The organism is Hungatella sp., assembly GCF_046966825.1.
On sequence record NZ_JBKVCZ010000037.1, the window covers coordinates 1 to 51,534 of the forward strand.

Annotated in this window: 43 protein-coding genes and 1 pseudogene; 1 reads left to right on the forward strand and 43 read right to left on the reverse strand. The window is 48.7% G+C overall.

Annotated elements, in window-relative coordinates:
• On the reverse strand, positions 1–2,373 hold a 2,373-nt coding region (locus ACLTD4_RS13510), incomplete at its 3' end, for a cation-translocating P-type ATPase (RefSeq protein ID WP_412331357.1).
• 160 nt (positions 2,374–2,533) lie between these two features.
• On the opposite strand from ACLTD4_RS13510, the gene ACLTD4_RS13515 reads away from it, so the two are divergent.
• The gene (locus tag ACLTD4_RS13515) at positions 2,534–3,016 is read left to right on the forward strand and encodes an S-ribosylhomocysteine lyase (RefSeq protein WP_055660138.1); all 483 of its coding nucleotides are present in this window, start codon (positions 2,534–2,536) and stop codon (positions 3,014–3,016) included.
• A gap of 91 nt (positions 3,017–3,107) precedes the next feature.
• Here the strand turns inward: ACLTD4_RS13515 and ACLTD4_RS13520 are convergent, their stop codons facing one another.
• From ACLTD4_RS13520 to ACLTD4_RS13725, 42 genes and pseudogenes are all read right to left on the reverse strand, one after another.
• Positions 3,108–4,973, reverse strand: a complete 1,866-nt coding sequence (locus ACLTD4_RS13520) for an alpha amylase C-terminal domain-containing protein (protein ID WP_412331358.1) — start codon at positions 4,971–4,973, stop codon at positions 3,108–3,110.
• A 65-nt stretch (positions 4,974–5,038) separates the two neighbouring features.
• Positions 5,039–5,590 (reverse strand): annotated as a pseudogene (locus ACLTD4_RS13525) (ABC transporter ATP-binding protein); the annotation flags it as partial.
• A gap of 96 nt (positions 5,591–5,686) precedes the next feature.
• The gene (locus ACLTD4_RS13530; protein ID WP_302819005.1) at positions 5,687–7,531 is read right to left on the reverse strand and encodes an ABC-F family ATP-binding cassette domain-containing protein; all 1,845 of its coding nucleotides are present in this window, start codon (positions 7,529–7,531) and stop codon (positions 5,687–5,689) included.
• Between the two features lie 204 nt (positions 7,532–7,735).
• A complete protein-coding gene (locus tag ACLTD4_RS13535; protein ID WP_289580992.1) occupies positions 7,736–8,119 on the reverse strand; it encodes a DUF6262 family protein in 384 nt (127 codons plus the stop codon).
• Positions 8,085–9,605: a site-specific integrase gene (locus tag ACLTD4_RS13540; protein WP_302819003.1), complete on the reverse strand. Its 1,521-nt coding sequence runs from the start codon at positions 9,603–9,605 to the stop codon at positions 8,085–8,087. Before ACLTD4_RS13540 ends, ACLTD4_RS13535 begins: the two co-directional genes overlap by 35 nt.
• 5 nt (positions 9,606–9,610) lie before the next feature.
• Positions 9,611–11,341 (reverse strand): tyrosine-type recombinase/integrase, encoded by a 1,731-nt coding sequence (locus ACLTD4_RS13545; protein ID WP_289580990.1) that lies wholly within the window; start codon positions 11,339–11,341, stop codon positions 9,611–9,613.
• A gap of 18 nt (positions 11,342–11,359) precedes the next feature.
• Entirely contained in the window at positions 11,360–12,475 is a 1,116-nt protein-coding gene (locus ACLTD4_RS13550) for a tyrosine-type recombinase/integrase (protein WP_302819001.1), read from the reverse strand.
• A 129-nt stretch (positions 12,476–12,604) separates the two neighbouring features.
• Positions 12,605–12,742 carry a hypothetical protein gene (locus tag ACLTD4_RS13555; RefSeq protein ID WP_302818999.1) on the reverse strand — a complete coding sequence of 46 codons (138 nt, stop codon included), beginning with the start codon at positions 12,740–12,742 and terminating at the stop codon, positions 12,605–12,607.
• A 10-nt stretch (positions 12,743–12,752) separates the two neighbouring features.
• Positions 12,753–13,148, reverse strand: coding sequence for a hypothetical protein (locus tag ACLTD4_RS13560; protein ID WP_302818997.1), 396 nt, complete (start codon positions 13,146–13,148; stop codon positions 12,753–12,755).
• A 22-nt stretch (positions 13,149–13,170) separates the two neighbouring features.
• Positions 13,171–13,521: a recombinase family protein gene (locus ACLTD4_RS13565; RefSeq protein WP_289580987.1), complete on the reverse strand. Its 351-nt coding sequence runs from the start codon at positions 13,519–13,521 to the stop codon at positions 13,171–13,173.
• A 17-nt stretch (positions 13,522–13,538) separates the two neighbouring features.
• A complete protein-coding gene (locus tag ACLTD4_RS13570) occupies positions 13,539–13,916 on the reverse strand; it encodes a type II toxin-antitoxin system PemK/MazF family toxin (protein ID WP_289580986.1) in 378 nt (125 codons plus the stop codon).
• Positions 13,917–14,559: 643 nt separating this feature from the next.
• The gene (locus tag ACLTD4_RS13575) at positions 14,560–15,012 is read right to left on the reverse strand and encodes a sigma-70 family RNA polymerase sigma factor (protein WP_302818995.1); all 453 of its coding nucleotides are present in this window, start codon (positions 15,010–15,012) and stop codon (positions 14,560–14,562) included.
• A gap of 568 nt (positions 15,013–15,580) precedes the next feature.
• Positions 15,581–16,891: a GHKL domain-containing protein gene (locus tag ACLTD4_RS13580; protein WP_302818993.1), complete on the reverse strand. Its 1,311-nt coding sequence runs from the start codon at positions 16,889–16,891 to the stop codon at positions 15,581–15,583.
• A complete protein-coding gene (locus ACLTD4_RS13585) occupies positions 16,872–17,606 on the reverse strand; it encodes a LytR/AlgR family response regulator transcription factor (RefSeq protein ID WP_302818991.1) in 735 nt (244 codons plus the stop codon). The genes ACLTD4_RS13580 and ACLTD4_RS13585 overlap by 20 nt, the downstream gene beginning before the upstream one ends.
• Positions 17,596–17,796, reverse strand: coding sequence for a hypothetical protein (locus ACLTD4_RS13590; protein ID WP_302818989.1), 201 nt, complete (start codon positions 17,794–17,796; stop codon positions 17,596–17,598). Before ACLTD4_RS13590 ends, ACLTD4_RS13585 begins: the two co-directional genes overlap by 11 nt.
• 120 nt (positions 17,797–17,916) lie before the next feature.
• Positions 17,917–18,246, reverse strand: a complete 330-nt coding sequence (locus ACLTD4_RS13595; protein ID WP_320995756.1) for a hypothetical protein — start codon at positions 18,244–18,246, stop codon at positions 17,917–17,919.
• A gap of 205 nt (positions 18,247–18,451) precedes the next feature.
• Positions 18,452–19,222: a hypothetical protein gene (locus tag ACLTD4_RS13600; RefSeq protein WP_302818987.1), complete on the reverse strand. Its 771-nt coding sequence runs from the start codon at positions 19,220–19,222 to the stop codon at positions 18,452–18,454.
• 18 nt (positions 19,223–19,240) lie between these two features.
• Complete coding sequence (locus ACLTD4_RS13605; protein WP_302818985.1) at positions 19,241–19,936, reverse strand: hypothetical protein; 696 nt, start codon at positions 19,934–19,936, stop codon at positions 19,241–19,243.
• Positions 19,933–21,219, reverse strand: coding sequence for a hypothetical protein (locus tag ACLTD4_RS13610; protein WP_302818984.1), 1,287 nt, complete (start codon positions 21,217–21,219; stop codon positions 19,933–19,935). Before ACLTD4_RS13610 ends, ACLTD4_RS13605 begins: the two co-directional genes overlap by 4 nt.
• Before the next feature lie 42 nt (positions 21,220–21,261).
• Positions 21,262–21,477, reverse strand: coding sequence for a hypothetical protein (locus ACLTD4_RS13615; protein ID WP_302818983.1), 216 nt, complete (start codon positions 21,475–21,477; stop codon positions 21,262–21,264).
• Positions 21,478–21,660: 183 nt separating this feature from the next.
• Positions 21,661–22,050, reverse strand: coding sequence for a hypothetical protein (locus ACLTD4_RS13620; RefSeq protein WP_302818981.1), 390 nt, complete (start codon positions 22,048–22,050; stop codon positions 21,661–21,663).
• On the reverse strand, positions 22,047–24,260 hold the full coding sequence (locus ACLTD4_RS13625; RefSeq protein WP_302818980.1) for an RHS repeat domain-containing protein: 2,214 nt from the start codon (positions 24,258–24,260) through the stop codon (positions 22,047–22,049). Before ACLTD4_RS13625 ends, ACLTD4_RS13620 begins: the two co-directional genes overlap by 4 nt.
• A 216-nt stretch (positions 24,261–24,476) precedes the next feature.
• Positions 24,477–24,878, reverse strand: coding sequence for a hypothetical protein (locus ACLTD4_RS13630; RefSeq protein ID WP_302818978.1), 402 nt, complete (start codon positions 24,876–24,878; stop codon positions 24,477–24,479).
• Position 24,879: 1 nt separating this feature from the next.
• Positions 24,880–32,223, reverse strand: coding sequence for an RHS repeat-associated core domain-containing protein (locus ACLTD4_RS13635; RefSeq protein WP_302818977.1), 7,344 nt, complete (start codon positions 32,221–32,223; stop codon positions 24,880–24,882).
• 30 nt (positions 32,224–32,253) lie between these two features.
• On the reverse strand, positions 32,254–33,150 hold the full coding sequence (locus ACLTD4_RS13640; protein ID WP_302818976.1) for a DUF4280 domain-containing protein: 897 nt from the start codon (positions 33,148–33,150) through the stop codon (positions 32,254–32,256).
• A gap of 12 nt (positions 33,151–33,162) precedes the next feature.
• Positions 33,163–33,693 carry an imm11 family protein gene (locus tag ACLTD4_RS13645; protein WP_302818974.1) on the reverse strand — a complete coding sequence of 177 codons (531 nt, stop codon included), beginning with the start codon at positions 33,691–33,693 and terminating at the stop codon, positions 33,163–33,165.
• Between the two features lies 1 nt (position 33,694).
• A complete protein-coding gene (locus ACLTD4_RS13650) occupies positions 33,695–34,738 on the reverse strand; it encodes a pentapeptide repeat-containing protein (protein ID WP_302818973.1) in 1,044 nt (347 codons plus the stop codon).
• 13 nt (positions 34,739–34,751) lie between these two features.
• Positions 34,752–36,176 carry a contractile injection system protein, VgrG/Pvc8 family gene (locus tag ACLTD4_RS13655; protein ID WP_302818972.1) on the reverse strand — a complete coding sequence of 475 codons (1,425 nt, stop codon included), beginning with the start codon at positions 36,174–36,176 and terminating at the stop codon, positions 34,752–34,754.
• 11 nt (positions 36,177–36,187) lie between these two features.
• Positions 36,188–36,796 carry a hypothetical protein gene (locus ACLTD4_RS13660; RefSeq protein WP_302818970.1) on the reverse strand — a complete coding sequence of 203 codons (609 nt, stop codon included), beginning with the start codon at positions 36,794–36,796 and terminating at the stop codon, positions 36,188–36,190.
• Positions 36,797–36,816: 20 nt separating this feature from the next.
• The gene (locus ACLTD4_RS13665; RefSeq protein WP_302818969.1) at positions 36,817–39,297 is read right to left on the reverse strand and encodes a hypothetical protein; all 2,481 of its coding nucleotides are present in this window, start codon (positions 39,295–39,297) and stop codon (positions 36,817–36,819) included.
• A 90-nt stretch (positions 39,298–39,387) separates the two neighbouring features.
• Positions 39,388–41,160, reverse strand: a complete 1,773-nt coding sequence (locus tag ACLTD4_RS13670) for a PP2C family protein-serine/threonine phosphatase (RefSeq protein WP_302818968.1) — start codon at positions 41,158–41,160, stop codon at positions 39,388–39,390.
• Positions 41,147–42,049, reverse strand: coding sequence for a PP2C family protein-serine/threonine phosphatase (locus ACLTD4_RS13675; protein WP_302818966.1), 903 nt, complete (start codon positions 42,047–42,049; stop codon positions 41,147–41,149). Before ACLTD4_RS13675 ends, ACLTD4_RS13670 begins: the two co-directional genes overlap by 14 nt.
• Positions 42,046–42,552, reverse strand: a complete 507-nt coding sequence (locus ACLTD4_RS13680; RefSeq protein ID WP_289580963.1) for an FHA domain-containing protein — start codon at positions 42,550–42,552, stop codon at positions 42,046–42,048. The genes ACLTD4_RS13675 and ACLTD4_RS13680 overlap by 4 nt, the downstream gene beginning before the upstream one ends.
• A gap of 64 nt (positions 42,553–42,616) precedes the next feature.
• The gene (locus tag ACLTD4_RS13685; protein ID WP_302818963.1) at positions 42,617–43,186 is read right to left on the reverse strand and encodes an FHA domain-containing protein; all 570 of its coding nucleotides are present in this window, start codon (positions 43,184–43,186) and stop codon (positions 42,617–42,619) included.
• Positions 43,187–43,203: 17 nt separating this feature from the next.
• Positions 43,204–43,662 carry a J domain-containing protein gene (locus tag ACLTD4_RS13690; protein ID WP_302818962.1) on the reverse strand — a complete coding sequence of 153 codons (459 nt, stop codon included), beginning with the start codon at positions 43,660–43,662 and terminating at the stop codon, positions 43,204–43,206.
• 72 nt (positions 43,663–43,734) lie between these two features.
• Positions 43,735–44,160, reverse strand: coding sequence for a membrane-associated protease 1 (locus tag ACLTD4_RS13695; protein WP_302818960.1), 426 nt, complete (start codon positions 44,158–44,160; stop codon positions 43,735–43,737).
• 28 nt (positions 44,161–44,188) lie between these two features.
• Complete coding sequence (locus ACLTD4_RS13700) at positions 44,189–44,617, reverse strand: membrane-associated protease 1 (RefSeq protein WP_302818959.1); 429 nt, start codon at positions 44,615–44,617, stop codon at positions 44,189–44,191.
• Positions 44,618–44,667: 50 nt separating this feature from the next.
• Complete coding sequence (locus ACLTD4_RS13705) at positions 44,668–46,839, reverse strand: transcriptional regulator (RefSeq protein WP_320995757.1); 2,172 nt, start codon at positions 46,837–46,839, stop codon at positions 44,668–44,670.
• 72 nt (positions 46,840–46,911) lie between these two features.
• Positions 46,912–48,924, reverse strand: coding sequence for a vWA domain-containing protein (locus tag ACLTD4_RS13710; RefSeq protein ID WP_302820215.1), 2,013 nt, complete (start codon positions 48,922–48,924; stop codon positions 46,912–46,914).
• Between the two features lie 117 nt (positions 48,925–49,041).
• Positions 49,042–49,650 (reverse strand): accessory gene regulator ArgB-like protein, encoded by a 609-nt coding sequence (locus ACLTD4_RS13715; protein WP_302820216.1) that lies wholly within the window; start codon positions 49,648–49,650, stop codon positions 49,042–49,044.
• Between the two features lie 153 nt (positions 49,651–49,803).
• Positions 49,804–51,117 carry a GHKL domain-containing protein gene (locus ACLTD4_RS13720; RefSeq protein WP_302820217.1) on the reverse strand — a complete coding sequence of 438 codons (1,314 nt, stop codon included), beginning with the start codon at positions 51,115–51,117 and terminating at the stop codon, positions 49,804–49,806.
• The coding region (locus ACLTD4_RS13725; protein ID WP_412331359.1) for a LytR/AlgR family response regulator transcription factor at positions 51,098–51,534 on the reverse strand (437 nt) is incomplete at its 5' end. The genes ACLTD4_RS13720 and ACLTD4_RS13725, both read right to left, overlap by 20 nt.

Here is a 51,534-nt window from a genome sequence, read left to right on the forward strand (position 1 = left end):
GTTGAATCCGTGGAACAGCCGGGCCAGGGTAAGGGTGGAAAATGCCATGGTACAGGCCCTTCCCGCACCGCCCTCGTGAAGGCCCGTGGTATAGGCCCACATGGTGGCTGCCGCTATAAGGCCGCCCTGGACCAGGATATCGCGTATGAAGGAGGCGGTCAGTATCCCTTCCCTGGGATTCCTGGGCGGTTCCTTTAACAGACCGTCCTCGGGCGGCTCCATGCCGATTGCATTGGCGGGAAGGGTATCCGTAATCAGGTTGATGAACTGCAGATGGACCGGCGCAAAGGGCAGCGGCAGCGCCAGCAGGGATGTATACAAGACGCTTAAAATCCCCGCCATGTTGCCGGACAGCAGGAATTTGATTGCATTTCGGATATTGCGGTATACATTTCGTCCGTTGGCTACGGCCTTGATGATAGTGGCAAAGTTATCATCCGTCAGGATCATGGAAGCGGCGTCTTTGGAGACCTCCGTTCCCATCTTTCCCATGGCCACGCCGATGTCAGCCTTTTTAAGAGCGGGCGCGTCATTGACGCCATCTCCCGTCATGGCCACAATATGGCCCTTTCGCTGCCATGCGCTGACGATTCTGATCTTATGCTCCGGGGATACCCGGGCGTACACGTTGATCCGTTCCAGATTCCGGTCCAGCTCCTCATCCGCCATGTCGTCCAGCTCAGGACCGCTCACGGCGATTCCGCCTTCGTTTAATATTCCAATCTTCTCCGCAATGGCCGCCGCCGTGATCTTATGATCCCCCGTAATCATGACCGGCCTGATTCCGGCACGTCTGGCATTTAAGACCGCATTTTTCGATTCCGGTCTCGGCGGATCCATCATCGCTGTCATTCCTAAAAATATGTATCCTGATTCCGACTTCTCCGTCAGAATCTCCTTTTCTCCCATTTTTTTGTATACAAAGGTGAGAACGCGCAGCCCCTGCCGCGAGAAATCGAGATTTTGCGCGTTGATCCGCTGGCGGTCATTTTCCCGCATCACACGGACGCCTTCTCCTGTCAGGATCGATTCACAGCGGGGAAGCAGAATATCCAGGGCTCCCTTGGTAAACATCACCCGTACGCCGTCAACACGGTGCACGGTGGTCATCAGCTTCCGGTCAGAGTCAAACGGAAGCTCTCCGATTCTCGGCATGGAATGCCTCAGCTCTGTTTCCTGGATTCCGAGTTTCCGCCCCATAACGACGAGAGCCGCCTCCGTTGGATCACCCAGCATTTTCCCGTCCGCGCAGGAAGCATCATTCGTCAGGACCGCATCATACAGTAAGTACCGCTGAACCAGATTTTCCAGGCTGAGATTTTCCGGCGGATAGAGGCGGTTATTTACATAAACTTCCTCCACCGTCATTCTGTTCTGTGTCAGGGTTCCCGTCTTGTCGGAGCAGATAACCGACACGCATCCCAGGCTCTCCACGGCCTTTAAGTCCTTGATAATCGCGTGTTCCTTCGCCATCTTCTGCGTTCCCATGGCCTGCACGATGGTGACAATGGAACTGAGCGCCTCCGGTATGGCCGCCACCGCCAGCGCCACCGCAAACATCAGCGAATCCAGCACCGGCATCTTCCGGTAAATGCTGAGTCCGAAGACCAGAGCACAGATGATCAGGATTCCCGCCGCCAGATGGCTGCCGAACTGATCCAGACTGATCTGAAGAGGCGTCTTCTTCTCCCCTGTGCTGTTCATCAGCGCGGCAATTCTTCCGATCTCGGTGTTCATGCCGGTGCCGGTAACCAGAACGGTACCGCGCCCCGCCGCCACCAGAGAGCCGGAAAATACCATATTGTGCTGTTCTGCCAGCGGTACCTTTTCTGTCCTGATCTTCCCTGTCTTCTTTTCCACATTGATGGATTCTCCCGTCAGGGAACTCTCGTTCACTAACAGGGAATACGTCTCCAGGAGACGCCCGTCTGCCGCCACCATATCCCCGGCCTCCAACAGGAGAATATCTCCCGGCACCACGTCGGAGGACAGAATCTCCTGCCTCCGGCCGTCACGAAGGACCCCCGCCATAGGCGCGGAGAGGGATTTTAAACTGTCTAAAGATTTTTCTGCTTTCTGGTGTTCCACGGTGCCCAGAACCGCATTTAAAAGGAGCACCGCGAATATGACTGCGGTGCTCTCCACATCTCCCGATATCATGGAGATGACTGCCGCTATGATTAAAATGATGACCAGAAGATCCTTAAACTGGTCCAGAAATACCTGGAGGGCACTCCGTTTTTCCCCCGCCCGAAGGGCATTCGGCCCAAATTCCTCCTTCCGCACTGCCGCTTCCCGGGAAGAAAGCCCGGATCTCGCCGCCTCTAAGCGCCCCAGTGCTTCTTCTTCTGATAAATGAAACCATTCTTCCATGCTGACGCTCCTTCCCCATCTCTCCTACTATGGTATGAGTCAAAAATTGCTTTTCATGCATGAAATTTAATAAAAGCGGACAGCTGCCCTTCCATTTCCCTTTTCCATCCGTTATACTGATACAGGCAAGTATTTATGAACTGTTGAAAGGAGACGTTTTATGGATAAAATAACGAGCTTTACCATCAATCATTTAAAACTTCTTCCGGGCATCTATGTCTCGAGGAAAGATACCGTCGGCGGCCATACCGTCACGACCTTTGATTTACGCATGACCCGGCCGAATTACGAGCCGGTTATCAATACCGCTGAAATTCATACCATAGAACATTTGGGCGCAACATTTTTAAGAAATCACGCGGAGTACAGCTCCCGTGTCCTCTATTTCGGCCCCATGGGCTGCCGCACCGGTTTCTACCTGCTCCTGTCCGGGGATTATGAGTCAAAGGACATCGTCCCGCTCATGACGGAGCTTTTCGAGTTCATCCGCGATTTTGAAGGCGAGGTCCCCGGGGCCGCTGCCAGAGACTGCGGAAACTACCTCGATATGAATCTGGGGATGGCGAAGTATATCGCGGGGAAATACCTGGATCAGGTTTTATATGGCATTGATGAGAAGCATCTTGTGTATCCGGAAGACTAAAAAAGTCAGAAAGAAGAGCAGGCTGAGTTCCCGACAGATTGGTATCTGTCCAGACTTAAGCCTGCTCTTCTTTGTTAAGCGTTTACCGCCATCATCTACCCACAAACACCACAATCGTCCTGGGCGGAACCTCAAACTGCCTGGTCTCCATCACCGGCATTCCACCGTCCAGCTCACCGCCATCCGCAGACACTGAAACCTCCGGATACATTCCATTGCTGTCTTTTTCGTCGGTATTAAACACAATATGCCATTTCTGCTTCTTAGGCAGATTGGGCAAATCAAACTCATGCGGCTCCCAGTGCATATTATATGCGACAAAGAAGCTGTCGTCCGCGGTCCCATCCGGTTTCTTTCCATATTCTCCGCAGTACATAATGCCGATCTGCCTCCGGAAATTCTCAAATTCCGGCCGCCACGCCTTTACGCCATGGTAGGAGACATCCGGCCTGCCGCAGGATAAGTAATCCATAACCTTCGGCTCTGTGGCCATATGGAATACCGGGTGACTCTTCCGGAAGGCAATCACCGCCTTCGTAAACTCATAGATATCCCGGTTGGTTTTCAAAAGATTCCAGTTCAGCCACGAGACCTCATTGTCCTGGCAGTAGGAATTGTTGTTGCCGTCCTTGGAATTGCCGAACTCGTCTCCGGCCAGCAGAAGCGGCGTTCCCTGGCTTAAGAACAGCATCAGGAGTGCATTCCTGATCTGCTTCTTCCGCAGCTCCACAATCTTCTTACGCCTTGTGTGCCCTTCCACCCCACAGTTCCAGGAGTAATTATAGGGATTGCCGTCCTGATTACCCTCGCCGTTAGCCTCATTATGCTTCGTATCATACGACACCATGTCCATCAGCGTAAATCCGTTGGTATTAGCCATATAATTGACCACACCGTACTCTGCAGGATTGCGCCTGCTTCGGAAGATCAGATGATTCATCTCATCCTCATCGCCCTTTAAGGCCCGGCGCATGTCTACCAGAAAACCATCGTTATACTCTGCCAGATGCTTCTCATGCCCGCCCGGAACACCGAGCCAGGAGGTGGCAAACAGCTTTGTGCCGCTCAGATACGGGTCGCGTCCGATCAGATCATTGGGAGTAAATCCCACCAGATGGACCCCGTCCACATGAAATTCCTCCGTCCAGTAACGGACCGCATCGAGGACAAACGCAGGATTTTCCTTCCCGGTAAAGTAAAGCTCTATAATCAGTTCCAGGCCCTCTTTATGAAACGTCTTCACAAGGTTTTTGAACTCCCTTACCGGGTGTTTTTCCTTTCCCGAACAATAGGAAGCCTTCGGTGCGAAATAATAACCGGAGGTATATCCCCAATAATTCAATTTTCCAGTGGGTTTATCCACAGCGTAAGGATTTCCATCCACATGCTCCGGCATCATCAACTCCGAAAATTCATTTACAGGAAGAAGCTCCAGACTCGTAACTCCCAGCTCTTTTAGATACGGAATCTTTTCAATCAACGCACGGAAAGTCCCCTTGTCTTTCGCTCTGGAAGCGGGATTTTTAGTAAATCCCCTCACATGCGCCCGGTAAAGAATCATCTCTTCATATGGAATCTTTAAAGGCTTATCTCCCTCCCAGTCGAAGTCCGCAACGACTGGCGATCTCATGGGACGCTCTGCCGCAGATAAATCACCCCAGACCTCTCTTCCGGTAAACTGTTTTCCGTAAGGGTCGGCAAGCAGCTTTCCGTCAAGCTCGAAGCAGTACTCCAGTCCTGAAAAGTCGCCGAGAACAGTCATGTTCCAGACATCCCCGCGCTTTGCCTCCTGCGGGAAATGCAGCCGTGCATATTCTGTCTCCTCCCCGCTGTGGTATAATAGAAGATCACACACCTCTCCCTGTGCGGCTACACACACATGAATCCCGCCATCAACTCCGGTAAGTCCCATGGAATAAATTCTGTTGTCCTGCTTAGCAATTCTATATCCTTCCATACCGCTTATCTCCTCTATCTGCCGGTGGTTTCATTTCTCGTTCCGGCGGTCCGCCATAAGACGAGTTACTGCTTCTCGATCCGTTCCGCCAGATCGTTAAGAATCATCCAGCGTTCCATCTTTTCTTCGAGAAGCTGTTCCTGTATTCTCTTTTCTTCCATCAATTCATTCAATTTCGTATAATTGCTAACACTTTTTTCAATCTGTGCGTCCAGATCGGCGATCTTTTCTTCCACAGCTGCTATGGTATCTTCTATTGTGTCCCATTCTCTCTGTTCTTTAAATGAGAACCGGAGTTTTTTCTCTCCCTTGGGCTTTTCGGTGGTCTTCTTCCCCTCATTTCTATCAGAAGACTTCTTGCCAGTCCCCATTCCCGCCGGCAGCATCCCCTCCGGGTACTTCTCCGCAAAAGCCGCCTGGTAATCCGTGTAACCGCCCTCATACTGAGTCACCCGGCCCTCGCCCTCAAATGCGAAGATCCGCCGTACCACACGGTCCAGGAAATACCGGTCATGGGAGACCGTGATAACAATTCCCTGAAAGCTGTCCAAATAATCCTCGAGAATCGTCAGCGTCTGAATGTCCAGGTCATTGGTCGGCTCGTCTATAAAATGTACCCCCGCCCGGATATCCCTTGTAAACTCTGCCTTTCACGCCATACAAAACTGTGTATCGTGTTAATTATAACTGTTTTTTCCAGAAAAGAAAAGGCATTATTCTTGAGCCTTTATTTCCTCTATAACCTCATTTAAATACATCCACCGGTCCATCTTTTCTTCCAGTTCTTTCTCCCTGGCTTCTTTTTCTGCCATCAACTCATTCAGTCTGGTATAATCGCTGGCGACCCCCGCCATCTCCTGATCTAGCTTCCCTATTGCTGCTTCCAGGCCAGCAATCTCATCCTCAATGGTTTCCCAGTCTTTCTGCTCCTTGAAAGTAAGTTTTTTCTTCTTGGGGATATTCTTGGTGTCTTTCCAGTTACCCTTATTTGCGGATTGATTCGGGACCGCTTTCGTCTGCACTGCACTCCCTTTTTTTTCTATGCTTTCTTCATCTTCAGTTCTTTTACCCAGAGTTCTCTGATAATCCGTGAATCCACCTTCATACTGGGTGATCTTTCCCTGCCCTTCAAATGCAAAGATCCGGTTTACCACCCGATCCAGAAAATACCTGTCATGAGACACGGTAATCACAATACCCGGAAACGTATCCAGATAGTCCTCCAAAATAGTCAGTGTTTGAATATCCAAAAAATTGGCAGGCTCATCCAATAAAATCACATTAGGTGCACTTATCAGAATCCGCAACAGATACAGCCGGCGCTTCTCACCGCCAGACAGCCGGTTAATTGTCGTATACTGCACGCTGGGAGGGAACAGAAAACGTTCCAGCATCTGACCGGCACTGACGCTTCCATCTTTCGTCTTTATATACTCAGCCACATCTTTAATATAGTCAATGACCTTCATGTTTTCATCCATGGCTTCATTTTCCTGTGAAAAATATCCTATCTTCACAGTTTGACCTATTTCCACGCTTCCAGCATCCGGCTGCACTAAACCAACTATGATTTTCATTAAGGTGGATTTGCCGCTTCCGTTGGGGCCTATGATTCCCACCCGGTCGTTTTTCAGAAAAATATAGCTGAAATCCTTTATCAGCACCTTATCTCCATAGGACTTGCATAAATCCTTTACTTCTACCGTGGTCCGCCCCAGACGGCTGGCAATGGACTCCAGCTCCACATTCCGGTCATACTCCGGTCCTTTCCGTTCCTGCAGTTCTTCATATCTCTGAATGTGCGCTTTCTGCTTCGTGGAACGTGCTCTGGCTCCCCTTTGCATCCACTGAAGCTCCATTCTCAGGATAGACTGCCGTTTCCGTTCTGCCGCCTCGGTCATATCCAGCCGCTCCGCCTTTAACGTAAGGAAGGACTGGTAGCCACCCTGGTAATTGTAAAACTTTCCTTTATCCAATTCCACAATCCGCTTCACCACACTGTCCAGGAAATACCTGTCATGAGTGATCATCAACAATGCTCCTTTGAAATTTCTCAAATATTCCTCCAGCCAGTCAGCCATAACGCTGTCCAGATGGTTGGTCGGCTCGTCCAAAATCAGAAGCTCCGCCCGGCTCATAAGCACACTTGCCAGGGCCACCCTTTTTCTCTGGCCCCCCGAAAGTGTCTCCATCTTTGCATCATGATCTGTGATTCCCAGTTCATTGAGCATACTTTTGGCCTCGACCTGCATCTCGTCCCTGGAACTGTAATGGGATTCTTTCTCATTGTCCCTCATGATGCTTTCCAGAACCGTATCCCCTTCCTTAAATTCCGGTATCTGTGGCAAATAACGAATGTACAGATTCCGCCGCCGTGCCACCGAGCCTTCATCCGGTTCTTCCAATCCTGCCAGAATTTTTAAAAGCGTGGATTTTCCTGTCCCGTTAATTCCGAGAAGCCCCACCTTCTCCCCTTCATTAATAGAAAATGACGCATCATCAAACAACAGCCTCTCTGTATATGATTTGCTTAAATGTTCTATGGTTACCAAATTCATCGAAATGTTTTCCTCTGCCTTTCCTTATTGCATGCTATTAAAACCTTACATTATCATGATTGCGTACTGTGTTTATTATAACTGCTTATCCCGCAAAAAGAAAGATACAACCGCTGCCAGTCGTATCTTTTCTTTAATATATGTGTTTTATCCTGCCGTACCGGATTTTAAGTCTAACCCAGCCAGCAAAGGGCTATGTATCTGCTATAAGCTCCGAAGGAGTTCTCTGTTTTTACGCTCCAACGCTTTCTTCAGTTTTTCATTTTCTTTCTGTAAATCATCCTTTTCCCGCTGCAGTACCCGAAGTTGTTTCTGCATGACTGCAATCTCATTATCCATAGCCATATCAAGAATTTTTTTTCTTGGGTGGCTCATACCAGCCTGTTGGCTCATCACACGCTCCAGTTCCACCCGCACAATCTGATTTTTATAAAAGAACCCTCTGGATAGTCCGGTTTTTTCCATCAGTTTGGGAACCGTTACCCTCTCCCCCTCGGCCATCAGTTCAAATATGGCTTTCTTCGCCTGCTCTATCTTTTGCTCACTGGCTTTCTTATTTATTTCCAGCATCTTGTCGTATCTGCTCATATTCTTCCTCCCATCCGTTCAGATTCTGCAGTATTATCTCTGAAAGCATCTGCCTGACTTTTCTTGTTTCGTCTGCCAATATCTGATTCCCCATTTTACGGTAGTATTTTACATTTCGCACACTGCTGTGTCCGAGCAGTTTAGCGATAGTAAAGTCATCCAGATGCATCTCTGTCAGCTTCATGCCATAAGTATGACGATATAGATGTGTTCCGAATCCGAAAAGTTTACCATGGTCATCACGCAAATCCCTGTCCTGAATCATGAGCATTACTTTACACTGTATTGTGTTATACTGCAGCGGCTTTTCAGAATCCTTCTCATCGACGAAAATGTATTTTGTCTGACCATACCGTTCTCTGGTATAATTCATCGCTTTGCGTATCAGCGCAGCAAGTTCCCCACTGATCGGTTTCTCATAAGTTTTTGTTTTCATTTGACGGATTTTAATGATGTGTTCCGACCCCTGCATATCTAGGCAATCCATTTCCAGCGTCAGCGTATCCGAGATTCTGGTTCCTAACATCTGGTGTATAATCATCACCCTTGCATACTGTTCATCCATCTCTACAAGATTAGCACTCAGCCGCCGGAGTTCTCCGTCTGAATAGGCTTTAAATTCTGATTGTCTCTCTGGCGGGATATCCCTGTTTATGAACAGCCCGTCCAGATTCTGATAATCACATACCCGACCTATGCTTTCCAAAATTGCCCGCAGCCGGTTCAAATCTGCATGAAAATGTTTTGTTGAGGTATCCTCTGTTTTCAGATAAATCAGATATTCCTCCATTACTTTGCGGTCTATATCCCGGCAGGATTGTACCTCCTTTTTCTTCTCTGCCAGAAACCCCACCATCCTGCACATCGCTGTTATTTCCTTCTGCACACAGGCAATTGCCTCCGTTTGCAGGTTTAGGTAAATTCCTTTTTTCAGTTCCTCCCGTATCTCCTGCTGCGGAATTTTTGTAAAATTTAATGTTTTATTATTTTTAATCGGATTTGCGTGAATCGGGATATCCAGTTGACTCAGCTCCCATATATCCTTTTCTCTCTCAGAACGATAATCCGACATACTTTTTGTAAAATCCAGTACCCTTCGCAAGTAGGTGACAACTTTGCTTTGAGTAATTTCCACATTCCCATACAGTCCCTGATGCTCATATGTCAGCCTGACGCCTTCCCCCAACAGCCACCCCTTATATTGCCGCATCCACGTTTCTGCTGGCCGCTCATCAAAGTTCTGCACCCCCTTTGCTCTTTTCTTTAGAAACCGGCAAAGTTTCCTGTAATATTGAATGCGTGAATAAACCGTGGAAAGCGCCATCTTGCTCCCTTCCTGTTCTATAAACGCCCTCATCACCTCCCGTATGGGCTGTGAAGGCAAATCTCCCAAGTCATAAAAAGCATTTTTTGCTGCCTGCTTTTTCTGCAATTCCGTTGCTTTCTGATAGCACGGCATATCTTTTAAATAAATTCTGTCTGTCATTCTTGTCACCTCTTTTCCGTTTTTAATATTGATGCCAGACTATTATGCTGACTGAAATATTCATCATTCTTATTCGCTATTTTTCTTGGGATATAATCAAGGTACTGCTGTGTCATTTCCTCATAGGAATGGCCCAGATAATCCCGCACTCCCTGCAGGGATACCCCATTCTCGTAAAACAATGTTGCTACGCCATGCCGGTAATCATGAGACCGGAATAAATATTCCTCATTCTGTATCATGTTCTCTGCACAGAGCCGCTTCATCTTACTCCGAAACGTGGTAGTACAATAAGCTCCGTTTTTGCGATTTTGGAACACATAATCGTCTGGGCCAATGCTATGTCTTTTCAGATACACCATCATCAGTTCATACAAGGCTTCCGGAATCGGAATCCGTTTATAATTCTTCATTTTAATCTGATACACCTGAATCCATGTATCCCTTCCTTGTATGTAATAGGCATTTCCTTTCAAAGTACAGACTTCACTAATCCGCAATCCTAACGACCATAGATGCAAAAACATCAGCCTCAATTCTTCCGGAAATAAATGCAGCTTTCTTAAGATCTCCTGTATAACCTCGGATTCTACACTTCGGTCATGATGCTGTACTATGGATTTTTTCAAATAATACTCTGCCCGAAATGGTGGTTTTTCAATATATTGGCGAACCTGCAGAAAATTGAAAAAATGCACAATACCCATAACAATATCATTGAAGGTTTCCGCCTGAATCGGCTTTTCCTGCTGCTTTTGAAAGTAGACCTCCATCTGCTGTTCTGTAACCATGCAGACATTCTCATCTTCATTCTGGTTTAAGTCTGCCAGGAATCTTCTTACCACAATCATTTCACTTCGCAGGTTTGCAATAACCAAATTGGTAATACCCAATCCGTACTGCATATACTGCTTCAGCAATTCCCGGTTCCGTTTATGGGTTACTTCCAAAAAAGATAATCGCTTTACCGGATTCGAGGGGTTAATCCGCTCTGGCTGAAAATGAAACCGTTCCAGGTACCAGACATGCGCTTTCCAGTTAATCTCATCTGCCTGCATAAAAAGCGTTTTTCTTGCCAGCTCTGCAATACCTGCCATATTGTTCTCACCATATCCAGATGTCAGTGTCTCCTTGAACTTCTTTATCTGGTCCAGTTCCAACATTTCTATGTCGGTTATGCGCTGTTCGATGCAATAGCTGTAAAAAACCCGCAGGCACTTTAAATGCCATCTCAACCTCTCATTATCTTCTGTTGTTTCTATCAAACCGTGAAGCACATTAAATATCTGCCGTTTCATGTTCTCAGGGGCCGCCACACGAAAATCCCACAGAAGACTGGTTTTCTCCAGTACCGTTTCAAATCTCCCGGCCAATTCCTGATTCGGATGATACGGTAAAAACAGAAGTTGATTTTCATATTTCGGTTTTACACGGTTACTGCCAACCAACCGTACCTGTCTGCGTATGGAATACTGTTTAATGCGGTCATAGCCTTTCATGTATGTGCTTAAGGCTTTTTCTCCTATCGTTCCCTCCAAGTATTCCTGATATGCAGCTCTCAGTGAGTAATCAAGTTCCGCTATATGCCACACCCCTTGCGTTTCCATAAAGGCAGCCACCTTATTCCTGTATGTGGCTCTTACTTCCGCACACTCTGTTAATTCTACCTTGAGCTGTGCCTTAAGCTGTAATAAATCCTCCGGCTGCTCCTGCCTTAATACCTGGTATACAGGCACTCGCGTTCACCTCCATCTCTATAGCAGTTTATCAATACCATAATTTATGGAATGCTTTGCATAAAACTCGCGGCTGGCCTCCATCAGTTTATCATCGATAATACCAAGGTATTGAATGGTAGTATCCAGATGCTTATGCCCCAGAGCCTGGCTAATCAATTCCAAGGACCAGCCTGCATTCCATCTTGTAACCGCAAAATATCTCCGCAGCATATGTGGCGTTAGTTCGATTCCTGTCTTTTTCGCCGCCCGATCCAGCATGGCGTATACGCTGTCCACTTTTAGGGGCTGCCCTGACGTAGTACCGGAAATATTGATAAACAGGTAATTGCCATGCTGCAGCAATTCCCGGTATTCAGTCAGATAATGCATCAGAAAATCAAATGCGTCATTGCTGATTTTTCCTTTCCGGTACTCGGCGTTCTTTGCACGGGCCTCGTTCTCATTATCCTCACGGAAGTAAACTCCTATGGTGTGGTTCTGATAGTCGATATCCCGGCTGTAATTCACCCCTAAAATTTCACCGATACGGAAACCCGTTTCGGCAAGCAGCAGGATCAGCAATTGATCCCTCCTGTTCGTGCATGCCTGCAGAGTGGCAATGATTTCTTCTTCCTTTGCCGCCCGTACATTCCGTTCTTCCGCTTTCATATAGCCTTTAAAGGCTTTCGAACGCAGTGTTCTTTTGACACCGACTGCATTGGCCACTGTAATCTGGCTGTAAGACAACACCCGGAGGTTCTTCACGAAATCACAGTCTGCCAGAAAAAGATAGAACCTGAACACATCTTTTAAGTATGCGTTGCAGGTTCCATTATCGGTTTCCCCTATTTGATTTTTTCTGGTATGGTTTCCTTCCTTCAGCCAGTATAAAAACTGTGTAAAATGACTGCATTGATCCTCGTACCCCATGTCACACACCTGGGAATATTCCAGTTCTCTCTCACTCAGGTATTCCAGGTAACAGCAGAGAGAAAATGCATACCGCTTTACCGTGTTCGGAGATAGATTGGATTTAACCTTGTGTTTTAAATATTTACTGGGAAGCAAGGCGATTTCCAGTGTCTCGCAGTCCATGATATAAAAGTATTTAATTGTTCCCTCTGGTGCTGTTTCCACCGTATATCGCTTCAACTTCCCCCGCCTCCTTTCCTCTGACTTCATACACAGTATACCGTGTTACTTCGCTCATAGCTATCGCAAAGACCACTGAAAAACCAATGGATTTTCAGGGTAAAACCCAAGCACTACCAACAATAAATTTCAGTCTGACTGGTAGCTTCCAACAATGCTGACCGCGATTCCTGCGGCAAGGGCCATGCCAGCCAGCAGGATAACGACGGCGGCCGTAATTCCTAAAATCCAAGCTATATCTTTTCTCCCTTTTTTGGGCAGGGCCATTTCCTATGACCTAACCCATCATGAATTCTGCCATTGCCACCGCCTGATCCTCCACGGCAAAGTATTGGTCCGCCACATCCCGTTTTACTGACAGCACCGGCCCTGCCTCTTTTTCTCCCATCTGGATGGGCGCCAGGTGGCCGACAAGCTCCCGGCACAGTTTCTGGTCCGGGCAGTCATTGACCATCCCCAGTATGGTATCCACAATCGGCCGGTTCAGCATATCGGTAACCATGATCTGCTTTGCGGCGGCTCCCTGCGAGCCAATGAAATTGGCCAAATTTTCCGGTGTTACCGTAAGCATATATTCTTTTCTGGGCTGATCCGGTTCCAGATAAATATAGGCGTATCCTACATATTCCGTATCAAGGATTTTCTCGACCATATCGATATCTTCCTGTTTCATCCTTTTTCGCCTCGCTTTCCTCTTAAAACATTGACAGGTTATACCGGCCTTCTGTCGGAGAATAGATTTCCAGACCATAGCCGCTGGCCAATGCCTGAAGCTGCGCCAGTTGTAAGGATGAATGCGAAAGACTGTTCCTGCTTGCTATGAGCAAAGCATCTACCCGGTCATTCTTCACCGCTTCTACGAAGTGCTGGAATCCTTTTCTGTCCCAAAGAGGCTTTGTTCCCACATCACTGGAACTTCCGGCTGTTTCAAAGCACATCTGCTCCGCATAATCCATAAGGCTTTTAAACTGTTCTTTCAAAGCGCCGTGTGTATCCTCCGGCGCATCTATGGAACAATAGATCCATGCACGTTTTCCTTTTCCCATTTCTGTCCTCCTTGCGGCTATATGTCTGAATCGCTGTACTGCTCCAGTATGCCGTCCAGCCCGAAGCTGACCGCGATGGCCTTGTCCACATACTGCATGGTGGCTGCATTCAACCGGCCTATGTATTCCTTCAGCCGGGCGCGGTCAATGGTCCGCACCTGTTCCAGCAGAACCATCGAATTCTGGTGCAGTCCCTGAAAGCTGCCCTCCAGCTTGATGTGGGTAGGGAGCTGGTGCTTGCCGGATCTGCTGGTGATCGCCGCGGCAATCACGGTCGGGCTGAATCGGTTCCCCATATCATTCTGGATAATCAGCACAGGGCGCACACCGCCCTGCTCGGAGCCGATGACCGGCGTCAGATCCGCATAGAAAATATCGCCTTTTTTAATGTGCATTATAAAATCCTCCTTCCTGTTTATTTCATGACACAAGGACGGCGGCAGCCTCCATCGGCCGCGAACACCAGAAGGCAAGACAGCTTTTCTCGGCTGCCACCGTAGTTTCTATCATGAAATCAAATCATTTGTTCTTCGTTTTCTCCTGCTCCTATTCGACACTACTTCCCGGAGCAGAGCGCCCTTGTGCGCTCTATGGGCAGCAGACACAGACCGGCCTCTGGTTCACGTCACTTAAGGTGTGGCGCAGGCCGTCATGGGATTCTCACCCCTCCGGGGATCTCCCGGAGCCGCCCTCATTGCGTGTTCCCGCGTCTGCGGGGCTGTGACTGGACGGAAGTATCATGGTAGGCTGTTCAGGTCATTGCGGGGCGGCTTACCATAGGCCGCATTTGGACGGACAGTTCTCGCTCGGCACCTTTGATGCTATCTTATTGACAGGCTCTCTGACTGCCTGCAGGTGGTCTTGGCGTGTTCTCCTTGCCGCTTTTCCCTTTCGGGCTGAACAGCTAACGTATCTGAGCTGCTGGATATGACTGCCGTGGAAGCAGTGTTTTTCAAGGAACAGCAGGGAGAAATATTTTCCCCCTCACTTACTTCCACGTTGGCAGAGAGGTTTGAGAACCAAAAACGCAAAAGTTTTTTATATTTTTTTCAGCAGCTCACGCAGATGCTTTAATATCCGCTGTTTGCGTTTATTGATTCCTCTCTGCGACAGTCCATATTCCACTGCCAGATCACGCTCCGTGCGTTCCTCAAAGAATAGCTGTTCAATTAGGTCACGCTCATCATCAGTGAGAAGGGATAAGGCTTTATGTAGCTGCTGGGACTGGATGTTGCGGATTGCGGTTTCTTCCATGCTGTCGGTGGTTTCCACAAAATATACATCCTGCTCCAGCAGCCGTTCATAGGAGTCCTCACGGCTGGGGATAAAGGTGACAGTTTGTCCATCCTGATCCACAATGGCCTGTTCCGCCTTGAGGTCGTACTCCTGGTACTGCATTTTTCTTTCTGTAGTTTTCAGCACAGCGATGACTTCCTCGCTGGCCTCCGGGTACAGTTTCCTGTAATCCGGGATTCGATATGGCTTTGCCATAGGCTTGTCCTCCTTCATTTTCGTTTGGGTTGAAAACGAAGGACAAGCGGCGGGGAATGCCCCGCATGCAGGATCTGGTATCTAAAAGCGCCCGCAGAAAAAATGCAGGCGCTTTTTACACTCATGAATCTATTTTTTTTACAGTCGGACGGAATTTGAAGCAAAGAAAAAAATGCCGCAATCTCTTTCATGGGGATTACGACATTTTTTTGTTGGTTATGTTGTCTTCGGGATGTCTCCATCCTTCTTTTTCGCAACGCTATGGTCTCCTGCTGATTGGTTGGTTTGCGGCAAAATAATGCGCTCGCAGATTCCAATCATCAGCAGGTCTCTTTTGTATTGGCATTTGGAATGGCGGCGCATGGAAGTAGCCGGATGCAAAAATGCCGGGCATCCAGTCCCGGCATCCATATGTCTCTTATGCAGTATATTCCTTTTGCCAAACCAGCTCCTTTTCACAGTTTTTCGCTGGCCTGAAAATATAGGCTGTCGGTTTGATTGTATTATACACAGCCGACAAAAAAAGGCAATTACTCTATCATAATCAGTCAAATTACGACGTAAAAACCTAAACGTTCATCTTTAAAACGATTATTTGGAAGAAATAGTGCGGTTCTTCCCAGTAGGTGTACTCTCCCTGATATGTTTCTATAATTCTATGAATGCTTGCCATTCCGAACCCATGGAGTTCCGGGTCCTTCTTTTGGCTTTGCAAGCCTCGATTCTTCTCCAATACGGAACCCGCGGTACTGTTTGTCAGTCCAATCTCTATCTCATCTCCTTCCCGTCTGATGATGAGCTCCACTTCCTTGTTTCCCTCTTTCTTCTCCGCTGCCTCCACCGCATTGGACAACAGGTTGTTCAGCAGGTTTCCCATGTCCATACTGTCCATGTCGTCTATATGCCCCAGCACCACATAGCGGAATCCAATCCCCTTCTCACTGCATTCCGGCACCGCCTTCATCAGCATCGCATTCACTCCCTCATTCCCCGTGTCCTGGGGAAGCTCCGGATATTTTCCCAGCTCTGCATCCATCTCCTTTATATAGCCCAACAATTCCCCGTACCTCCCTTTTTCCGCCAGACGGCACAGCACATCCAGCTTTCCGTTCATATCATGGCGCAGGTGGTTCACTTCTCTCCCGATACGGAACAGGTTGAGAACCTGTTCCTCCTGCTCCCTCCATCTTTCTTTCCGGTACTCCACTTCCTGCTTTTCCCTGTAATATCTGCTCATTTGATGGTAAGCCCTCCCCAGCAGCAGAACCAGGCCGATGAACCCGCCTAAAAGGCACAGGGAAAGATAGTGCCTCCCCCTCTGGTTCAGACCGCAGTCCTCCAGGCCGAACATCCCCAATACCATGACGAACAGCAGAAGGAAGGTTCCCGCCATAATCCCATCCTCTACCTGGCCGGCATTGTCCTTCCTTCGGTACAGCGCAAGAACCACCCGTCCCATGGCAAATTTAAGCACCAGCGCCGCCAGCGCCGAATAGGTCCAAATGATTCCTCCGCTGGCTGGAAGCTCCTTCAGATGCCTCCCGGTCATGATGCCCATGATGGCAAACACCATATACGCATTGATGATTATGATCAGTACCCATGCCATCCCCAGTAACACAATCACATGGGGTCTGTCTTTCAGGGCTGCAAGACCGTAGAGAACCAGAACCGCCGCATAACAAAGCCCCAGTATGCCCTCGAATACAATGTAATGGTTCAGGACGCTCACCACAAGGAAATAAGACGCACTGCCTGCCGCAAACAACAGCCAGCGCCTGGTTCCCTTATAACGTTTTTTGAATCCATGTTCCATATACTCTACTGCTATGACTGCCGACAGGGCGTTGATCAGGCAGTTAACCATGTTTTCTGCCATATCGGCTCATCCCTTCCAGCACTGCCTTCCTCCGCTCCCTTCCCATATCCAGCTCGGTTCCATCTTTCAGCATGACGCACTTCTGCCCAACTTCACCAATATATTTCATGTTCACCAGATAGTTCTTATGTATCCGGATGAATCCATGCTTGCCCAGTTCTTCCTCCTCCGCTTTCAGACTCCCGTATTTCTCGTATTGGCTGCCGCTTCCGGTCCTGATGGTCATGGTATGGCCGCTGCACTCAATGTAGTGTATATCGGCAATCCGAATCTCCCTGCAGCCATACCCTTCCTTGATCCGATACTTTCCCTCCATATGCACCGTCAGCATAAAATACTTTCGTAGAGCCTGAGCCATGTCATGCTGCATCCGATTCTTTCTTACGAACCACAGGGGCGTATATTCAAAGGACGGGTACACCAGACTCTCATGGCTGGACACAAAGACAATCCTGGTCTCCGGGCTGGTTATATGAAGCTTTTCTGCCAAATCAAACCCATGCCACTCCGGCATCTCCAGGTCAATGAGCACCAGATCAAACCTGCGGCTTACGACCTCCGTGAACAATTCCTGCCCATTGTGATACAGACATATCTCCCGCCGGATTCTGATTTCCATCTCCGACAGACAATTTATAACCCCTTCTTCCATGCGCTTTAAGTCATCCTTGTCATCGTCGCAGATTCCTACCGTCAGAATCTTTTCACCCATCATTCCTTGTCTCCTCATCATTCCTTCCTGCAAGGTCGCTCTCCATTCCGTTCTTGCAGCATTGAAGCACGACCTGATTGAATGAAATATTTTCCCGTTCTTTGACCTCCTGCAGCCAATCAATTAGCTGCTGGGTAAAGCGTATGGTGACAGGTATGTTGGGATTCAGCAATGTTTTATCTATATGGAACATAGATACACCTCCTTGGTATTTATCATAAGTATATCTATATTCGAAACTTTTGTATATAACCGTAAATATAACTGTTTTTGGTTATATTTATATAACCAAAAAAAACACAACTACAAGCTTTTATAATATTACGTTTCGGATAATTTTTAATATGCCTTTCTTTCTGGATTGTCCAATTCCTCTGACTTTATCAAATTCCTCATCCTTCCACTGGCTTAAGTCCTCCAGATAATAAGCGTTCCTGCTGTGGAATTCATCTATGACATGCTCCGGCAGATTGACATAATCCTCAATGCTGTGAAGGGCTTTGTAGGGCATAACCGTATCCAACCGTACAGCCTCCCTTGTTCCGTCCTTCAGTACAATAAAAAGTTTCCCCTTTTCCCTCACGGCATAACCAATTACGGTCCTGCCCGTATCTTCCGTCATCCCACTGTGAAGCAATACCATTTTATATCCCTCATTTCTATATCGGCTCATCTGTATTAAATTCTTCAACTCCGGACCAGGTTGTTATATATTGCCTGCCTTGTAAATGGTTATCCAGTATAGCCCACATTGAATGTCTGCGGGTTAGGTGAGGATGATTTTTCGAGAATGCGGACGCAAAAACGCAGGCGCAGAGGGGCACTCATGCTTCCCTGCATGGAAAGGTTCATATCATCAAAATGCTCCGCCCTCTTTCATGCTCCCCTTCCCGACTCCAATTTCCGTCATTCCCTTTCAGAATATGCAAAAGACCCTCATACAGCGTTTGATTGTCTGTATTTTTAAGTTGTAAGCCGCGGGCATGAAGGTATTCTTTAATGCAACTCCTTGAAATGCTTCCATCCAATGCAAGTATGTTCATGGAAAAGCTGATGTCGTATGGATTGTTCCGCTCTTTTTGCAGGGCTTCTTTTGCAAACTGTTTTAAAATGCCTGGCTGAAGGCTGGACTCCCCCTTTGCGGCATACGGGACGTGAATGAGATTGATGGTATCATATTCTGTGGAGTAATCTTCAAAATTTTCATACCGGTTTCTGAGCCTTGCTCCCTCCTGTAGGATGAAACGGCACAGTTCCAACTCGCAGGAGGGGTCTGCCTTATCCCTGGACAGTTTAATCCGCCCCATCCCTACAGTCTGATTTGGTTCCTGTATTTCCTCCATAAATTCAATCTTCAGATATCGTTTCTCATTCTCAGGCCAACACTCCAGCAAATAACGTTCATTCATCATATACAGGTTATGGTTATAATATATGATTCCCGGCTCTATCGTCAGCTTGTTGTTATTCCATGAAATACCGCAACCCCTTACGATGCCATTCCCATACCCGGAAAATATGAGTTTCAGATAATTTTTGGGATAATCGCGGAGCTGTTCCAGCATTTCCACCTGCAGGAGATGCTTAATCTGAAAGCTTGGATGTACATATCGAAACATTTTATTTCCCTCCCTAGTCTAGCATAAGGCGATTTCGCCTATCATCATTGTATCCTCCACTCCCAGTATTCCAAAATGGTATTCGTAGAATAGTTCTGCATGAAATGGGATTTCCAGAAAAATGCGAATCAGAAAATTAATTTTTTCTTCAAGCGTCCGCGTTTGTTTCTGTCCGATAAAGATCATTAATTTATGGGGCCGGTCATTGCTGCGGTAAATGATATTGTTGCTAATTAAAGAATGGAACATCTCCGAAAACAAATCCAGCGAACTGCCCGTCTCAAACTGTCTCAAAATGCCGCTTAATACGATTCCCCATTCCTCGCGTGTGTAAAGATCCATGGCAGCTTTGTTCACTGTGCCATAGGCCTGATATTTAAAGTCCTGATGCAGCAGCTTTTTCAAATACTCATTCCGCGTCATCCCTGATAGCTGGTCGTTTTGAGCAAGGGAGTGGAGCAGCAGATTCGTCAGGCTTTGCCGCAGTTCAGGAAAATCTTCTATATCTGGTGAAAATAAATCCTTAAAGATTTCATAAAATCTACAATATGGATTCACCTCGATTTCCATTTCGCTTTCGACTACAGACTGATTCAAGAACGGAAACGACAGCTCCGTATAAGGGCTGTATCGTTCTGCCATTTTAAAGCGGAGCTGTTCCTCCATCAGTCCTTGTTCTTCAGCTTGAACCATTACTTCCCACAGATATTTCATATAAGCCTTCCTCCACACTGATATTCCGGGAAAAGTTCCTGAACCTCTGAAACGATAAAGCTGGCAAGGTCCCTGAGAATCCATTTTTCATTCCCCTTTTGCTTAAACAGGAGGATCAGCCGCTTTTGGGATTCATTGTCCCGAATCTCGTCTTCCATAAAGAAATTCATGGAGTAGGTTTCGAGGGTGCTCAGCCTTTCATCCAGCAGGCAGTCTTCATATTCGATATAATCCTCCAGCCCAAATCCACGGATAAAACGTTCCAACTCACCTCTTGTTTTTATCGGCTGACCAGCCCTTTTCTTGAATCGCTCGGAAAAAGTATCCTTTCGCATATTCTCCATTATGGGGAATTTATTTCGGTCAATCTTACGGTCATTGCCGCTGCGTATCACATAGATATCCCATCTTTTCGCCTTGTTGGTCTCTCCCGTAATGAAAAGCCGATCCCCAGTCTGACGGACATTCTGTACTCCCGCTTCTTCCGAAACCAGATAAGCGTGTTCCTTTCCATATTCCCCTATTGATACCACGTGCTCATAGTTCCGATGATCCTCGCATGCGACGGGAAACCCCACACTTTCCAGCCTCAAACGGCCTATGTTCCATATGGGCACCATGTCATAATGGACATAATCACTATATTCCCCAAAGTCCGTTCTGAGGGACGTGACTTCTGCCAAATCAGGCAGTTCCTCCGGCATCTGAGTTATGCATACATCAATCATCTTGAACAGGTAGGGAGCATTAACCGTTATCCACGGTATCCCGTTTTTCATAAACAGATGATACAGGTGTTCAACCTGATCAAGATACCTCCTGCTTCGTTCCACCGCTACTGTGACCGGATGCTGCCCATCTGCCTCTATGACCGCCTGAAATGTCTGCCCTGATTGGAGAAGCTTATTGATGGTCAGGCTATCGCATTTTAAAAAGACAGAAGCCATGCGAAATCTTCCATCCTGTTCAATCTTCTTACGAATGTCATGAACCGGATAGGCAGATGATTCCAGATCGGACTCCTGCATGGCTGACATCTGGTGGTGGGACTTGTCAAAACACGACCGTTCCACAATGCCCGTGCGTATTAGATATCGGTTAATATCATATGCAAGCTCATCCATAATTCTTCCCTCTAACTGCCGGTACATGGATTCATTTGCTTCATAAAGGGATAGAAATACGCCTTCCATCAGGTCCTTAAAAACAACCCGTTCTTCAAGGCTGCTGATGGACTGAATTTCTCTCTGGATCATCTTTTTCATGGCTTCTGTACTTTGCATAGATTTCCTTTCTCAGCTGATCTCCATTGTTTTATAACTGGTCTAATAACGTGGCGTCATCGGCATAATCACAAAGATAATGAATAATAACAGAATAATGGATATGCCTATAATTATGTAACCCATTCGCCTGGTTTTTTTTATTGCATCCTGTGGCGATTGTCCAGGCCGTAATTTATCCATTTTTACGTTTAAAGGTCCAAAGGCCAAACCACCGCCTGCAAGTAATAAAAAAAGACATGCCAGTATTAATAACATATTTTATTTCCTCCATTTGTAAATTATTTTTGAATAGTTAAGATGTTTCGGGGCTGTCATCCAACTCGCCGTCCACTGTTCTGGCTGACCCACTTTCCTTCTATTGGACGACATGAAATGAAAGAACTCACCCGGCAAAGCCGGGTGATTTGACTACTTTTAATAACCTCTTCAATTAAACATTCAATATGGATAAATCCATATCAAATCATATTTTTGCACAAATGATACATAATCTCCTTTATTTATACCAGTATCATCATCACCAATTTCAATCATTTCAAGCCAATCCTTTGCAAATCGTATATAATATACGTCTTCAATATCTTCGCACATTCCTAAAAACGAAACAAACTCCTCGTTTAGATGAACTGTTGGATGTAATGCTTCTTTACAAGCAATTGAGACTTGATTTTTATTAAGCTCGCCAATACCTAATTCAATCAAATACGCTTTGCCTATAACAGGAAATTCATTAAATTTCCATATTCCTTTTATACTTCCAATTTCTGTAACCCCAGTAACTATTGTTATATCATTACTGTAATCTACTTTACTTACAATCATTCTCATCTTCTTTGTACCCTCTGTAGTTCATTAATTACATAACCATCATACCATGTTTCTTTATGATAATGGAATCTAGCAGTATTCATACTATCCATTTCATGCTCACCAAATCTTATACTTCGTCGCCCATCTGCGGACCATATTCTATCTGCAGATTTAATATTTGTAAATGGATCAATATTTGTTTGATTTGGACCCAAAAAGTCATTCCAATCATCTATGGCATTCTGGGGACGGACTGCTTTTCCTGATTTTATTTCTATTTCAATTCTGTCATATTGACTATTCGATTTTATTTGATTCGCCGGAATTACAGTCCCATCCTCTGTAACATAGAAATCCGTAGGACATATAGTTATATACCCACTGGGATCATAATACATCACCGGATTATTCGCACAGTACGCATACAGGTTCAACCCGTCCCCACGGTAGATATCCTCCTGTAGGAATCTGCCTATCGTAGGATTATAGAACCTCGCACGCAGATAATACTGCCCCATCGCTCCGTCATATATCTGCCCTGTATAGGTAATGCGGTTTCGTATCTCCCCACTTTCTTCCAATACCTGGCCAAATGCATCGTAACGGTAGCTTTTCTTGACATCATGATTTCTATCCAGAATAAACAGGGTACTCTTCGCCTCGTCCTGGATATGATAGCCTCCGCCTTCCCCGTTATATTCCGAGTAAACCACATCATATCCTCTGGCGTACCGGCCTACTGTGTCCCCGCCCGTTTCTGCCGTCAGTTCCCCCCGATCATACAGATAAAAGGCTGTCTTTCCACTTTTTTCCGTTTCATACCGAAGGCCCTCCCCGTCATAGCGGTTGATCTGTCCAAGGTCATTCGCTGAAACGCCGATCTGCCGGTTCAGGGCATCATAAGCATATTCCTTCCCGTCATGACCTGCTTCCTGCAGCATATTCCCCTGCAGATCATACCGGTAATGGGTTGCATTCCCCCCTTTCTTCATCTGGAGCAGTTGGTTCATGGCATTATAGCTATATAATTCTGTCCCTTCAGCGGTTTCCTTTTTCAGCCTGTTTCCTGCCAGGTCATAGGCATAGGTTTCCTTGCTGCCATTATAATTCGCTTCCAGCAGACGCCCCATATTGTCATAGGCATACTCATTCTGGTAACGCTCCCCGCTCTTTTTCGTGCAGTTCCCGTTCCCGTCATAGGCATAATCATAGTTCAGCAGCAACTCGCCTTCCTGCGTTACCGTCACAAGGCTTGACAGGCTCCCATCCTCCCCATAACGGTACTTTGTCTGGACTCCGTTTCCCAGGCGCAGGGATTCCTTCCGCCCGGACGGGGTGTAGCGGTAGACCGCAAGCGCCTCCCCGCTTTCCATGTCCTCCACCCGCTCCAGACGGTCCAGCAGGTCATAGGCATAGGTGGTACTCTTTCCAGTGAGATCGGTCATGCGGATGACATTCTGGTTCTTATCATAGGCATAATCCAGCAGCCGCTTTCCCGGTGCGCTCTTGCTTTTTAAAAGCCCCGTCCCGGTGTATTCATAGCGGTACGTGATTCCTCCGCCCGTGGCCTCTTTCAGGCTCCCATCAGGATAATACACGTACTGGTTGACCACCGGGTTCCGGCCTTTTTTGTCCTCCGCCCGCTGGTACACCATCTGGTTGTCCATGTTGTACAGGGTGCGCTCCACGTTTCCGTTCCGGTCCACATGGGTTTCCTGGCGGCCTTCCTCATCATAGTAGAAATACTCGCTGTTTCCCTCCTGGTCGGTGATCTCGCTCACCTGCCCCTGGCTGTTGTAACGGTAGGTGATGGTTCCTCCATTGGCATCCGTGGTGCTGGTGATGTTGCCGGCATAATCGTATGCATACCGCTCCACGCCGCCCTCCGGCGTGTGGATTTCCACGATGCGGCCCCACTCATCCAGCAGAAACTCCGTCCGGTTCCCGTTTCCGTCCTGTACCCCGGTGATGTTCCCTCTGGCGTCATAGGTGTATGACTGGGCCGGGCGGCCTTCCCGAAGATAATCCGAACCGGTATGGATCTCCAGCGGCTTCCCCTGGAGGTTGCAGACATACTCTGCCCGGCTCTTTCCCCCGTCGGCAGACCCTATCAGGTTCCCCGCAGGATCGTACTCATTCTCCTGCTCTGTCTGCCCCAGGGCGTTTATGACCGCCGTCACCTTTCCCATGTGGTTATATTGGTAACAGGTACCGGGGCCGTCGTCCAACTCGTAAGGCTGCCTTTTTCGTCATAGAAAAGCAGGGATTCCCCTCCGGCCGCGGACTGCTTATGGACAAGAGTAGCGGCTGTCATTACCTCGCTAGGTTCGGAGAGGACTGGATAGCAACAACATGCAACCAGCGCCCCCACAGAAACTGAAGGGCGGGCGGCGAATATGCAATCTTTACCGAGCTTTAGTCCATTTGTTCTACTAACTTCAATTTTACATCTCGTTTATATATTCTTCTTCTAAATCTTGTAAAAATGATTGTAAATCTGGCCATACTGCTCCATCTATCTTATTTCCTGATTCATGATCCCAATAAGTAAAACTCAATCCCTCTTCATCAGGTGAATATGAGCAAAGCCAAAAGGAAAAGTAATTATCTTGTCCAAAAACAAACCAATCAGGGCTAAACGGATTGTTTTTAGACTGCTCCCAAGCGATGCTGGGTTTGAAAATTCGGCCAAAGGGTAATTCTGCCTCTGAGATATCTTTGTAGAAGTCTTTTAACGCAATCGGTATTATTTCTAAGTCAATATACTCAGTATCCGATTGAATTATAGAAACGCTACTATAACGATTTTTTAAATCCATTAAATAATCAAGTATATTTTTATTCATATCAAAACTCCTCTGGATAGTTTGGATTTAACGGGAAACCTGATGTGTCATTTTGCCAGTTTCCACCATGCCATCTATTAAAATGTTCATTGATTGTTGCAGGATAAATGAAAATTCCATCATCCGCCATCTGCGGGTAATCTAATGCATTATATGTGTGATGACCTTCTATTGTCTCACCATCGTATGTTGGTCTTTTCCCGTTTATGATATCACTAACCTGTTGTTCTGTCCAGTTTCTAGTTCCACTTTCGCCAGACTTCAAGCGCTTTTTCTCTTGACTCCAAAATCTATCCACACCACGTTGTCTTCTATTATTAAATCGTCTATCCCAATCCCAATGGTTATATTCATCTTGCGTTGCAGTCCTATTTTTTATTTTGTTATTTAGTTCCCGCTTTTGCTTGGGAGTTAAGGGCTTATAAGGTGTCTCCATCATTTCAGGGTCGCCATTTCCAGTAGCTAATTTTGGAATAGGACACATCTCTATATACCCACTAGGATCATAATACATCACCGGGTTATTGGCACAGTACGCATACAGATTCAGTCCACCCCCTCGGTAGACATCCTCCTGCAAGAATCTTCCTATCGTAGGATTATAGAACCTGGCACGTAAATAATATTGCCCCATCGCTCCATCATACATCTGCCCTGTATAAGTGATGCGATTTTGTATTTCGCCACTTTCTTCCAATACCTGGCCAAATGCATTGTAACGGTAGCTTTTCTTGACATCATGATTTCTATCCAGAATAAACAGGGTACTCTTCGCCTCGTCCTGGATATGATAGCCTCCGCCTTCCCCGTTATATTCCGAGTAAACCACATCATATCCTCTGGCGTACCGGCCTACTGTGTCCCCGCCCGTTTCTGCCGTCAGTTCCCCCCGATCATACAGATAAAAGGCTGTCTTTCCACTTTTTTCCGTTTCATACCGAAGGCCCTCCCCGTCATAGCGGTTGATCTGTCCAAGGTCATTCGCTGAAACGCCGATCTGCCGGTTCAGGGCATCATAAGCATATTCCTTCCCGTCATGACCTGCTTCCTGCAGCATATTCCCCTGCAGATCATACCGGTAATGGGTTGCATTCCCCCCTTTCTTCATCTGGAGCAGTTGGTTCATGGCATTATAGCTATATAATTCTGTCCCTTCAGCGGTTTCCTTTTTCAGCCTGTTTCCTGCCAGGTCATAGGCATAGGTTTCCTTGCTGCCATTATAATTCGCTTCCAGCAGACGCCCCATATTGTCATAGGCATACTCATTCTGGTAACGCTCCCCGCTCTTTTTCGTGCAGTTCCCGTTCCCGTCATAGGCATAATCATAGTTCAGCAGCAACTCGCCTTCCTGCGTTACCGTCACAAGGCTTGACAGGCTCCCATCCTCCCCATAACGGTACTTTGTCTGGACTCCGTTTCCCAGGCGCAGGGATTCCTTCCGCCCGGACGGGGTGTAGCGGTAGACCGCAAGCGCCTCCCCGCTTTCCATGTCCTCCACCCGCTCCAGACGGTCCAGCAGGTCATAGGCATAGGTGGTACTCTTTCCAGTGAGATCGGTCATGCGGATGACATTCTGGTTCTTATCATAGGCATAATCCAGCAGCCGCTTTCCCGGTGCGCTCTTGCTTTTTAAAAGCCCCGTCCCGGTGTATTCATAGCGGTACGTGATTCCTCCGCCCGTGGCCTCTTTCAGGCTCCCATCAGGATAATACACGTACTGGTTGACCACCGGGTTCCGGCCTTTTTTGTCCTCCGCCCGCTGGTACACCATCTGGTTGTCCATGTTGTACAGGGTGCGCTCCACGTTTCCGTTCCGGTCCACATGGGTTTCCTGGCGGCCTTCCTCATCATAGTAGAAATACTCGCTGTTTCCCTCCTGGTCGGTGATCTCGCTCACCTGCCCCTGGCTGTTGTAACGGTAGGTGATGGTTCCTCCATTGGCATCCGTGGTGCTGGTGATGTTGCCGGCATAATCGTATGCATACCGCTCCACGCCGCCCTCCGGCGTGTGGATTTCCACGATGCGGCCCCACTCATCCAGCAGAAACTCCGTCCGGTTCCCGTTTCCGTCCTGTACCCCGGTGATGTTCCCTCTGGCGTCATAGGTGTATGACTGGGCCGGGCGGCCTTCCCGAAGATAATCCGAACCGGTATGGATCTCCAGCGGCTTCCCCTGGAGGTTGCAGACATACTCTGCCCGGCTCTTTCCCCCGTCGGCAGACCCTATCAGGTTCCCCGCAGGATCGTACTCATTCTCCTGCTCTGTCTGCCCCAGGGCGTTTATGACCGCCGTCACCTTTCCCATGTGATTATATTGGTAACAGGTACCAGGACCATCGTCCAACACGCTGTCATACTGCTCCGGCCTGACCAGCTTTCTCACCCGGCCGTTGCCGTCATAGAAGATACGGGCAGTTCCCCCTTCCTCGTCCACATAATGGGTCAGGTTGTCCCTCCTGTCATACCGGTAGGAACGAATCCTGGGCTGTTCCAGACTGTCGTCCCGCCGCCCAATCAGGTTGTCCGCCCGGTCGTAGGCGTAGGAAAGCCTCCTTTTTATGCCGCTTTCCCGGTCGGTTTCGGTCAGCCCCACCATACGGTCAATTTTATCATAAACAGCTTCTTTTTGGTAGCCTTTCGGCGTGATTACCTGGGTGCAGTTGCCATTTTTGTCGTACTGGTAGCGGGTTATCGACCACACACTTCCTGCCTTCTTTCCAGGCTGCAGGAACCGGTTTTCCAGTTCCTCCTTCTTCTCCGTCAGGCGTCCCGCCCGGTCATAGCAGTAGCGTATGACTTTCCTTGTGTCCTTGTTGATCTGGAAGCTCTCACAGGTTTTCTGGTTCAGGCAGTCATATTGGTATTCGGCCCTTGCACCTGAACCGTCCTCCACCTTGATCAGCCGGTTCAACTTGTCATACGTGTAGCGCAGATGCCCCCAGCGGCCAGGCTCCCCGCCAAGGGCCACCTGTTCAATCCCCTGGTGTTCCGCCGTGCGGTTTGAGTTCCGGTCGTATTCATAGCGGGTCACTCGGTACAACACCGCCCCATCCCGTTTTTCCACCGGCTCCTGCTTCTGTATCAGGTTTCCAAGCAGATCGTAGGAACTGTACGTCGTGTTTCCAAGGGCATCTATTTCTTCCACCGCATTGCCGGCCAGGTCATACTTTATCCTTCTGCTTACGTTCCCCGACGGGTCCTTCATGCAGGTAAGCCGGCCCAGCCCATCGTACTCATAGGTCTCCCCCGGCCCATCGTCCCGCTCCAGGCTGTAATCCACCGGCTCTACCCGTTTGATCAGGTTGCCGTTTGCATCATAAAAGCGGCGTTCCGTGCTTCCGTCGGGGTAAATTGTCCGCAGGCGGTACCGGTCCCGGTCATACTCATGACGGATACCCTCACCCTGTTCCCGATCCTTTGCATATGCTTCCGGATGGATTTCCCGGAGAATCTTCCCCGCAAGGTCGCGCTCGGTTCGTTTGACGGTTCCCAAAGGGTCCCGCACCTCAATCAGGCGGTTGAAGAAATCATATTTATAAGACCAGCCCTCCCCCGTTTCCGCCAGGTTTGGAGGGACCATGAACTTTAATCTCCCTGCTTTATCATAAAATCTCCTTGTTTCATTCCCCTCCCCGTCTCTGACATACGTCACTAAATCCAGGGAATTATAGGCGAACTCAGCCCGTCCGTAAGCAGTGATGACGGCGGTTCGCCTTCCTGCGCGGTCATACTCGTAGCGTACCTCCTGCCCCATGGGGTCCACCACCCGCATTGGGTTTTCCAGAACAGGGCCATCCAGGATGTACTCATATACCGTCTCGTTCCCTTCTCCGTCTGTTTTTTTTAAAATCCTACCGTATCGGTCACTTTCATACGTTGTACGTGACCATAAGGATTCCTGCATTTTAACTGCCTCTGACACAAGGCTGCCCTTTTCGTCATAGCAAAGCAGGGATTCCCCTCCCGCCGCTGACTGCTTATGGACAAGGTTCCCGTCCGGGTCATATTCATATTTTTCCCACTGTCCGCATGGTTTCTCCTCATACAGAAGCTTTCCGTTTACATCATAGTTCCTTTTCGTCACATTCCCCAGACGGTCTTTTTCATAGATCCGGTTCTGCCATTGGTCGTATCCGTACTCAATACAGGTTCCGTCATCAAAATAGCTATGGGTGATCAGCCCATCTTCGTTGTAACAGTACCGTTCCGTCCGGTCAAATGCCTCAATGCATACCAGGCTCTCCCTTTTATGCGGCCTGTATTCCACCGTGCTCCTGCTTCCGTCCGGATAGCGCTGGACTGTTACCCGTCCCTCGCTGTCATACTCATTGGTGATATAGGAATTGCCCTTGGGGTCGACAACCCTGGTGATGTTGGCATTCCGGTCATAGGCATAGGTGGTGATCCCCTTGTCCACATGGCGGACATCCGTCATGCAGCATTCCCTGTATTTGTACTGGACGAGACGACCCGTCTCGTCCCGAAGCTCCGCCACTCTGCCGTCTTCATAGGCAATCCCAATTTCATGCCCGCTGAATGTGATGATTTTTTCTGCCAGAATTCCGTTGTATCTAATTTCCATCCGGTTCCCAATACGGTCCGTGACGGAGAGGAGCTGGCCTTGTAAGCCGTAATGGTACACTTTCCTGCCCTGTGATTCAAGAAGCAGGAAGCCCTCGCCTTCTTCCGCCTCCAGATGGTATGCCCGGCTTCCGCCCTTCTTATTGACGTATCCCTCCTCTGTGAGCAGGAAGCTCTCCGTATGTCCATCCACACAGAAAACATCCGCTTTCTGCTTCTCATCATGGAAGATAATCCTGGATTCGAAGGAAAAACGCCATTTTCGTCCGGCGGTTCCGTAGTATGGTATGACGGAATTATAAAAACGCTGGACTTTAAATACCCCGTCTCCAATATCGTTAAATGCCATATCCGTTTCTGCAAGGAACATTCCGCCTGTGGCCACGTCCACCGGATCAATGGAAAAGATTGCATTGCTGGCCAGATGGGTTCCCAGGGACATCCAGAAATCACCCATGTCAAAGCTCTCTCCGTTTAGCCATCTGGCAAAAGCATCCGTTCCCACGTCCAACGCAGTTTCAACTCCGATGAATCCAAGCGCCCCCCAGGGACTGCCTGTTATCAAATTGTTAAGCGGCCTGTAAAAGTTCGCGGCAGCCCCAACCGGCATCATGAGGGCGCCTCCCACAGCCGTAATGGCTGCACTTCTGGCTCCAATCTTCATATAATCTTCTAAACTCATATCGATATAGCCATCTGCTGCATCCAGAAGGTACGCCTGACCCATCCCCAAACCTGCATTTAGCGCTGCCTGTTTCCCAGTGTTCACCAATGCCTGCTTTAAAAACTGTTTTACGGTCATGGATGCCGCCTTACCCGCGCCCGGAGCCGTCAACAGCAGGAGTGAAGTCGCCATCATGATATTTCCAACCATGGACTGGTAATAAGCATCCCTGTCATTATTAAACATATATTTTAAGACTGGATTTGCAGATTGGGAAAAATCTCCCGTATGCATTTTTGATAAATCCTGTGCCCCTTCAGCCACATTGCTTGTGCCTTCTACCACTGCTACCGTTCCCAGGGTTGCACTGGCTGCCGCCGCATATGGAACCCACAAAGGAGCTGCCGCTCCCCCTGTAACGCCCGTAGCCACTGCAAGGGCTGCACCGGTAATAACCACTCCCGCTACCGCTATCGCCGCTCCAAAGCTAATTTTCCCTTTTGCTTCATTGGCTCTTACCTCCATAACCTCCGCGTTGTGTTCTTCTCTTTGTGCTGCATCCTGCGCCTTTAAGTCCTCATCGGAATAGGTAATTAGGGGCGGATCTTTCTGCTCACCGATGTAGTACGCTTTCTTCTCCGCTTTAATCAATATATTTCCATCCTGGAATAAGGCAATCCCCGTTTCTTCCTTAAGCTTTGGCTCTTCCGCCTCATAATCTTCCAGAATCCCAAGAGTTACCTGTCCCGTTTCCGACTTGATAGTGATTATCTTTGCCGTAACCGTCTTTTCATCTTCCCCCACTACAACGGTTGCTTCCCCAATCTTTGACGACAAATCTGCTCCTATTGCGATATTCTTGCCTTCCAGCTTTAACGTGCCACTCCGCTCAAGGCTGAGAGTGGATGCCATGCCGGCGTCCGACAGGAACGTGATTCCTGATTCTGTAAACAGCATCTCCTTCCCGTCACAGGTCGTAAAGGACTTATCACCAACAGCTTTCTTTCGTCCCGCCTGGGCGCTGCCCAACCGCATGGCATGAACAGCTATAGCATAGGATTCATCCCAGGTTGGAAAGTATATATGAACCATGCTGCCAATTTCCGGGATGCAGTACCAGCTTACCGTCTCTATGGCGTATGTATAGTATACATTATTGCCTGGCTGGTAGCCGGGGTCCAGCTTAAACTGAACCCTGAGCTGGTTTCCGCTTCGCTCTTTAATCAGGGCCGGAAGGCTGAGACCAATGATTGAGCGGTTTCCATAACTTTGTGAATAAAGCCCATCCGCCCTCCCTAATGTGTAAGCATAGAGAATGTCCGAATTATACGCCTGAAGCTGAACTGACACCACCAGACAGGGGACTTGGTTCCAAGTGACCCGTTCCCCCATTTTCCAGCGTTTCCTGCTGATAATCCTCCATTGCAGGTTGTCCTGGGACAAGCCGTCCAGACCTGCATTATATACGTTGTCCTGATACCCTGCGATATTCTGGGCAATCTCATAATCATCTTCTTCCACGCATTCCCCCTCGTCAATCTCTGGAATGCCAAAATAAATCCTTCCTCCTTCTGTGGAAGGGTCTGTCATGATAAACGTGGAAAAATGTGTGGACAGTCTGCACAGAAATTCCCAGTCAGTTTCCTCATATTGCAGAATCAGCCCGCTTATTCTGCGTTCCGTATCAGCCTTGCCCATCCATTCGGCGCCAGGATAGCCCGAAAGGACGGAGTTTATAATATCGCCATATGTGAAATCCAGATTCTGGAAGCTGCGGCTTAACCTGCTGACATCCCACTTTCTGGTATAGGAAACAGCAGTCAACATAAGCATTGCCTGCCCTTTTTCATAGTAAATATCAAGCTCTGACAGATAACCCATAAAGAATGCCGGGACTTCCCTGCCGTTTTCCATAACTCCTGCCTTGATGGTCTGGTTTTCCGCGTTCTGGTTTAAACATTCAGCAGCCTTTTCTTCTTCAATCACTGCCTCCAACGCTATTTCGGCATGGGCATTCAGTGACTCTGAACTGCGGAAATCCACAATGGTAACAACCGGATATGGCAGTTCTATCCATATCGACTGATAAATTATCTTCATTACAATCTCCACCTCCGTATAAAGTCAGCTTTATTCATCCTGCCCATTGACGTATATTTTAATGACGCCGCCCCAGGAACATGCCGCAACCCCCTTTTGGGTCAATGTCGGCTTTCCATCCACTCTGGTATTTTCGTTTTTCTCATCCCAATACTGGGCCGTGATCTTAGGGACGCATTCGCAGATGCACTGAGCCAGCATCTCCTTGCTGGGATCTATTTTCTTTTCCTTCGGCTGAATCCCAAACCACCCCTTTACCGTATCCCAAAAGCTGGGGTTTTCTTCATTATAGGACTCAACCGCCTTTATAGCGGCTTCTTTCATTTTGGGATTTTCCGTGCTGAAGCAGTTTCCAAAACACTGGATATTCGTCAGCGCTGCACAGTCATCTGCAGTCATCTGAGGGTGGCTCCTCAGATAAACGCCATGATCCATGGGCAATACCAGACGGGCCTCCCTGGAACCCATGGAGCAGATCATTCTGGCCCCATGCACCACATAGATGGGGGAATCTCCTGACATCTCGTTAAGCGCGTCTATCTGAGCCTGCTTTTCATCCGCAATCATCATGGCCATTGCCACGTCATGGTTTGCGCGGTTCTCTCCCGCGCCCCTGGCGGCAATCATGCTGCTCCTTTCCTCTGTGGCATTTTCCGCCTTTTTCTGTTCCACTCGATTTGCAAAGTCCTGTTCCCGTGTCGGAGGTCCCTGCACTTCTGATGCTTTTCCTTGTTCTGCCTCCTGTTCCCTGGCAGAGTGAGCGCTTTTCGCCTGTTCCTCCATCAAGTTATTGGCCTGTGCGATATGGTCATCCAAAGTAGCTCCGGAACCCGCTTTTGTAATGTCGCCCGCTTTCTCCGTTACAGTCTTCTCAACCGTCAGGGCATCATTATCCACCCAATGAAAATTCATCGTACTGTCACCCACTGCGCTCCTCCTTTACTGAGTATCCCTTTCGCTCTGTTCCACTGGTACAAGCATGATTCCGTCAAACTTCCTCCGCATGATGGCCTCTGCAGCATCCAGATTGACGATAAACAGCGGCCGTGGAAACAGATTGATTCGAAATATACGGTGCAGCCCCACTTTCGCCGGATCTAATTCCACTTTTTTAGCCCATCCGTTCGGGTAATATTCCGAATCGTCAGACAGGCAGTCCAGCGTCTTGGGGACCATCAGCCAGTATACGGCCTGTCTCTCCTCTTGTACCTGGCTTAAAATAACCCGCTTGTAGATAACGCTGTCCTCAAAAGGCTCAATCAACTGTTTTAAACGGTCCGAAACCAGGAATACGGGACTTTCTATGATGTCTGGATAGATGCTGCTCTTGTTCCCCTCCATAAAAAGAATCGTAATGTCGTCTACCTTTTTTGCATCTTCCTCATCAATTCCCACATATGTATCGCTTTGGGCGTATTTAAAACGAATTCTGTTTTTGATTTCCTTATCTTCTCTAATCGAAAAAAACATTCTATTCCTCCGCCTGGATTCTTATCTGCTGGAACTGGCCCGGTTCTAAACGTAAGAATGGAACACATTCTCTCGAAAACTCCGCGCCCTCCATGATTGACTGGGCGAATGAGACATTCTTTAATTCCGAGCCGCTAAAAACAGTATGCGTCAGGTCGCAGCCCGAAAAAAGGACATCTTCAAGAGCCGAGTCTCTAAAGTTGCAGCCGCTTAGATTACAGCCCCAAAAAATAGTTTTTCTCATTTGGGCTTTTCGCAGGTTGCTGCCATAAAAGGTGCAGCCAGTCAACTGGCACTGCTCAAATACCGTGTTACGGAAGCTCTGATATAAAAAAGCTTTTCCTCCCATTTTTAAGCCGTCAAACAAGATTTCGTCCCAGTTTCCATAAACATAGGCCGTGTCCATTTTCTCAATGTCATTATTCTGATTCACCGCTTCAAACAATTCCTGGTTTCTCTTACGGGTATCCCCTACAAATACAGTGGCGCTTTCCTCCCAATGACCGCCCCACTTTACAAAAAACGGGGTTTCCTTATGAACCGTCTTTACCTGAGCCCGCATATCAAAATCCCACATATAAGGCCGCGCCCCGTCAGCCAGCTGGTGGTTCACTGAATACATTGTTTCCGTAAGCGCCCTGTCGGCATCAGAATGTAAAATCCTTCCCCGGTATTCTCCTGCTATCTGGTATAAATCCTCCTGAAGCCGCACCATGGGACCAGCCATATCATCTGCCCGTATCAGGACACTCACGCCTTTTCTGTCAAGAAAATAATTGCGATCATAGGCAGACACCAAAAAAAACAATTGTCCCAGAGGCATATATGATCTGAGCAGAGAGACCTGAAAATACCGTATGGATGGCAGTGCTTCATTCCGCTGCTTTTCTGTTGTTGTATAGCACAACTCATCAAGCCCTTGCAGAATCCGTCCATAAAGTTCATCCGGTTTGCTCATTAATTCGCCTTGCATTTTTTCTTTTGCCGTCTGGGTAATTCCGACGATTTTTTCATGGAACTCCTGAAGCGCTGATGCTCTGTCCATAAATCCTCCCGCACTAATTGCTGTATACTTTAGTTCCCTTGATTATGACATTTCCTGATTTGTAAACATTTATATGTGATAATCCGTTTTTTAGCGTGACCAGATTCTGTGCGGCAATTGTCACATTATTTTTTGCCATAATTGAAACTTCTTCTGCCGCAACCTCAACTTTTTGGGCCCCGTACAGCAATAGCTTCCCATCCTTGCCGAGAAAAACCGTTGCCTGCCCATTGTCCGCATTGATGATGATGCCTTCCTCCGCAAATTTGATAACTTTTTGGTGCACAGTAGCCAAATACTTCACATTGGGATCTCCCATAGGGTCGTTATTATCCCCAGCGGCAGGTTTATGCCCGCTGATTGCACTGACTGCATACGCCTCCCCTTCCTCTTTTGTGGGAAAATATACCCGAACGCCGTCACCTTTTTCCGGCATACAATACCATCCGCTGCCATCCGGTGAGGCGGACATAGTGGAGTATGGAAACCAGTAGGCCGCACGCCCCGGTCCGTCAATATCTAAATCTACCATCACTCTGTCTCTTGAAACTTCCACTACCTTTCCGGATACAGAGCTGCCCACAAGCATTGTGTTATATGCCTTTAACGACCGAAAGCCCTCCTTTAATTTCAATAAATAAAGGTTATGCAGCACCCCATCATTCAGAGTATGCCATGCCTGCTCTATAAACAGCTGCTTTCCATCTAATTCCACCTGGGTTCCAATGGCAAACACCCTTGGGTTCTCCACTTCAAACACAATATATTCAATTTCATTGGCATCCGGCCAGCCATTTTTCTTCATCAGCTCATAGCTTTCTATTGACTTTCTGACTGTATACTGGAAGGCTGATATTTTATGGCTTTCCCCCCTGTCTGCTACTCCTGCAAAGATGGCTATCCCATCCATGCATATGTCTGATATAAGAACCGCTCCATATCTGGATACAAGCCGTTTCAAAAATTCCCAATCTGTTTCCTGATATTGTACCAGAAGGCTCCCAATCGGCTCATCGGGTATCTGAATGAGGACATCCGCTCCCTCATATCCTGCTATGATTTCTCCGATTAGCCTGTGAGTCGTCATGGTCACATCCTGAAAGGATCTTGATTTCCGTTCAACCGCCATCAAGCAGGTACTGCCCTTTGCAGACAGCTGCATATAATATACATTTCCGCTCTTGCTGATGTTTATGTTCGTTACCAGACCTTTAAATAAAATTTCTTCTTTACCCGGGCCATTCCTGTCAGAAAGGGTGACCGGCATTAAATTTTTTACTAAATAGATATACTGGTCTCCAATTTCTTCACTGAGTATTGCCGTCACTTCCAGTGTCCCATGCTCATTCACGCTTTTTGACAAGGACAAGGCCACAATATGTTCCACCTTGAAAGGCGCCAGCCGTAAATTCTCATATGTTACCGTATAATCTTCCATGTAATTACCTCCTATACGTAAAAATGTTCCAGCATTGCCCGAAACAGATTCTCGTATGGAAACCGCTTCCGTAATCTGCTTGTAAAGCTCCCCACGATGCCGCTTACCGATGGGCTATAGAAGCTCATTGTAAAAAGGTACCCTTCCTTGCTGTTTATAATCCCTGATGCGTATGTGAAGGAATGCGGTCCGGAACATAACTCCCCGCTCTCAATCGGTTCATAGGCCATTTCACATTCCCGGACCTGCTTCATGATCTGAAGCTGGTAATCTTCTCCCTGCATAGGATTCATTATGGTTTTGGCGTCATAAACATTTACAGAAAATTCAAGTTCCTTATAAATGACGACCACCATCTGGTCCTGTACATTGTAGGACTCAATATCTTCCGGAAACACAATGAGGTTTATCCTGTCCTGGAAAAGCTTCCTCTTTTCTGTTTTATACTGCTTCTGGTCTAATTCCACCGTGCCTTTTGACATTTCCTCAAAGAACGTTGGTATCGCTTTTTGATTCTTCTGACGTTCTATGAGTTCACTCATGATTGTTTTTGTCTTTTCTTCTTCTGACGCTGCCCTGTTGGCCTGGACTTCTTTTTTAATTAATTGTTCATCAAGCATTATTTAGCACCTCCCCGGCTTTACTTCCTCCCATCAAAGAAATTCTGCTCCCACGTGTCATCCTCAAAGTCAAAGAAGGTCTCCTCCCCCTTATAGAGCTGCTCTGCCTCTCTGAGCACCGGCAGCACCATGAAGCCCCAGCGTTTCCTGGATACCCAGACGAAGAACTTCATCTCGCCCTCCAGTATGATGTCTGTTTCCTCCTGGATAACGGTTCCCTGATACTTTTTGTCAATCTCCTCCTGGGTCGTCTTCTCAAACTTAGAAGTATCATACTCAAAGTAGTAGGTTTTCAGCCGCCGCCCCGTGTCATCATTTAAGTACAGGTCAAGCTGCTTGCCAATCATGAACCGGGAAATACACCCGATGTGGTCCTCAGTGTCCAGGCTGCGGATTAAAATCTGCTCTGCATTCTCATGGGTGTAGGCCATAATCTCATAGGGCAGCGCTCCTACCTGATAATCCTGGTTCACCTTCATGTAGCCCAGCTTACAGTTCAGAAAATACGAAAGCGCCCCCTCCAGGCAGCACATCTTAAGCTCCGAGCCGTCCGCCTCCTGCCTGGTTCCCTGAATCAGCTTCCCCGGCACATACTCCTTGAGTGCTTCCGTAAACAGCGGAGACTTGCAGGACTGGCCCGTAAGCTTAATCATCTCATAATCCGCCAGCCTTCCCTGCTCAAACTTTTGTTCCAGAAACCGCTCCATCAGGCCGTAGATGTCGGGGCGGAGAATCTCTTCAATCTGGTTTAAATAGAGTGGAAATTCCATTTCCTGGCGCAAATGCTCCAAACGGCCATCCGTTATAACAGACAGCCTCCACTTGTCCAGGAATACGGCCGGTTCTTTTTCTTCCTTTTTCGTGCTGACCCAGAGTTCATATTGGAACTGCGCCTGGAAGAATATTTTCTTAATCTGCTCCGCCAGCTCAAACAGGTAATAGTAGTTGTTCTTTACCAGGAAATACTCTTCCCGGCTCCGCTCCTCGTATTCCCTGAAACGGGTAGGCAGGATGGCTTCCGCCCTCTCATATTCTTCATTCAGTTGTTCCAGAGATGCCTGCCCCCTTTCCCCAGGGCCAGGCGTCTTCTGCCCTTTTAAATAGCCCAATGTTTGGGAAATCCTCACCTTCAGCAATTGAAGGATTCGGAAGGTTAAGTTATTGCCGCCAAAATTGGTGTCCCCGTTCTCATAGCTGGTTTCCACATCCACCATATAGGAGACACGGCTGTTGTCAATCCGGAACCTTCCGGAGGTTAAGTCTGTGGTGCCTCCCCCGCAGTCGATGACCAAGGCGTGATACCACCGCCCCTTCTGATAGTTCCCCTGGGATATCAGGCTGTTGATGCTGTGAAACAGGACCGCCATGCCCTCGTCCAGGGTGCAGTCCACCTGATATTCCGGAAGCAGTTCCTTAAACAGCGTTTCAAATTTCTCCTTCTGCCGGATAGGGGCCAGCAGCTGGATATTCTTAAACTTCACCTTGAACTGTTGCATCCCAAGATTAATCAGGTACTCTAAAAACGCCTTCAGCATCTCCTTCCGGGCAATCTGGTATTTATGCCCGTTCTTTAAGATGACCCCTTCGAACCGCCCGGCATCGCTCACCCAGCGTTTGATGTCATGGAATACAGGCACATCTTCATCCTGATAATTCTGGCTGCCAAGCTCAGCCGCCGCATAGCCGAATGCATAACTGGGCGTTCCATCCAGCATCTCCGTTACCCCGATGACGCTGGGAATCACATGACCACTTCCCGCACGGGCGATTTGTGTGGAGCCATCCGGCAGGCAGATTCCCATGGTGGTATTGGAGCTTCCAAAATCAATCACCAATGGAAGCGCCGTTTCTGTCACTTCCTTTACCTGCAAATCCAGAAGCGGGATTCGGACCCCTTCCACATATCCCGGCTCCGTGACGCGGTTTCCGCTGTAGCAGTCATATAAAAATTCCGATATCTGCTCATCCGGGAAATATACGATAAAATACTGATGTTTTTCCAGCGGGAGGATTGGAACCTCAGACCCTTGGTACAGGAAGAATCCCCGCCTCTTTTCCTTTATATAAAAGCAGGTATAAACCTGATCCGCCTCGTCCACTAACAGTAAGTTACCCTCATAGAGGCTTGAATCAGCTTCAATCCGGTAGCCGTCAAATTCATTCAGCCCGGTCCCCCGAAACACGGTAATGGTGCCGGGAATCCGGATGGTGGTCTGGCTGGAGACGCCAATCACCGTCTTATTTAGGAATGCCTGAATGCGTGCCATCCCCTCCTCCCCGCCGCATTCAATGTGGCGGTAATCCTTCTGCCCGCGAAAGCGCATAATCAGCCGCACCAGGCCGTCCCGGTCAGGCGCCCCTGAGGGAAGCACCAGCCTTTCCTTACGGCATATCTCCTTAAGCTGGAAGGTGGTCATCTGCTCCAGCCGGCTCCGCTTATAGGTCTGCTTCATCTCCGGTTCCTTCTGTCCCGGATTCAGGGTATAGGTGTATCGGTTCATGGCTGTCCTCTCCTGTCATATGTATTGCGCCGGAGCGCGGTTGAAACGCCTTCCGGCAGTTTGGAATCGCCGCTGCCGGGCAGCCTCGGGTCACGGCTGGACCCCAGGCCCGGATTCCGGATGTGCAGAAGCGCCGGATTTTGGACTGCCGGCAGCCTGGGCGTCCGCCGGTCCAGCCATGCCGCCGTCCCTGGCCGCAATCCCCGCCTGAGCCGCCGCTATCTTGTCATTAAGTGCATCCGCCAGCTCCACCAGTTCCAGCCGGGTATAGATTGCCTGGGCCGTCCGGTAATAGGTGATGGCGCTTTCATATTTTCCGTCTGCGAAGAGCTGATTCCCCTGGTTTTCTAAGTCTATGGCGTTCTTCTGGTCATTGGCCTTCTGCTGGTTATTCAGCTCCTCCTGGGCCTTCTCTGACTCCTGCGCCTTATCGGCCTGGGCCTTCTGTTCCGCTGCCTGGGACTCTGCCGCCGCTTTGGATTCCTGGGCTGCCGCCTGGGACTGGGCCTGGGCCTTTTCTTCCGCCTTGTCCGCCTTCTGCTCCGCCGCAGCCTCCTTCTTCATGGCCTCGTCCTTCCCATCGCTGTAATACAAGGCCGCCGCCTTGTCCCTGGCTTCTTTATAGGCCGCAATGGCTCCATTCAAATCCCCGTTTTCTTCCTTTTGGGTTCCCAGCTCAATCAGGTCGTACACGTCAATGTAGGACTTCGTCTGGGCAAGCTGGGAATCAATGTACTTCTTCCCCACGTTTCCCGCCGCCTGGGACAACTCCCTGGCTGTCAGGTAAAGGTCCTGGGCCTTCTGGTACTGCTGGTCCTTCATGGCTTCATCTGCCAGCTGGATCTGCTGGGCCAGCTTAAGGTAGTGGTCTGCCTCCGCTGCCTCATCGGTGTGCTTCAGGCTGTTGGCTAGTTTTTTGGCCTGAGTATAATCATCCGCTGCTTTCTGGTAATTGTCGTACCGCATGTATGCCTCGCCGCTGTCCATGTACCCGGCCAGGCTTTCCTCTTTATTTTTAGTGCTGCGGTGCTTCAGATACAGCCCCAAGCTGATTCCGCCCACTACCAGCACTACCGGCATAGCAATCATAAGCACTTTTTTCAGGGGGAACTTCCGCTTCGGCGCTCGGTAGATTTTGTCCACAAAGGTAACTGCAAGCGTGTAGTTATCAATGCCTTCCTGTTCCTGTTTTCCAAGGATTAAATCCTCCACCGCCTCCAGAATCTCCTGAGGTTCCTTTGCATCTTTTGACAGCTCCAAAAGCTCTTTGTCACTTAACGCCTCCCAGGTTCCCCGCGTCATCATGGCGAGTATGTCGCCATTCTCCAGCTTCCGTTTCTTCGAGATGAGAATATCCGGCTTCCCACGCTCTCCTAAATAGGAATACAGATTGTTGCGCTCCTCATGGGCAGCCGCCCGGTCCAATGGGAGATGTTCCTTCTCTATTATTTCCCTGGCCAGGGACTGATCCTGTGTCTGAAAGAGAACCCTGGCGTTCCTTAAAAGGTAGAGCCGGCTGTTCCCTACGTAGCAGTACCGTATCCTGCGGTAGTCTGTCACAGCCAGGATAACGGAAGCCTTTAAATGCATCCCGCCCCGCTGCTTTAAGAGCTCCCGGTGTGCCTCCATCATATACCGGTTAAGCCTCCCCTTCCTCATGGAAGGGCCTTCGCCAAAGCTGCGGATCAGGCTTTCCACCACGAATCTGGCGCTGTTTGCAATCGGCTCGCCGTCCAGGCTGTCGGCCAGCACGTAACAGGCGAAGTCGTCCATTTCCGCATACCCGAAGTAGTCCCGATTGGACAGCTTCTGCCCTTCCTCGGACATGAACCGGGTCCGGAATTCCGAGTTAATCCGTCTCATTGCCCACCTCCGCCTCTATGATGAATACACTCCCATTTTCCTTAGAGCTTCCCGGCTTCCGGTCCGCCATAGCCGCCAGACGCTCCGCCTTCTCCTGCGGATTCATGGGGCTGATTAGGACATCTTCAATCTCCGCCCAGGACAGCTCCTGCCAGATTCCCTTGCTTGCCAGGAATATCTGGTCGCCTGCCTTTAAACGGATAGGGCGCTCCGCCGTCTCAATCTCATGAAAGCCGTCTAACCCCAGATAGTTCCAGGCCCGTTTTTCCTCCATGCTCCAGACCGCCTCCTTTTTGGATATCTTCCCCTCCTCGTATGCGTGGACGGCCAATACGTCCATGGTCTGGCCTTCGCTGATGGGGATCAGCTCCCCTCCCCGAAGCAGGGCGATTCTTAAATCTCCCGCCAGGGCATAGTGCATAGCCTGTCCGTTTAAGAACACTGCCGCCAGGCAGGTTCCGCCTTTACGCTCCCCGATCGTTTTCTGAATCCGCAAGTTTGCCTCATAAACAGCGGTTCGGAAGAAATATTCCGGATTATTCAGCATACGGTATGGCTCATAGCGGTCCAGCAGGGTGTCCACCGCAATCTGCGCACATACCTTTCCCGTGTTTTCTTTCCCAATCCCATCCGCTATGACAGCCATGATCCCGGCGCCGGTCCGGACGGCCTGGGCACAGTCCGCCTGTACGACCTGGCTGCCAGTGGTCTGGCCCAACCCGCAGAACGGTTTTTCCACCTTTCCCCAGGTCTGTCCGTAAGGCCGCTCCATACCTCCCTGCGCTCTTTCCATCGTTACGCCGCTTTTAACGGAAAGAATCAGGCGTACCGCCGCTGCCATGGCCAAAATCACAGCCAGACATACCGTGGGCGTCATGCCCCCTGTCATCCGTTCCCTTCCGTATCATTCCACTCGAAGTTCTGGCCGCAGAGCGGTACGAAGATGAAGCGGCTCTTTCCCATCTCGATGGTGTCATACGGGTTCAACTGCGCGGGGACGTACACGGCCTCTCCCCGCAGATAGGCCAGCCCTGCCGAATCCCCTGGAAGGATGACCGTGTTCCTTTTCTTCTGGTCGTAGACAATGACAGCATGATTCCTGCGGTTGATCTCATTGTCGCCCAGGATTTGGATATCCATGTCATCCCCACGGCCCACAAAATTCTTGCCGTTATGGATTCTGTAATCCTTGCCAACCCTGGCCCCCTGGATGCACACCAGCCAGCCGCATACCGGTTCTTCCTCCTCTTCAAGAAGCTCCACCGGAGGCTCAAATCCCACCGGCTTCTTCTCTTCATCCTCTCCTGCAAGCTTCATATTGCAGTAAGGGCAGATTTTTCCATACCGCCTTGCGTTGTACACGTGCCCGTTCGGGCATCTTTCTAAACTCATCTTATCATGTCTCCCATCCCTGTTTCTGTACTGCCAGCTTTTGCTGTGCGCCCGTTCCATTCCGTCAGTTAAGCAGCAGCCTTGTATTAGCTATGTAAAGGATGTCTCCCGCCTCTACCCTGCAGGGCCGTCCCGCCAGCTTATAGCAGATTCCGTCCTCCGCCTTCTGGACTCTCACCCCGTTGGTGGAACCCAGATCCTCAATGTACCAGCCATCCAGGCAGTAGTTTAAAGCCGCATGCTGCGGATCAATGAAGGTGCCATACTCGCTGTCCTCCAAGTCTACATCCACTTCTTCATCTTTGCCCCCTCGGCCAATCACCACTGCAGTCATTCCCGCTATGTTCCAGGACTTCACCGGCTTGTCCTGTTCGTCAAGAAGGAGCAGCTCCCCGGCCTGCATCCGGGCGGCGGCCTCCTGCCGCCTACCAGTCCACCTTACGCTGTCCCTGTCCCTATGCGCCCACAGGAAGAGCAGGTCGATGGCCGCTGCCGCCGTACAGATTACTGCGAATATGGTCAGTATCCGGAATTCCTCCCAAGCCTTTCCCATGCTTCCTGTCCCAAACATCAGAAGTATACATACGATGATGAGCCCGTCACAGATTGCCTTTGCTTTTTGTCTTCCCGTCATTTACTTTTTCCCGCTTCCTACCGTTTTATCTTTCCAAAAAAGGAGGCAAACATCTCCTCCGGATTAACAGGTCCCTCCGGCTTTCCTGGTCCGGGGTTTTTACCCCGGCTGGTTTCCATTCCTTTACCCGGCCGGAAACCGAAAAACTGTTCAAATCGGCTCATATCCGACTCAGGGGCGCCTGTCTGCCCTACATTCGGTTCATGTCTGCCTCTGCGGCCCATGGCAGCCCCTCCGGCTGTGCGAAAAGCTTCCCCGGATATCTCGCCCCGCAATCTGACATCGTAAGCTTCCCGCTTCTCAGGGTCGCTTAAAATGTCATATGCCTCCTGGATCACATACATCTTCCTGGGCTTTTCCGGGTCGTCCCCTGCTGCATCTGGATGATACTGTTTTGCCAGCTTTCGGTAGGAAGCCTTGATTTCTTTGTCTGTTGCCTGGGCGTTCACCCCCAGCACCTTATAATAATCCGTCATACTATACCTGCTTATCTAAAAAGGGCTGCCGGGAGGCAGCCCTTTCTGCATTGCTTCTCGCAACTGCATGTGTTATACGCTGTATCCGCCTTCTACAGCGATCTGCGCCATTTTGTCCTTCTTTTGTTTAATCATCAGACGGAAGGTTCCAACCCCTTCTAAGTCTCCATAGTCTTCCTTATAATCTACCACGAACGCGTTGGGGAATGTGTACTTGCGGATTACTTGGGATGCTGCAATCACTTCAATGGTCGCTTTGCGGTAACAGTCCGACTTCTCAGCCGGAATTAACGACCACAGACCCAGCTGTCTGGTTGAATCAAATGGATCTCCATCCACTGCGGTCAGGATCTTCCCTGTAATCACAACCGTGCTTCCCAAGTCCGTGGAACGCGCGTTGGAATCATGGGGGATATCCGCCCCGAATTCTACACTGGTAATGCTGGTCGTTCCTAATTCAATTAAATTTGGTCCCTCTACTTTTAATGTGAATCCCATATTATGTTCCTTCCTTTCCTGACAGTTTTTATTCGCCGCTGAATCCGCCCTCAAACTTCATATTTGCCATCTTGTCCTTCTTCTGCTTCAGAAGCAGGGTAAACACGCCGGTTCCCGTATCATCCGTGAAATCTTCCTTATAGCCGATTACGAATGCGTTGGGGATTGTAATCTGCCTCACCACCTGGGAGGCGTTAATTACGTCAATCTCCACATTGCGGTAACAGTCGAAATTCTCAGCCGGCACAAGCGCCCATCTGGCAATCTTGCTGGTATCATCCGCCGGTTCGCCTCCTACCGCTGCAAGAATCTTCCCCTTAATCTCTACTGTGCTCCCCAAATCCGTGGAACGCGCATTGGAGTCATGGGGGATGTCTGCGCCAAACTGTACCGACATGATACTGGTTTCCCGCAGGTTAATTGTTTCATTTCCCTCGATTTTTAAGCGTAATCCCATATCTTTTTCCTCCTAAATTATGTTCCTGTGTTAAAACTGCAAAATCACTCTTACACTGCGTTTCCTGCCTTCCGGGTCAGCTCTACCTTTAAATTCCTGCTTGTCCCGCTGAAGGTTACCAGCACGTTGCAAATCCCGTTCTTCTCATCAATGGAGTAGTCCAGCTCGTCCCCGTCCTGAAGGATGGAGTTTACATGCTGGCGGTCTGCATCCCAGCGGCTCTTCTGGCTGCTGGGGTTGTTACTGAAGAATTTCAAAATCTTATCCTGCTTGAAATCCCCGCTGTAAAACCGCAACATACGCTCTATGTACGTAATCACCATGGTTTTGTAAATCGGCTCGAATTCATTGCCACTGCTTAGTAAGTTCCTTGCTTTATAAACCATGATATTCTTGATTTCTCTGCCTTTATACTGGGCATTGTCCGATGTGAACACGAAGCCGAAGCCGGTGTTGTTGATGGTATTCTTGATTGCGTTGGTAAAACCGGATATCTCCTTTGTCATGCTGGTTGCCGCCAGGAGGGCATTGTCATCCGCCTCCACGTCAAACCGCACGCCTGGATACTCCATGCTGGCTCCCGGAAAGCGCTGTTTTAAGTATTCCGGGCATTGCCATGCCGCCACGATTCCCGCGGCCTCATAGGCTGCTCCCACATAAACGCCTTCAATCCACATCTTCATGGTGTCTTCCTTCTCCTCGGAGAGTGCCACATTGCCTTCCTCATCCATCACCATTTTCTTATCCAGAATCAGCCCTGACTTGTCTTTGGGAATGATGGTTGCGTTGGGGATGCAGGGTACTACAAACTCGCTGAAGTCACGCTTCATGAGCGGAGTACATTTATCCTTGAATATCCCGATTCCTTCGGTGGCAACATAGCTGAAGGAGGTCTCCTCCCCGGTCCGGAAACTAAAAAATGTGGTAATCCGGTATGGGTAGATGGCATTCATCAGCGCCGAGAAACTTTCCATTGTGTTGGTTCCTGGCTTTTCCACCTTCTGGTTGCCTGCAAAGCGCAGGCGCTTCAGCTTGCCGCCGCCCGTCTGGCTCAGCTCCACGTCGGGCACAATACCAAACCACAGGGTATTGTCAAACTCGTTCTTATCGTTGGTGGTATTTAAGTAGGTCAGCAGCCTGGGAAGGTTGCTGGACTTTACCATCATATCCAGAGGAGTGTTGGTGACAAGCAGCTTCGGCTGCATTCCTTTCTCCTTCACCTGATACTGGTCGAAAAACGTTTTTACACCGAGGATTTTCTCCACCAGAGGCTTAACCGCTTTTACAAAATCGTCTTTGCTTTTTTTGTAAAATTCCAAATAATTATTGTAGTTTCTAACCTCCGCTTCCCGGTCTACCTTGCTCTCCATGGTGGAGCCAAGGGGGCAGAATGTCCGCACAACCAAATCTCTGACGTAATCGGAGGGATTGCCGTTTAAGGCATCGTAATCGTCCCGGAAGGTTTCCATCAGGCTGGTGTTAATCTGATCATCTACCACCGCCAGCTGGGTACTCTCCTCCTGCTTTACCTCCAAAATCTTTAACTCCCCGTCATCTCCCATGCTTAGGAGTCCGGCCTTGAAGTCCTGGCTGCCCTGCCCGGCATCGCTGTCTCCCAGAAGCAGACGCTTCTTGGAATCCTCAATAGCCAACGGGAGCATACTTAAAATATTGTGGTAATTTTGGCTGGCCTGTTCAAACTCATAGTTCAGCTTGTCCCCGATGTCCAGACGCTTGGGATCGCCCTCATCCAGTTCCATGTATTTCCCGTAGGTATACTGGATTTCCCTCCTGACCTGCCTAATGTCGTCCATAATCTTTTTGGGGGAAATCATATCCAGAACTTCGGAAAATTTAAAATCCGCATTGGCTAGACCCTGGGCGCTTTTGGCGTCCAAAAGAGTGATAAGCATATTTAAAAGGTCGTTCTGCTCATTTAGCGGAATCTGTGTAATACAGTTGTCTGGAATATTTTCCGGCTTCACCAAACTGTACTGAATGGAGCCTGTGACCGCATCACACCAGGAATATACAACGGGTGAAAACTTTTCCATGAATTCATCAAAACTGCCCACCAGCAGTTCCTCGTTAATTTCCTTGATTTTGTCATCATCCAGGCTGTTCTTACCTCTTACATCACCAATCAGTGTAAGCAGGTTCAGCCGCTCCGGATTCATTTCGGCAAACAGAATGGTTCTGTTTGTCTGGGTTATTGTTTCCATAGGCCTTGCTCCCTTTTCTCAATATTTTATAAAGCGGGATTTTATTCTCGCTTTATATTCCTTTTTCAATGTTCATTGAATCATTGCTATGTAATGAAGCTCCAGCTCGTAACATCCATCACGGGATGTAATGTAGACCACGTCGCCAAAGCTTACGCTGTACTGAAGCTGCCTGCATGCGATGGAGCTACCCAGCATAATCGTAGCTTTGGAGGAATGGTATAAAACCATCCTGCGTTCCCCATCTGCAATCAGAAAAACCTGATCAAGCTCCAGTCCATCCGAGGCCTCTGGGTATTCCCGCAGCAATTCTCCAAGGCTCACCCTGGATTCCTTCAGCTTGTGCATGGGGAAGGTAAGGGGAGGTATCTCCTCACTTCCTTCAGGTAGGACGGTGAAGTATGCATCCAGTTTCCCGGCAAACCGATTCTGCTTTTTCTTCTCAGCAATTACCTCTAACTCCGGCTTTGGCTTGTAAAAAAGTTTCCAAAGGATGACCGCCAACACGGCACAGATAATTACAATTACCCACCAATATGCCCTCCACAAAGGGATGACTGATATATTCACCGGGTATGCAAGGGTATCCTCTCCGTCTGAAACAAACAGGGTAATAGCCTGCGTGCCCGAGTGCTCCGGCCGGATTGTCAGCAGATTTCCCGCAAGCTCCGTTTCCGCATTCACTCTGCCCTCCTGATTAAGGGAGAACTGCAGCGCATCCCCATCCGCATCCCTGAAATGCTGGTTTAAATCATAGGCGAGGGGCTGGCTTAACACATTGCATCGTATCTCCGGCAGGCTACCAGAGGGTGGAACGTTATTCACAGACAGCCCGGCGTTAAATGGGTAACTCCCCAGTGAATCAGTAAGTGTGGCCGTAAGGCTGTATTCGCCGGAATGGCTAATCCGGACAGTTCCCTGAATCACTCCATCTGAAACATCTGCAGACGGCATTTGTATATAATCAGCGCTATTTGCGGGATTTGTACATAAAAGTTCCCATTGGAACTTCCGGTAAAATGCCTCATCCCTGATTTGCTTCCCGTTCCTGTCTTTAAAGTAGACCTGATACTGCAGATCCTGATTCTTTGGAGCGGACGTGTCAATGTTCCATACAGGTACCAGCTTCCGGTAGCCGATGACAAAGATTTTCAGGCTTTGCCCCTCTGCCGTGGACGTATTGACGGTCAGTTCCTTTATGGAATTATCTATCTGGCTGCCTTCAATCTTCCCCACCGCGTAATGGGACAGGCTGGTCATGGGAATCTGGTTTTCCCCATACATGATTGCGGTATCCCCAATCGCTCCGGAGGAAATCATCAGCACATCCATCTCATCTAAGTACAGTTCATCAAACACGCAGCGGATTTCCTGTTTTCCTCCTGCATAGATTCCGCTGGAAAACTGCTGAATCTGATAGGGCAGGTTGTGACTGAATAGCCCATACAGCACTTCAATCAATGCCTCCGGACTTTGTGCGGTAAAACTTTTGGCGCCAGTGTCCGTGGCAATCTGCTCCAGTACCCTCTTGCTGCCCTCATATGATCCAAAAGCAATGGTATAGACAGGAATTCCATTCGCTTTGCAGTCTTCCACACAACTGTTTAAATCCTTATTGGACTGCTCCAGAGTCCGCTCTGAGTGCTTCCCTAAATCGGATTCCCCATCTGATATCAGCACGATTACCCGTTTGCGCCCTTCTTCGGCCGGCATAAGCTGATATGCATGGGAAAGCCCAAGCCCGATGTCCGTATCCCCGGTATATGGCACGGTTCCAATCAGCTCCTTCAGCTTCTGGCGCTGCGCCTGTTCCGATATAGGGACCGGCGCGGTTGACGTAACGATGGTGTCGTTATAAGCCACATAGCCAATCCGGATATCACCCGGATATACGGTATCAACAAATGCTTCCACCATCTCCCTGCCAATGCCCTTTGAATCATTCGTCCTCATGGAGCCGCTGCAATCCGACACGAAAGTAACATCCAGTCCGGCTTCCCTGCTCACAAGTTCTTCGGCATAAGACGGCCAAGGGGAAACCATCCATAACAAGACGCACAGTACCGCTACTGTAACTTGTCTCATTCTGTCCCGGCCTCCCCTCTCATCTTTTCTCACTGCTTCTTTGCAGGTTTTTTCGGCTGGTGTATGCCAAACTCAGAAGCCCTGCCGTCTGCCCTTCTGGCAGCATCCTTCGCTGTTTTAGCCAGCAGTTTCAGTATTTTTTCCTTCATTTCCATTACCTCCTTCTTTCAATATCATGAGTATTGCTACTGCTATGAATGCACTTATGAAACTCGCTGTCAGATTCGCCTGATGGAATGCCCATAAGATGATTCCTGATACCGTCCAGAAACTATATATCTGGAAGCTGCGTTTCTTAAAGATTTTCTTTTCCCCATCCGTCATTGGCCTGTTCGGGTTCTCCACCGGCGCCTTCTTCCAAATGCACAGACCCAGGAAAAACAGAGATGCCGGAAAGAGCAGGAACCAGGTTTCTTGATAACCGGCAATCCACTTCGCCACCCATAAGCAGGTCATGCAGGTAACCGCAAACAGCAGGAAACACTTCCCATAGGTGTCCGCGTGATAGCCTCCGCAAAAAAATCTTAAGCTGACGAAAATGCAGTAGATGAACGCCATTTCAATGACTGCGTGAAAGCAGATTCCTGTCAGCAACGCAATTACAAAATTTGTCATATTCGCGATGGTAATCTGGAAACCATAATCGTAGAGTTCCTCTTGATCATCCGAAATCATGGACTCTTTGCACAATAAACGGGTGAGATATCCCGAAAATTTGTATATCATTTCTCCCTCCCCCCTCTTTATGGAATGATTATACATTAAAGTGCCAGAAATACAATGGTTTCATCATAATCAGCTCATTATCGACATAAAAAGCATTTCTCTTGTCGTTTTTTGTAAAAAAAGAACCGCTGGGATAGCGGTCCTTTCTGAATTCTATTTGGGAATAATGGTTAAAATAATTTTCTGAAAGAAACAATTTGCTTCTTCCCAGTAGGAGTACTCTCCCTGATATGTTTCTATAATTCTATTGATGCTTGCCATTCCGAACCCGTGGAGCTCCGGCTCCTTCTTTTGGCTTTGCAATCCTGGATTCTTCTCCAATACGGAACCCGAGGTACTGTTTGCCAGTTCAATCTCTATCGCCTCTCCTTCCCGTCTGATGATAAGCTCCACTTCCTTGTCTCCCTCTTTCTTCTCCGCTGCCTCCACCGCATTGGACAGCAAGTTGTACAGTAGATTTCCTATATCCATGCTGTCCAGGTCGTCTATATGACCCAGCACCACATAGCGGAATTCAATTCCCTTCTCCCTGCATTCCGGCACCGCCTTCATCAGCATCGCGTTTACTCCCTCATTCCCCGTGTCCTGGGGAAGCTCCGGATATTTTCCCAGTTCTGTATCCATCTCCTTTATATAGTCCGATAATTCCCCGTACCTCCCTTTTTCCGCCAGACGGCACAGTACATCCAGCTTTCCATTCATATCATGGCGCAGATGGTTCACTTCTCTCCCGATGCGGTATAGGTTGAGAACCTGTTCCTCCTGAGCCCTCCACCTTTCTTTCCGGTATTCTGCTTCCTGCTTTTCCCTGTAATATTTGCCCATCTGACGATAGACTCTCCCTAACAGCAGAACTAGTCCGATGAACCCGCCCAAAAGGTATAGGGAGAGATAGTACCTCCCCCTCTGGTTCAGGCCGCACCCCTCCAGGCGGAACATCCCCAGCACCATGACGAACAGCAGAAGGAAGGTTCCCGCCATAATCCCATCCTCTGCCTGGCCGGCATTGTCCTTCCTTCGGTACAATGCAAGAACCACTCGTCCCATGGCAAACTTAAGTACCAGCGCCGCCAGCGCCGAATAGGTCCAAATGATTCCTCCGCTGGCTAGGAACTCCTTCAAATGCCTCCCGGTCATGATGCCCATGATGGCAAACACCATATACGCATTGATGATTATAATCAGAACCCACGCCATCCCCAGTAACACAATCATGTGAGGTCTGCCTTTCAGAGCTGTAAGACCATATAGAACCAGAACCACCGCATAGCAAAGCCCCAGTATGCCCTCAAACACAGTGTAATGGTTCAGGGCGGTCACCACGAGAAAATAAGACGCACTGCCTGCCGCAGACAATAGCCAGCGCCTGGTTCCCTGATAACGTTTTGGGAATCCATGGTCCATATATTCTACTGCTATGACTGCCGACAGGGCGTTGATTAGACCGTTAACCATGTTTTCTGCCATATCGGGTCATCCCTTCCATAACCGCTTTCCTTCGATCCTTTCCCATATCCAGCTCGGTTCCGTCTTTCAGCACGATATGCCGATTCCCAACCTCATCAATCCAGCCCATGTTTACCAAAAAATTTTTATGTATCCGGATAAAGCCATACTTGCCCAGTTCATCCTCCTCCGCTTTCAAGCTCCCATATTTCTCGTATTGACCGCCACTTCTGGTTCTGATTTTCATAGTATGTCCGCTGCACTCAACGTAGCGGATGTCGGTTATCGGAATCTCCCGGAATCCAATCCCTTCTTTCAGCCTGTACCGGACCCTCGTATGTGCAGTTTTCCGAAAATACTGCTGCACCGCCTGGGTCATTTCTGCGCACAGCCGCTTTTTCCTTACGAACCATAGCGGTGTGTATGTGAAGGACTGGT

What these genes read in the sequence shown, in the direction of transcription:
- ACLTD4_RS13560 (WP_302818997.1), bottom strand. Translation starts at nt 13,148, where the DNA reads ATGAAACAGGAAGATATCGATATGGTCGAGAAAATCCTTGATACGGAA.
- ACLTD4_RS13665 (WP_302818969.1), bottom strand. Translation starts at nt 39,297, where the DNA reads ATGAACCGATACACCTATACCCTGAATCCGGGACAGAAGGAACCGGAG.
- ACLTD4_RS13595 (WP_320995756.1), bottom strand. Translation starts at nt 18,246, where the DNA reads ATGGTATTGCTTCACAGTGGGATGACGGAAGATACGGGCAGGACCGTA.
- ACLTD4_RS13720 (WP_302820217.1), bottom strand. Translation starts at nt 51,117, where the DNA reads ATGGCAGAAAACATGGTTAACGGTCTAATCAACGCCCTGTCGGCAGTC.
- ACLTD4_RS13715 (WP_302820216.1), bottom strand. Translation starts at nt 49,650, where the DNA reads ATGATATACAAATTTTCGGGATATCTCACCCGTTTATTGTGCAAAGAG.
- ACLTD4_RS13650 (WP_302818973.1), bottom strand. Translation starts at nt 34,738, where the DNA reads ATGGACAGAGCATCAGCGCTTCAGGAGTTCCATGAAAAAATCGTCGGA.
- ACLTD4_RS13670 (WP_302818968.1), bottom strand. Translation starts at nt 41,160, where the DNA reads ATGAGACGGATTAACTCGGAATTCCGGACCCGGTTCATGTCCGAGGAA.
- ACLTD4_RS13580 (WP_302818993.1), bottom strand. Translation starts at nt 16,891, where the DNA reads ATGGCAGAAAACATGGTTAACTGCCTGATCAACGCCCTGTCGGCAGTC.
- ACLTD4_RS13700 (WP_302818959.1), bottom strand. Translation starts at nt 44,617, where the DNA reads ATGGGATTACGCTTAAAAATCGAGGGAAATGAAACAATTAACCTGCGG.
- ACLTD4_RS13680 (WP_289580963.1), bottom strand. Translation starts at nt 42,552, where the DNA reads ATGAGTTTAGAAAGATGCCCGAACGGGCACGTGTACAACGCAAGGCGG.
- ACLTD4_RS13585 (WP_302818991.1), bottom strand. Translation starts at nt 17,606, where the DNA reads ATGATGGGTGAAAAGATTCTGACGGTAGGAATCTGCGACGATGACAAG.
- ACLTD4_RS13620 (WP_302818981.1), bottom strand. Translation starts at nt 22,050, where the DNA reads ATGAGAATGATTGTAAGTAAAGTAGATTACAGTAATGATATAACAATA.
- ACLTD4_RS13570 (WP_289580986.1), bottom strand. Translation starts at nt 13,916, where the DNA reads ATGCACATTAAAAAAGGCGATATTTTCTATGCGGATCTGACGCCGGTC.
- ACLTD4_RS13540 (WP_302819003.1), bottom strand. Translation starts at nt 9,605, where the DNA reads ATGACAGACAGAATTTATTTAAAAGATATGCCGTGCTATCAGAAAGCA.
- ACLTD4_RS13535 (WP_289580992.1), bottom strand. Translation starts at nt 8,119, where the DNA reads ATGAGCAGATACGACAAGATGCTGGAAATAAATAAGAAAGCCAGTGAG.
- ACLTD4_RS13565 (WP_289580987.1), bottom strand. Translation starts at nt 13,521, where the DNA reads ATGGGAAAAGGAAAACGTGCATGGATCTATTGTTCCATAGATGCGCCG.
- ACLTD4_RS13515 (WP_055660138.1), top strand. Translation starts at nt 2,534, where the DNA reads ATGGATAAAATAACGAGCTTTACCATCAATCATTTAAAACTTCTTCCG.
- ACLTD4_RS13605 (WP_302818985.1), bottom strand. Translation starts at nt 19,936, where the DNA reads ATGAAATATCTGTGGGAAGTAATGGTTCAAGCTGAAGAACAAGGACTG.
- ACLTD4_RS13615 (WP_302818983.1), bottom strand. Translation starts at nt 21,477, where the DNA reads ATGTTATTAATACTGGCATGTCTTTTTTTATTACTTGCAGGCGGTGGT.
- ACLTD4_RS13610 (WP_302818984.1), bottom strand. Translation starts at nt 21,219, where the DNA reads ATGCAAAGTACAGAAGCCATGAAAAAGATGATCCAGAGAGAAATTCAG.
- ACLTD4_RS13630 (WP_302818978.1), bottom strand. Translation starts at nt 24,878, where the DNA reads ATGAATAAAAATATACTTGATTATTTAATGGATTTAAAAAATCGTTAT.
- ACLTD4_RS13590 (WP_302818989.1), bottom strand. Translation starts at nt 17,796, where the DNA reads ATGTTCCATATAGATAAAACATTGCTGAATCCCAACATACCTGTCACC.
- ACLTD4_RS13530 (WP_302819005.1), bottom strand. Translation starts at nt 7,531, where the DNA reads ATGAATTTGGTAACCATAGAACATTTAAGCAAATCATATACAGAGAGG.
- ACLTD4_RS13520 (WP_412331358.1), bottom strand. Translation starts at nt 4,973, where the DNA reads ATGGAAGGATATAGAATTGCTAAGCAGGACAACAGAATTTATTCCATG.
- ACLTD4_RS13695 (WP_302818960.1), bottom strand. Translation starts at nt 44,160, where the DNA reads ATGGGATTCACATTAAAAGTAGAGGGACCAAATTTAATTGAATTAGGA.
- ACLTD4_RS13690 (WP_302818962.1), bottom strand. Translation starts at nt 43,662, where the DNA reads ATGACGGATTATTATAAGGTGCTGGGGGTGAACGCCCAGGCAACAGAC.
- ACLTD4_RS13710 (WP_302820215.1), bottom strand. Translation starts at nt 48,924, where the DNA reads ATGAGACAAGTTACAGTAGCGGTACTGTGCGTCTTGTTATGGATGGTT.
- ACLTD4_RS13555 (WP_302818999.1), bottom strand. Translation starts at nt 12,742, where the DNA reads ATGGCCCTGCCCAAAAAAGGGAGAAAAGATATAGCTTGGATTTTAGGA.
- ACLTD4_RS13655 (WP_302818972.1), bottom strand. Translation starts at nt 36,176, where the DNA reads ATGGAAGATTATACGGTAACATATGAGAATTTACGGCTGGCGCCTTTC.
- ACLTD4_RS13705 (WP_320995757.1), bottom strand. Translation starts at nt 46,839, where the DNA reads ATGGAAACAATAACCCAGACAAACAGAACCATTCTGTTTGCCGAAATG.
- ACLTD4_RS13600 (WP_302818987.1), bottom strand. Translation starts at nt 19,222, where the DNA reads ATGTTTCGATATGTACATCCAAGCTTTCAGATTAAGCATCTCCTGCAG.
- ACLTD4_RS13660 (WP_302818970.1), bottom strand. Translation starts at nt 36,796, where the DNA reads ATGCTTGATGAACAATTAATTAAAAAAGAAGTCCAGGCCAACAGGGCA.
- ACLTD4_RS13685 (WP_302818963.1), bottom strand. Translation starts at nt 43,186, where the DNA reads ATGACGGGAAGACAAAAAGCAAAGGCAATCTGTGACGGGCTCATCATC.
- ACLTD4_RS13675 (WP_302818966.1), bottom strand. Translation starts at nt 42,049, where the DNA reads ATGACAGGGGGCATGACGCCCACGGTATGTCTGGCTGTGATTTTGGCC.
- ACLTD4_RS13645 (WP_302818974.1), bottom strand. Translation starts at nt 33,693, where the DNA reads ATGTTTTTTTCGATTAGAGAAGATAAGGAAATCAAAAACAGAATTCGT.
- ACLTD4_RS13635 (WP_302818977.1), bottom strand. Translation starts at nt 32,223, where the DNA reads ATGAAGATAATTTATCAGTCGATATGGATAGAACTGCCATATCCGGTT.
- ACLTD4_RS13575 (WP_302818995.1), bottom strand. Translation starts at nt 15,012, where the DNA reads ATGGCAAAGCCATATCGAATCCCGGATTACAGGAAACTGTACCCGGAG.